This window comes from Microbulbifer maximicatervae (SeqCode) (genome assembly GCF_052467615.1).
The window spans coordinates 1,544,290-1,601,564 of sequence record NZ_CP174319.1 but is presented as its reverse complement, the minus strand read 5'-3'; the positions used below and the strand labels follow the sequence as shown (position 1 = coordinate 1,601,564).

63 protein-coding genes and 2 pseudogenes (2 of these 65 only partly in view) are annotated in these 57,275 nt (G+C 44.4%); 7 read left to right on the top strand and 58 right to left on the bottom strand.

The annotated features are described in order from the left end of the window. Positions 1-449 carry the 5' portion of a hypothetical protein gene (locus ACJJIM_RS07305; RefSeq protein ID WP_444912825.1) on the bottom strand. The gene continues 214 nt to the left of window position 1, outside the view, so only the first 449 of its 663 coding nucleotides appear in the window; its start codon is at positions 447-449; its stop codon lies beyond the left edge, outside the window. Between the two features lie 110 nt (positions 450-559). Here ACJJIM_RS07305 and ACJJIM_RS07300 point away from each other — a divergent pair, with 110 nt between their 5' ends. Continuing rightward, positions 560-2,299, top strand: coding sequence for a WD40/YVTN/BNR-like repeat-containing protein (locus ACJJIM_RS07300; RefSeq protein WP_444912824.1), 1,740 nt, complete (start codon positions 560-562; stop codon positions 2,297-2,299). A gap of 104 nt (positions 2,300-2,403) precedes the next feature. Here ACJJIM_RS07300 and ACJJIM_RS07295 read toward each other — a convergent pair whose 3' ends face one another. From ACJJIM_RS07295 to ACJJIM_RS07225, 15 genes and pseudogenes are all read right to left on the bottom strand, one after another. Beyond that, on the bottom strand, positions 2,404-3,801 hold the full coding sequence (locus tag ACJJIM_RS07295) for a tryptophanase (RefSeq protein WP_444912823.1): 1,398 nt from the start codon (positions 3,799-3,801) through the stop codon (positions 2,404-2,406). Positions 3,802-4,300: 499 nt separating this feature from the next. Continuing rightward, on the bottom strand, positions 4,301-5,800 hold the full coding sequence (locus ACJJIM_RS07290; protein ID WP_413665462.1) for a vanadium-dependent haloperoxidase: 1,500 nt from the start codon (positions 5,798-5,800) through the stop codon (positions 4,301-4,303). 1,070 nt (positions 5,801-6,870) lie between these two features. Continuing rightward, entirely contained in the window at positions 6,871-7,116 is a 246-nt protein-coding gene (locus ACJJIM_RS07285; protein WP_444912822.1) for a hypothetical protein, read from the bottom strand. A gap of 168 nt (positions 7,117-7,284) precedes the next feature. After that, complete coding sequence (locus tag ACJJIM_RS07280; RefSeq protein ID WP_444912821.1) at positions 7,285-7,872, bottom strand: GNAT family N-acetyltransferase; 588 nt, start codon at positions 7,870-7,872, stop codon at positions 7,285-7,287. Between the two features lie 675 nt (positions 7,873-8,547). Further along, positions 8,548-8,781, bottom strand: a pseudogene (locus ACJJIM_RS07275) (transposase); the annotation flags it as partial. Between the two features lie 259 nt (positions 8,782-9,040). Continuing rightward, positions 9,041-9,835, bottom strand: a complete 795-nt coding sequence (locus ACJJIM_RS07270; RefSeq protein WP_413665459.1) for a sulfotransferase family protein — start codon at positions 9,833-9,835, stop codon at positions 9,041-9,043. Positions 9,836-11,100: 1,265 nt separating this feature from the next. Beyond that, positions 11,101-11,652 carry an NMCC_0638 family (lipo)protein gene (locus ACJJIM_RS07265; RefSeq protein WP_444912820.1) on the bottom strand — a complete coding sequence of 184 codons (552 nt, stop codon included), beginning with the start codon at positions 11,650-11,652 and terminating at the stop codon, positions 11,101-11,103. A 529-nt stretch (positions 11,653-12,181) separates the two neighbouring features. Further along, positions 12,182-12,445 (bottom strand): hypothetical protein, encoded by a 264-nt coding sequence (locus tag ACJJIM_RS07260; protein ID WP_444912819.1) that lies wholly within the window; start codon positions 12,443-12,445, stop codon positions 12,182-12,184. A gap of 50 nt (positions 12,446-12,495) precedes the next feature. Continuing rightward, positions 12,496-12,825, bottom strand: a complete 330-nt coding sequence (locus ACJJIM_RS07255; protein ID WP_444912818.1) for a transposase — start codon at positions 12,823-12,825, stop codon at positions 12,496-12,498. A gap of 9 nt (positions 12,826-12,834) precedes the next feature. Further along, positions 12,835-13,338 (bottom strand): DDE-type integrase/transposase/recombinase, encoded by a 504-nt coding sequence (locus tag ACJJIM_RS07250; protein ID WP_413665858.1) that lies wholly within the window; start codon positions 13,336-13,338, stop codon positions 12,835-12,837. 11 nt (positions 13,339-13,349) lie between these two features. After that, positions 13,350-13,658, bottom strand: a complete 309-nt coding sequence (locus ACJJIM_RS07245) for a transposase (protein ID WP_444895975.1) — start codon at positions 13,656-13,658, stop codon at positions 13,350-13,352. 136 nt (positions 13,659-13,794) lie between these two features. Beyond that, positions 13,795-14,196, bottom strand: a complete 402-nt coding sequence (locus ACJJIM_RS07240; protein WP_413665453.1) for a hypothetical protein — start codon at positions 14,194-14,196, stop codon at positions 13,795-13,797. A gap of 93 nt (positions 14,197-14,289) precedes the next feature. Next, positions 14,290-14,757, bottom strand: coding sequence for a hypothetical protein (locus ACJJIM_RS07235; RefSeq protein ID WP_444912817.1), 468 nt, complete (start codon positions 14,755-14,757; stop codon positions 14,290-14,292). An 82-nt stretch (positions 14,758-14,839) separates the two neighbouring features. Continuing rightward, positions 14,840-15,391, bottom strand: coding sequence for a hypothetical protein (locus ACJJIM_RS07230; RefSeq protein ID WP_444912816.1), 552 nt, complete (start codon positions 15,389-15,391; stop codon positions 14,840-14,842). A gap of 123 nt (positions 15,392-15,514) precedes the next feature. Then, positions 15,515-15,976 carry a hypothetical protein gene (locus ACJJIM_RS07225; protein ID WP_413665452.1) on the bottom strand — a complete coding sequence of 154 codons (462 nt, stop codon included), beginning with the start codon at positions 15,974-15,976 and terminating at the stop codon, positions 15,515-15,517. Between the two features lie 1,222 nt (positions 15,977-17,198). Between ACJJIM_RS07225 and ACJJIM_RS07220 the strand changes: the two genes are divergently transcribed. Together ACJJIM_RS07220 and ACJJIM_RS07215 are read left to right on the top strand one after the other, a co-directional pair. Next, the gene (locus ACJJIM_RS07220; protein WP_444912815.1) at positions 17,199-17,555 is read left to right on the top strand and encodes a hypothetical protein; all 357 of its coding nucleotides are present in this window, start codon (positions 17,199-17,201) and stop codon (positions 17,553-17,555) included. Positions 17,556-17,561: 6 nt separating this feature from the next. Further along, positions 17,562-18,035: a hypothetical protein gene (locus tag ACJJIM_RS07215; RefSeq protein WP_413665450.1), complete on the top strand. Its 474-nt coding sequence runs from the start codon at positions 17,562-17,564 to the stop codon at positions 18,033-18,035. A 627-nt stretch (positions 18,036-18,662) separates the two neighbouring features. Here ACJJIM_RS07215 and ACJJIM_RS07210 read toward each other — a convergent pair. The 21 genes from ACJJIM_RS07210 to ACJJIM_RS07110 form a co-directional block, all read right to left on the bottom strand. Continuing rightward, entirely contained in the window at positions 18,663-19,544 is an 882-nt protein-coding gene (locus ACJJIM_RS07210) for a DUF6414 family protein (protein ID WP_413665449.1), read from the bottom strand. A gap of 87 nt (positions 19,545-19,631) precedes the next feature. Then, complete coding sequence (locus ACJJIM_RS07205; protein ID WP_413665448.1) at positions 19,632-20,234, bottom strand: hypothetical protein; 603 nt, start codon at positions 20,232-20,234, stop codon at positions 19,632-19,634. Positions 20,235-20,379: 145 nt separating this feature from the next. Beyond that, entirely contained in the window at positions 20,380-20,766 is a 387-nt protein-coding gene (locus ACJJIM_RS07200) for a hypothetical protein (RefSeq protein WP_413665447.1), read from the bottom strand. A gap of 103 nt (positions 20,767-20,869) precedes the next feature. Continuing rightward, positions 20,870-21,202, bottom strand: a complete 333-nt coding sequence (locus ACJJIM_RS07195) for a hypothetical protein (protein ID WP_413665446.1) — start codon at positions 21,200-21,202, stop codon at positions 20,870-20,872. An 89-nt stretch (positions 21,203-21,291) separates the two neighbouring features. After that, entirely contained in the window at positions 21,292-22,503 is a 1,212-nt protein-coding gene (locus ACJJIM_RS07190; protein WP_413665445.1) for a hypothetical protein, read from the bottom strand. A 103-nt stretch (positions 22,504-22,606) separates the two neighbouring features. Beyond that, positions 22,607-23,119, bottom strand: a complete 513-nt coding sequence (locus ACJJIM_RS07185) for a hypothetical protein (RefSeq protein WP_413665444.1) — start codon at positions 23,117-23,119, stop codon at positions 22,607-22,609. 55 nt (positions 23,120-23,174) lie between these two features. Continuing rightward, positions 23,175-23,438 carry a hypothetical protein gene (locus tag ACJJIM_RS07180; RefSeq protein ID WP_413665443.1) on the bottom strand — a complete coding sequence of 88 codons (264 nt, stop codon included), beginning with the start codon at positions 23,436-23,438 and terminating at the stop codon, positions 23,175-23,177. An 81-nt stretch (positions 23,439-23,519) separates the two neighbouring features. Further along, entirely contained in the window at positions 23,520-23,909 is a 390-nt protein-coding gene (locus ACJJIM_RS07175; protein WP_413665442.1) for a hypothetical protein, read from the bottom strand. A gap of 105 nt (positions 23,910-24,014) precedes the next feature. Then, on the bottom strand, positions 24,015-24,299 hold the full coding sequence (locus ACJJIM_RS07170; RefSeq protein WP_413665441.1) for a hypothetical protein: 285 nt from the start codon (positions 24,297-24,299) through the stop codon (positions 24,015-24,017). 104 nt (positions 24,300-24,403) lie between these two features. Continuing rightward, positions 24,404-24,796 carry a contact-dependent growth inhibition system immunity protein gene (locus ACJJIM_RS07165; protein ID WP_444912814.1) on the bottom strand — a complete coding sequence of 131 codons (393 nt, stop codon included), beginning with the start codon at positions 24,794-24,796 and terminating at the stop codon, positions 24,404-24,406. Positions 24,797-24,875: 79 nt separating this feature from the next. Further along, the gene (locus ACJJIM_RS07160) at positions 24,876-25,223 is read right to left on the bottom strand and encodes a hypothetical protein (protein ID WP_413665439.1); all 348 of its coding nucleotides are present in this window, start codon (positions 25,221-25,223) and stop codon (positions 24,876-24,878) included. A 116-nt stretch (positions 25,224-25,339) separates the two neighbouring features. Further along, positions 25,340-25,681, bottom strand: coding sequence for a hypothetical protein (locus tag ACJJIM_RS07155; protein ID WP_413665438.1), 342 nt, complete (start codon positions 25,679-25,681; stop codon positions 25,340-25,342). A 94-nt stretch (positions 25,682-25,775) separates the two neighbouring features. After that, positions 25,776-26,081 carry a hypothetical protein gene (locus ACJJIM_RS07150; protein ID WP_413665437.1) on the bottom strand — a complete coding sequence of 102 codons (306 nt, stop codon included), beginning with the start codon at positions 26,079-26,081 and terminating at the stop codon, positions 25,776-25,778. A 160-nt stretch (positions 26,082-26,241) separates the two neighbouring features. Then, on the bottom strand, positions 26,242-26,496 hold the full coding sequence (locus ACJJIM_RS07145; RefSeq protein ID WP_444912813.1) for a hypothetical protein: 255 nt from the start codon (positions 26,494-26,496) through the stop codon (positions 26,242-26,244). A gap of 101 nt (positions 26,497-26,597) precedes the next feature. Beyond that, a complete protein-coding gene (locus tag ACJJIM_RS07140; protein ID WP_413665435.1) occupies positions 26,598-26,990 on the bottom strand; it encodes a contact-dependent growth inhibition system immunity protein in 393 nt (130 codons plus the stop codon). Between the two features lie 116 nt (positions 26,991-27,106). Further along, on the bottom strand, positions 27,107-27,553 hold the full coding sequence (locus ACJJIM_RS07135) for an SMI1/KNR4 family protein (RefSeq protein ID WP_413665434.1): 447 nt from the start codon (positions 27,551-27,553) through the stop codon (positions 27,107-27,109). A gap of 25 nt (positions 27,554-27,578) precedes the next feature. Next, positions 27,579-28,025 (bottom strand): hypothetical protein, encoded by a 447-nt coding sequence (locus ACJJIM_RS07130; protein WP_444912812.1) that lies wholly within the window; start codon positions 28,023-28,025, stop codon positions 27,579-27,581. 20 nt (positions 28,026-28,045) lie between these two features. After that, positions 28,046-28,408, bottom strand: coding sequence for a hypothetical protein (locus tag ACJJIM_RS07125; protein ID WP_413665432.1), 363 nt, complete (start codon positions 28,406-28,408; stop codon positions 28,046-28,048). Positions 28,409-28,523: 115 nt separating this feature from the next. Continuing rightward, the gene (locus ACJJIM_RS07120) at positions 28,524-28,826 is read right to left on the bottom strand and encodes a hypothetical protein (protein WP_444912811.1); all 303 of its coding nucleotides are present in this window, start codon (positions 28,824-28,826) and stop codon (positions 28,524-28,526) included. Between the two features lie 150 nt (positions 28,827-28,976). Continuing rightward, positions 28,977-29,360 carry a hypothetical protein gene (locus ACJJIM_RS07115; RefSeq protein ID WP_413665430.1) on the bottom strand — a complete coding sequence of 128 codons (384 nt, stop codon included), beginning with the start codon at positions 29,358-29,360 and terminating at the stop codon, positions 28,977-28,979. 111 nt (positions 29,361-29,471) lie between these two features. Then, positions 29,472-29,702, bottom strand: a complete 231-nt coding sequence (locus ACJJIM_RS07110) for a DUF3658 domain-containing protein (protein ID WP_413665429.1) — start codon at positions 29,700-29,702, stop codon at positions 29,472-29,474. Between the two features lie 747 nt (positions 29,703-30,449). Between ACJJIM_RS07110 and ACJJIM_RS07105 the strand changes: the two are divergent. After that, a pseudogene (locus ACJJIM_RS07105) lies at positions 30,450-31,202 on the top strand (integron integrase); the annotation flags it as partial. Between the two features lie 101 nt (positions 31,203-31,303). After that, positions 31,304-31,429 (top strand): tyrosine-type recombinase/integrase, encoded by a 126-nt coding sequence (locus ACJJIM_RS07100; RefSeq protein ID WP_413665857.1) that lies wholly within the window; start codon positions 31,304-31,306, stop codon positions 31,427-31,429. A gap of 16 nt (positions 31,430-31,445) precedes the next feature. On the opposite strand, the gene ACJJIM_RS07095 is transcribed toward ACJJIM_RS07100, so the two are convergent. From ACJJIM_RS07095 to ACJJIM_RS07085, 3 genes are read right to left on the bottom strand one after another with little or no spacing between them, the layout of a single operon-like run. After that, on the bottom strand, positions 31,446-31,772 hold the full coding sequence (locus ACJJIM_RS07095; RefSeq protein ID WP_444912810.1) for a hypothetical protein: 327 nt from the start codon (positions 31,770-31,772) through the stop codon (positions 31,446-31,448). A 41-nt stretch (positions 31,773-31,813) separates the two neighbouring features. Then, positions 31,814-33,376 (bottom strand): arylsulfatase, encoded by a 1,563-nt coding sequence (locus tag ACJJIM_RS07090; RefSeq protein WP_444912809.1) that lies wholly within the window; start codon positions 33,374-33,376, stop codon positions 31,814-31,816. A gap of 42 nt (positions 33,377-33,418) precedes the next feature. Next, positions 33,419-34,468, bottom strand: a complete 1,050-nt coding sequence (locus ACJJIM_RS07085; protein WP_444912808.1) for an HAD family hydrolase — start codon at positions 34,466-34,468, stop codon at positions 33,419-33,421. Between the two features lie 106 nt (positions 34,469-34,574). On the opposite strand from ACJJIM_RS07085, the gene ACJJIM_RS07080 reads away from it, so the two are divergent. Further along, positions 34,575-36,839, top strand: a complete 2,265-nt coding sequence (locus ACJJIM_RS07080; RefSeq protein ID WP_444912807.1) for a tetratricopeptide repeat protein — start codon at positions 34,575-34,577, stop codon at positions 36,837-36,839. On the opposite strand, the gene ACJJIM_RS07075 is transcribed toward ACJJIM_RS07080, so the two are convergent. From ACJJIM_RS07075 to ACJJIM_RS06995, 17 genes are all read right to left on the bottom strand, one after another. Continuing rightward, positions 36,836-38,179, bottom strand: coding sequence for a hypothetical protein (locus ACJJIM_RS07075; RefSeq protein ID WP_444912806.1), 1,344 nt, complete (start codon positions 38,177-38,179; stop codon positions 36,836-36,838). The genes ACJJIM_RS07080 and ACJJIM_RS07075 overlap by 4 nt on opposite strands. A gap of 12 nt (positions 38,180-38,191) precedes the next feature. Then, complete coding sequence (locus ACJJIM_RS07070; protein WP_444912805.1) at positions 38,192-38,944, bottom strand: outer membrane lipoprotein-sorting protein; 753 nt, start codon at positions 38,942-38,944, stop codon at positions 38,192-38,194. 12 nt (positions 38,945-38,956) lie between these two features. Continuing rightward, positions 38,957-40,186, bottom strand: coding sequence for an ABC transporter permease (locus ACJJIM_RS07065; protein ID WP_444912804.1), 1,230 nt, complete (start codon positions 40,184-40,186; stop codon positions 38,957-38,959). 2 nt (positions 40,187-40,188) lie between these two features. Beyond that, on the bottom strand, positions 40,189-40,908 hold the full coding sequence (locus ACJJIM_RS07060) for a hypothetical protein (RefSeq protein WP_444912803.1): 720 nt from the start codon (positions 40,906-40,908) through the stop codon (positions 40,189-40,191). After that, entirely contained in the window at positions 40,905-41,609 is a 705-nt protein-coding gene (locus ACJJIM_RS07055) for an ABC transporter ATP-binding protein (protein WP_444896901.1), read from the bottom strand. The genes ACJJIM_RS07060 and ACJJIM_RS07055 overlap by 4 nt, the downstream gene beginning before the upstream one ends. Beyond that, entirely contained in the window at positions 41,609-42,343 is a 735-nt protein-coding gene (locus tag ACJJIM_RS07050) for a hypothetical protein (RefSeq protein ID WP_444912802.1), read from the bottom strand. The genes ACJJIM_RS07055 and ACJJIM_RS07050 overlap by 1 nt, the downstream gene beginning before the upstream one ends. 19 nt (positions 42,344-42,362) lie before the next feature. Further along, complete coding sequence (locus ACJJIM_RS07045) at positions 42,363-42,617, bottom strand: acyl carrier protein (RefSeq protein ID WP_413665416.1); 255 nt, start codon at positions 42,615-42,617, stop codon at positions 42,363-42,365. Positions 42,618-42,619: 2 nt separating this feature from the next. Then, positions 42,620-43,750 carry a hypothetical protein gene (locus tag ACJJIM_RS07040; protein ID WP_444912801.1) on the bottom strand — a complete coding sequence of 377 codons (1,131 nt, stop codon included), beginning with the start codon at positions 43,748-43,750 and terminating at the stop codon, positions 42,620-42,622. After that, positions 43,747-44,661 carry an alpha/beta hydrolase gene (locus ACJJIM_RS07035; RefSeq protein ID WP_444912800.1) on the bottom strand — a complete coding sequence of 305 codons (915 nt, stop codon included), beginning with the start codon at positions 44,659-44,661 and terminating at the stop codon, positions 43,747-43,749. Before ACJJIM_RS07035 ends, ACJJIM_RS07040 begins: the two co-directional genes overlap by 4 nt. After that, positions 44,658-46,625: an NAD(P)/FAD-dependent oxidoreductase gene (locus ACJJIM_RS07030; RefSeq protein WP_444912799.1), complete on the bottom strand. Its 1,968-nt coding sequence runs from the start codon at positions 46,623-46,625 to the stop codon at positions 44,658-44,660. Before ACJJIM_RS07030 ends, ACJJIM_RS07035 begins: the two co-directional genes overlap by 4 nt. Next, the gene (locus tag ACJJIM_RS07025; protein WP_444912798.1) at positions 46,622-48,484 is read right to left on the bottom strand and encodes an acyl-CoA dehydrogenase; all 1,863 of its coding nucleotides are present in this window, start codon (positions 48,482-48,484) and stop codon (positions 46,622-46,624) included. Before ACJJIM_RS07025 ends, ACJJIM_RS07030 begins: the two co-directional genes overlap by 4 nt. Further along, positions 48,477-49,496, bottom strand: a complete 1,020-nt coding sequence (locus ACJJIM_RS07020) for a hypothetical protein (protein ID WP_444912797.1) — start codon at positions 49,494-49,496, stop codon at positions 48,477-48,479. The genes ACJJIM_RS07025 and ACJJIM_RS07020 overlap by 8 nt, the downstream gene beginning before the upstream one ends. A gap of 2 nt (positions 49,497-49,498) precedes the next feature. Further along, positions 49,499-50,029 carry a hypothetical protein gene (locus tag ACJJIM_RS07015; RefSeq protein ID WP_444912796.1) on the bottom strand — a complete coding sequence of 177 codons (531 nt, stop codon included), beginning with the start codon at positions 50,027-50,029 and terminating at the stop codon, positions 49,499-49,501. Continuing rightward, the gene (locus ACJJIM_RS07010; protein WP_444912795.1) at positions 50,026-50,859 is read right to left on the bottom strand and encodes a hypothetical protein; all 834 of its coding nucleotides are present in this window, start codon (positions 50,857-50,859) and stop codon (positions 50,026-50,028) included. The genes ACJJIM_RS07015 and ACJJIM_RS07010 overlap by 4 nt, the downstream gene beginning before the upstream one ends. Beyond that, positions 50,856-51,896, bottom strand: coding sequence for a hypothetical protein (locus ACJJIM_RS07005; RefSeq protein ID WP_444912794.1), 1,041 nt, complete (start codon positions 51,894-51,896; stop codon positions 50,856-50,858). Before ACJJIM_RS07005 ends, ACJJIM_RS07010 begins: the two co-directional genes overlap by 4 nt. Before the next feature lie 3 nt (positions 51,897-51,899). After that, the gene (locus ACJJIM_RS07000) at positions 51,900-53,048 is read right to left on the bottom strand and encodes a PLP-dependent decarboxylase (RefSeq protein ID WP_444912793.1); all 1,149 of its coding nucleotides are present in this window, start codon (positions 53,046-53,048) and stop codon (positions 51,900-51,902) included. Between the two features lie 92 nt (positions 53,049-53,140). Next, positions 53,141-54,616: a class I adenylate-forming enzyme family protein gene (locus tag ACJJIM_RS06995; RefSeq protein ID WP_444912792.1), complete on the bottom strand. Its 1,476-nt coding sequence runs from the start codon at positions 54,614-54,616 to the stop codon at positions 53,141-53,143. Between the two features lie 883 nt (positions 54,617-55,499). Between ACJJIM_RS06995 and ACJJIM_RS06990 the strand changes: the two genes are divergently transcribed. After that, on the top strand, positions 55,500-57,032 hold the full coding sequence (locus ACJJIM_RS06990; protein ID WP_444905600.1) for a DUF1254 domain-containing protein: 1,533 nt from the start codon (positions 55,500-55,502) through the stop codon (positions 57,030-57,032). A gap of 22 nt (positions 57,033-57,054) precedes the next feature. On the opposite strand, the gene ACJJIM_RS06985 is transcribed toward ACJJIM_RS06990, so the two are convergent. Beyond that, positions 57,055-57,275: the end of an AraC family transcriptional regulator ligand-binding domain-containing protein gene (locus tag ACJJIM_RS06985; RefSeq protein WP_444912791.1), read on the bottom strand. 817 nt of this gene lie beyond the right edge of the window; only the last 221 of its 1,038 coding nucleotides appear in the window; its start codon lies beyond the right edge, outside the window; the stop codon is at positions 57,055-57,057.

Below are 57,275 nucleotides of genomic sequence, written 5' to 3'. Positions count from 1 at the left end.
GCTTCCACATGAAAACGCCAAGTACGCTGCTTAGCAGTATCTAGTTTGTAGGGGAGATTGAAGTAAGGTGCATTTATTTGGGTAATTTGGTACAGGCCAGCTGGGACTGTCATCAGGTAAAAACCTTCGGACTTATCCTTGAGGCTGACTTTATAACGACCTTTCTTTCGCAGTTTATATTTTTGCCCACTCAGCAGATATTTGTTTCCATTAGCGTACATCTTAGCAAACTCAATTGAGGGCGCAGTACCCCCTACATCTAGCTTAACCAAAACATACCCACGCCCGCCCTCTAACTCAGGCGGACTATCATAGGGTACCAATGACAGTGTCCGAGCAATTACTGATTCAGACACAAGGATTGCCGCAAATATTATGCCTTTAAGAAGAGTATCTACTCCACTTACCTGATAGCCTACCGGCATCACGCTTCTAAAATTTAGTGTCAAAATAACACTTCCATATGTTTATTTATAAATGAGTGACAACGTTTTGAATACTATCTCAGAGCCAAATGCAATACAATTGGCAGGCTTTGGTCCAAATTATGGAGAATAATATGTCAGGGATGAACCCTCTCAGGTACGTTAAGTCTTGCCCACTTCTTTTAGCGGTCTGTTTATTATTTCTACAAGGTTGTGCGGGGCAAGTTAATATGCTACCAACATTGAAAGAAGACGTCCCTATTAGCGAACAAGATGGAATTGTTGTCGCTCGAATCATTAACGCCTCTGGAGTTGCCCTGCCGTTTAATCAACTCACAATTAACCCGGAAAACTTGAACGAGTCTAAATCCATAAAACCGGAACGTCTCCTTGCGGATCGACCAAAGCTAAATGGTACAACGGTATTTGCCTCTTCTGTCAAACCAGGGAATTACTCTATTAGTAGCATTCGGGCGTTCTATTCAAACGGTAATGGATGGTACAGCCGTTTCGTAAGTGCAGATGAGAAGCTGGGGACCTTTTCAGTTACGCAGGGTGAGGTCACTGATCTTGGTACTTTGATCTATTATCCAAAGCCACAAGGTGACAGATACCTTGACCTTTTGATTCGCGCGCCTGAATCAAAAGAAGGGGAGGTAATTGCAAAGCACTTTCCATTCATAAAATACGATCCTCAATCAATCAACGGGTGGCATGTCGATGAAAATGATGAAGAGCGTGAGTCAGCTTATATATCCATTGCACAGAATCCTCTGACATACAGCGAAGAGTATATTTCTCCTGATAATTCCATCTACTTTCTTGGAAAGGTCGGCGTATTTATGAAACGTACTCCCGACGGGGACTGGGAGCTTGATGCTGTTGACACCAATCATGAACTAACGGCTATCGCACAAAACAATCATGGTGATCTAGTAGTCGGGGGGAGTGAAGGCGCCCTATTCTGGCGCTCTGCTAAAGGGGATTGGCTAGACATATCATTGGAGCACAATACTCACATTGAAAACCTGAGACTTCTAGATACAGGAGAGATAGAACTTCTAGTTACTCGCAACTTTGAAGTGAATATTTATAGGGGAGTAGTAGCAAATTCACAAGTAAAGTGGAAACTTTTGAATCAATATTCCTCAAGATCAGGTCAAGGATGGGAGCATATTGCGGAAGTAAAAATAGGGGAAATGAAAGCTCACACCAAGAGTGACCAACATATATACAATACAACTATTTTTGAATTCAACGGCCAGAATTACATAACTGTCCGTGAGCAATCAACGTATGGAAGTATTATATTTTCGCCAATCAATAGCGAAATCTTCATCTATGATCCTGAAAGTTGGATGATCGAAAAAACAGTAGATGATTTTGACCTAAATGCAATTGTTGACGCAGGCGCAGTTCAGTTAGGTGTCGAGGAAGCTGGCTTCTGGTCCTGGACAGGAAAACCAACCTATTACAAAATTGATAAAAATGGCAACCAGGATAAAATAGCTACGTATATTAAAGAATGTAAAGAGAGTAAATCTTCCAGAAATCGCTGTATAAATAGAAATTTCACATTTCGATCCGTTCCCTGGTTCTCAACTGACAATGAAGCCGTTGCGATTGTTGGTTTTTCACAAAGTAACTTTTCCGGTAGGAATCGTGAAACAGAAACCAGAATCTTAACAACAACGGATGGCGGAAAAAGCTGGATAGCTACAGACAATAAACCACCTACAGACTATTGTACCTCTATAGTTCCTCTTGTTGCCGATCGTTTATTAGTTTCCTGCGATGGTGCCAATGGTGATTTCTACGAATCAACCGACTTAGGGGCCAGCTGGAACCAGGTAAGACAACAAGATAATTTCTAGAAAAATAAGGTGGATACAAATATCCAATGTATCCACCTTATTTTAGTTGTAAAAAATACTAAAGAATGGTTTTACTATAATAGAAAAAAATAGTTATTTATAGCTCAAATCTCTGTAAATCTAGCAGTAAAATGTCGTAGAACTTGCGGCTCATACTCGAAAGCTAACCCCCGCAATTCATTGGCCCGCGAGCTAAGTTCGATAATCGCATCTGCTACATAATCCATATGGTCATTTGTATAGACTCTACGTGGAATAGTAAGCCGCATTAATTCTAGATCTGCTTTCTTTTGTTCACCGGTATCCGGGTCCCGCCCAAGAAGTAAAGAACCAATTTCCACAGCCCTGATGCCCGCTTCTAGATACAGCGCATTGGTTAACACCTGTGCTGGAAACTGATCCGATGGAATATGGGGAAGAATCTTCGATGCATCTACAAAAACCGCATGCCCACCTGTAGGATATTGAATGGGTACTCCAGCAGATCTCAATCGCTCTCCCAGATAGGCCACTTGGCCAATTCGGTAGTTCAAATAGCTCTCATCGGCAGCCTCATAGAGCCCCCGGGCCAGCGCTTCCATATCGCGACCAGCCATCCCCCCGTAGGTCACAAAACCCTCCATAGGGACGCAGCGGGTTTGTACGGCTTGAAACAGTTCCTCATTATTTCGAATACAACAAAGGCCACCAATATTTACCATAGGGTCTTTTTTTGCGGACATTGTCAACATGTCCCCATATTGATACATCTCACGAATAATTTCTAAAATCGATTTTTCTTGATACCCCTCTTCCCTTTGCTTTATAAAGTAAGCATTCTCGCAATATCGAGCCGAATCAATTACCACTGGGATATCATACTTAGTAGCAATTTCATAAACTGCCTGCATATTTTTCATGGACACAGGCTGACCACCAGAACTGTTACAGGTCACAGTAGTTATAATCGCACAGACATTGTGGCTTCCGTGATCCTCAATAGTGGAAACCAGGCGTTGTAAATCAAAGTTACCTTTCCAATCGTATGCTGTCGTGGTATCAAAAGCACGTTTATCCACCACATTAATTGCTTTTCCGCCATTTAACTCTATATGCCCTGCCGTAGTATCAAAATGATAATTTGAAATAAATACAGGCTCCGTCCCTCCCCGCACTTGACGCATACGCTCAATCAGAGCAGGAAACAAAATTTGTTCTGCTCCACGCCCCTGATGTGTAGGAACAACCAATTTATACCCAAAAAAATGCTCTACTGCATTGCACAAATTGTAGTAGTTTCGGCTACCGGCATAGGACTCATCACCAAGCATCAAACCCGCCCATTGATTATCACTCATTGCACCAGTGCCTGAATCTGTCAATAGGTCAATATAGACATCATCACTGCGCAGTAAAAACGGATTTAATCCAGCCTTATTGAGTGCAACCTCCCTATCTTTATAGGTTGTCATCTTGATCGGCTCAACCATTTTTATACGGAAGGGTTCAGGGATTCGCTTCATCACAATTATCCTAACAATACCTGCCATACTGCAGGCAATAACAATCCAATTATTATAAGTAAAGTAATTAGCATAAGAGAAACAGGACCGAATTATATTTTAATTAAAGTTAAGCCCTGTAAAACATCTAAAAACTGCAGAAATACATCAACGGGATATTGTTCCCTACTGAGATTCAGGCTCCTCTGTCAAAAATGATTGTCAAGTATTTCACTTCTTAACTTATGGTACAATAGGCTGCATTATCTATATGGTTTTTTTCAGTCACTTGAGTGAACTTATTATTGGGTTCTTAGGTTCACATTTCTTGTGACCGGAAGCCACTCTAGATTTCCCAGGTATCGAGATAAAAGATTATCTAATGACAACTTAGCTCACATTTTAAACATTGATGAACAGAGGTCCCAGAATAGAAACATCTAACTTATAAATGAGGCAGAAGATACTAATTGGATCCGAGCTTATCAATTAGTGATTCTTCTGCCCCACGTCATCTCTCTTAGTTACCTTCTAATTTTGAGAGGTAAAACTGAAAAGCACGATGTGCCACTTGATGACCTATCGCCTGCCCTGCAGGTACTGAAGGCTCAAAGTGTACACCTCCCCATACACGACTGTTACCACAGTCCTCTTCAAATGAAGTCCAGGTAGGGAAATATAGATTCAAGTCAGTTTGTGGTGTTACACCAGGTTCAATCTGAGAGCTGCCAGACAGCGCAGTTACAGAATATCCCAAAGTATCTCCTTGAGGTAAAAACAAGCGGCTTGTCTCGGCATGCGCAGCACAAAAGCTAGCTGATGCGGAGGGATACTCGGGATGATCAGCTACAGGCAGATAGCTAGTCCACTGACTAGCGGGTAAATCATCCACAGTTCCCTTTCCAGCACCACCCCAAGCCGTTACAGGTTCATCCTTATAAATATACCGAACAGCAGAAAAAGGTCTTACTGAGTTATGGCGACGCTTTTCCTTCCAGATAGCAATAGCAGTATCAAAAGCTGCCATATTAGTCAGGAAGTCATAGTGTATGAAATCCATCAGGGATAAACCTTGAGATTCAGATGCAAAAACGGCAGCGAAGCCTAAGCTGAATATCTTCATATCAAATAGTTCAGCTTTCATCTTCTGCTCATCAGTTAAATTCGCTGATGTAGCCAATACATCATTTACTTGCGCTACGTAACTGGGATAGTTCCAAATTTTGGATTTAATTGGTATCGGTGAAGTGAACTCATCAGGAGATTCGTAGCTGTAGGGCGTAGTCAATGCAATTTGAGGAGTTACGAACTGCTGAACCCGAAATACGCCTGGTCGCTCCATTAAAACTGCCGGCTGCCATTTTGATGGAAAACGCAGCTTGTAGGCAGAATTAGCGGGTTTAAAGTCCGTATAATCGGCATAAGGCAAGCGATGATAAAGCTGGTTACCTTCATTACCTAACTGATTCATCCCATCATTGACACGTCCTTCCAGAACTTTTCTACCAGCATAATTTCCTATACCAATTGGTGTGGACGTATCTTCTGAAATATTTTCAGGATCTAACCCTAGCTCAATTAGCATATCATCCCATTCAGATACCAAATGGGGAAATAAACCACTTAGTACTTTGTGGGAAGCATAGGTCAATGCAATATTTAACTCAGTATTATCTGTCGGCTCTGTCATTCGACTAATATCTGAGTAAACGCCCTTTGCTGTCGGATGATAAGGTGCTGTTGCATCAAACCAGGAGTTAGTGATAAGCGTTGTAAAACGGAGTACCAACGTCGCATCATTTGCGGCCGGAGACACTTCGAAGATTGCACAGGCTGCAGCTGGGATTATATTTTGTACCGCAACATTACAAGTTCCTAGCTCTTCAGAGCTACATTTTGGAGGCAATGAAACGTCCTCTAACTGAGGACAACTGATGGCCTGCGCTTGCCAACTTGCTGACACAAACACTAATCCTATAATACTTTTTAAAGCTTTTTTATAAGTTACATCTTTTAGCATTGGATTTTCCTTTTTGCTATATCCATGTGACCAGTGTAGCATCCTAACTACCGACCACTTTCTAATGATAAACACCTAAAAACACTTTAAAACAGACTGCTCGCTCCCCCCATTTCAATTGTAAATGACCATAATTCCTGACATTCTTTTAGTGCCGACAGCACTTGTATTATCAGAATCTAAAATTCAAAACCAACAATTAAGGCAAGCTAATGAAATTACTTGCAAAGTAATTACTTGTAAAGATACCAGCTCACAGAAACAGTAATTTTTTGAGATTCAAATTATTGGCGAGCCCTTTTAAAAAGACAACAATCCATTTTTTCTTTTAACAAACTGCAAAGTCAAAAAAGTTACACCTTAGCGAATATTTTTTGGATTAAAAGGGGCGTCATCCCAGCATATATTTTCTATAAACACGAGCTACCCCAACACAGATAGTGATAAAAGTGCTGGTCAGGCAGTACTTAATACTATAAATCCAACACATTTCCATTCAATTACCTAAATTACACTTTCTACTGATATCGGATTTAATTGTCTTATTTTATGAGCACCCAAATAATTAAAGCCCACTTAACCCAAATACAGATAGCGTGGAGCTGCCATCATTGCCATATATAACAGTACCAGCTATTTGATTTTATTCTACTAGAATTGTATTCGCTAGAAAATTACAGGCACTTACCTGACATTTCTTGAACAAATACACTGAGTCGATCTGAACAACAAACTACCCCCTCAAAGGGAGTAAAAATAATTAGCGAGAAGAGCTTTATGAGCGACAGCCTCATACTTTAGTGCCATCCCTGGCAGCACAATGTACTGCTAAACGAAGCCATAAAGGTGAAAATATTACATACACATCTGAAAGGCTCTGGAAGAATCGCTTATAGCAATTTCCAGAAATAAGCCAACCAACAGTGGATTGGATTCAGCTTAATCAAGAAATATTATCTTTCGAGTGCGGGCAGCGTTAAATCTAGGAAAAATAATTTCACTCTAACTTGCAATACTTAACATCTTTTCGACACACCACAACTTTTATACCAACTTAAAATAACAAACATTTAAAATGTTCTTCCAAGAGCTGTGTACCAATTTTTACCTGCAAGCATCTTACCCGCCTCCATTAGGTACTGAACATCTTTAGTATCTATATATTTCTGACAAATATTGCCTATTTCACTATTTTTCAATTTGTCTGAAAGCTTATCCCAATCACTTGGGTCATTGTGAACCAGGGAGTAAAAAGCAAATGCTATTGTTCGCCAGTCTTCTCTATTATCTATTAGCTGATCAAGGCTCTTTTTCATGAATAATTCTCTTAGTAAATACTAAAATCATGTGCAGATTTAACTATAGCGATAATTATCTTCACATTTTTTACTCGCTAATATCACCGTAAACGGCGAAGCACACTATGCCGAACACAGTGCGCCCAGAGGCATGGAACACTCTTTATAGGTATCGCAATCAAATTTTTATAATTCACACACCATCAATATACAACCTCCATCATGTGGAATTAGCTTATGTGGCTCCAATTTAATACTCTTAATACTAGTAAAACCACTGTGTTTATAAAGATTGATAGCCGCTGGATTATCAGAAAATACGATAAGACTTAGTTCACTGTAGCCTTCACAAATAGCTTTGCTCTTCGTTCGCTTCAGTAAAGCTTTGCCAATGCCCGTGCCCCTGTATTTTTCATCAACGCCCATAGCATCCAGAAAATAACTCCCCTCAACCCTGCTGGAATAGAATTCACGGAACCTCTCTAAGCGATCCGCCGGCAGAAAATTTATCAGCTCATCAGTTATACAGTGGAACTGCGCGGGATATGAAAGTGCCATGCCGACAATTTCATGATCAGATTCTGCAACAATGCAGCTACGGAACGTATATGGATATTTATCTTGCTTTAATCCATCAGATAATAATTGCATAGCTGACATGCCAGGCACTAGACCATGAAATAGGTATTCCACCACTCCCCCGGAGGCCATATAGTCAAGCTCTGCAATACGGTGGCTATCATCCTTTTTTCCTTGCCTGTATTTCATAATCATCCCATATCCTAAGACATTATTCTTAGATACATATTCAACCGATCCGATAAGCCGAGCTTGATAGGCCCGGCAAAGGCCGAAAGATTTTACCAATAATCTTTATCCCAACAGTTAGCCTGAAGACTCATATTCAGCTTGCACTGGCTTTCGGACAAAAGATCCTAGTATTTCTACGGTCAATATTGCCCCCCTGTCATAGTGAACTATTAGTCCAGGCTCTATTTGTCGTCGCTCTAGAGCCATATTCAATGTTCGACATGTCAATTCATCAGTCATCTGCGAGTCAATGCCCAACCTACAATACGTCGATCCACATCAAAGCAACACTTAAGTATGTTGGCGGCGACATTAATGCTCCCCTCTACGGACTGGCTATATTGAAAGCCTTTGCCGTTTCTTGCCTTAATATACTCCTGATGCATAAGCTTAGCGACGTAGTTCCGTGAGCATGGCTCACCTAACTCTGAAGCTCGCAAGCGATTCTAGGTGCGCCATAACGGCCTTTAAGCTCAGTAAACGTCTCTCGGATTTTCTTGATTGTTCGTATCTTTCTAATCGTTCGAGCAGACGGCAACCGCCTCCGCCATCGATAATAACCCGATCTTGAGACTTCTAAACACCAACACATCAAGCTAACCGGGAATGACCCTACATGCTCTTGTATCAGTGCGTACTTTACTCTTGGTGGTTCGCAAAGTACGCAGCTGCCTTTTTTAGAAGCTCAACCTCCTGACGAGCTTCATGCAGCTCCTTCTTGAGCCTGGGAACTTCAGCGCTTTCTTGTTTGGAATAGTCAACACCGTCTAAACTATTGAACTGCTTATCAGATAGTCGATTAAATTGGCGACGCCAGTTGTAGATCTGCTGTGCGCTGACGCCTAGCTCTCGCGCCGCAAAAGCCGTTGTTGCTCCAGGCTTTTTGCTCTCTTAACTGCTTCTCTGCGGAACTCCTCCGTATACGCCTGAGCTCTTTTCTTACCTATGATACACCTCCGTGTTAGGCCTAAACCTAATATACAGGGTGTCTACTAAACGTGGGGAAGTCTTGCCCTTTACGCCCCATGATTTGGCAAAGAATTAACTTTAGATGTTTGTGATACAAGAAAAGAAATAAATAATATGACCCCACAGAATACTATGGGGTTATATTGACCCAAAATAGCTTATTCTAGCTTCGCAACTCATAACCAAAATAATTTAACAGCCCGCCCTCTGGCTTTAGCCTTTGACTGATATAGTCAATTTCGCTACCCGTTAATAAAGATATTTGCCGTTCATTCTGGTTTGATATTGGCTGTGGCTTATAGTCCTTAACTTTTAAGTTGGCATTGGGATCGATCGAATCTGTTACGCCATCAGGTACTGCTAGCTTATCAATGATTAAAAGTGGTTCTCGGCAAAACTCTTCATACGTTACAAGAGGAGCATTAAGAGATGAAATTAATTCTTTTATTTTTACACTTCTCATGACCCATGCCGATGTTAATTTATCTAGAATAACTTTGCGCTCATCCTGACCAAGATTGTCCGTATCATGATGACGATAAAGAATACTTGCACAGTTAGCATAAGGATCCCGGTTATTCGCTATAAACGAATAGCTCTTAAATTGAGAAGCTATTTGTTTCATTCTCATCATATTTGGAGGAGACTTTTCTATGACCACCTCAATATTTTGGGTAAGCTTCTTAATAGCTTGATACTTATTTAACCAAGTCGCCTTTACAGATAAGTAATTTATATCCTTATCTGCGTTCCACCTATCTTTCTCGCACATACCGGGGATCAGCCATTGCCCTTCCCCCCGGGGTTGCAAGATCATTGTTTTATGGCTTGTATTTATTAAATTCGCTAGTGCAGTTGAACCAGAATAAGGTGGAGTTATAATAAACAGAAAATGTGGTTGGTCATTCTCATCAAATTTCGGTATTGGCCATTTATCTTGTTTAGATTGGAAGCTCATCTGTATCCTTATTTATCTTTTGCGACTATTGTCAGCACAGCAATTCTGTGAACCGCTCTAGATCGGTTAGATAGCAGCTACTATCGATATCTTATTTTGAATATGGTAGTAACTAGATTACTGCATTGTACCACATTCAAGAATGTTCTCTTATCCCTCTTTCTATCAACACCCTATAATAAGTGGGCTTTAGCAGAAGGATATACTCTCAATTTGATCTTACATTGATCAGATTGAGCAAAAAATACGCAGCGTCAGTGTGAGGAGCTCTACGGCAGTTTTCTTGTGGGCTTATAATATGATTGCGCTTACTCGTTTACTGTTTACAACTACCTATAATTGATGCAACCATCTATCTATTCGCATCAAATGTAGCTTGTTATCCTTCTTTAAGGCGCCCCTACCGATAGCCTTAAGCAATTTCTTTTTACTTCAGGATCAACTTGGTATTAGTTCACGTATAACTTTCAAAACTGAAGACAAAAATCAAATGTCGGCTGTAAAGATCCGTGAGAATAAAGGTATCTCATCCCAGTAATACTCAGGTAGCGGCCGAGCTTGTCTACATTATGCCTCAACAGTAAATATTGATTAGCTGTTGATTTCCATAATCTGCCAAGGCTTGGACAAGTGGCATAACTATTTGCGACTATAAATAGCTATTGCACTCACAATCGAATAATGCTGAGCTCATAAATTTTCACGAAAAATTCTTCATAAAATTTGCAACACTAAAAATGGTATCCTGTGGTTAACATTCTCTATAGCGCAAAAGCGCGGAAATAGGCCCCCACCTGCTGGAAATAAAACTATAGAAATCAAATGATCCCAGAAATTATAGCTATACCGTTTATACTGTAGTTTCCAAACCAATATTCCAGATTTTTGCTCTTTCAGGTACGCTTCCGAGTTTTTTTGAAAATTATTCTCCTTTTTTAATTTTTCAGCCAGCTTTCTTAGGCGTTTTATTTCTTTATTATCAGCCTAATGCTGAGGTCTCGTTGTCTTCGCCATACTTATTCTACGACTGGGTTTCTCAACCAGCTTACCTTCTCTGCTTTCCTGTCGCCATCTACACACTATTAATAGATGCAGGCCAATGATGTTGGCGAAAGTAGTCGCATCTACTTTCAGTTGAGTATTCAACAACACATATTTCACTCAATATTTTCGATATTTTTTCTTATCCTATTCAAAAGGTAGGCGCCTACTCAATGGGGGAAAGTTTCCAGAGGTCCAGCCGTAGGCGTTCATTGACCAACTTGTTAGGCTTGCGATCTATCATAAGACATTATTGCTACAAGTTTAGAGTTGGGTTGGGTAGAAAGAGTTATAACCCATTGCTCTATTAATTTGGCTCCACGAAATATCTTGTATGAAGTGGTTTCCAGTGGGCCAGATTTAGAAACGATTTCTTTTTTATAGCTGAAGCCTGACCCTTCAGGAGGTAACCATGCATCCAGGCTGGCCATAAGTTTCTCTGGGCTACCTTGATGAATAAAGACTGAACACAACCCTCTATCTTGAGCAGCAATAGCGAAATTGCCATGCTCATTTTTAGAAACCCAAGCTTTTCCTTTGTGGCCTTGTAGATATTGGTTAGCGAGCCCCCTTTTAGCTTCGGTGAACCCCATTTCTTTGGCTTGGCTTTCTACTTTGGCAGGCTGAGCATGAGTAACAACACAGGCACCCATATAAAGTTGAATTGGATATGACTTGCGAAGAGCCAATGATTCAGCACTATCTTGAGATGCTTGCGATACGGAAGAGATAATAGAGATCAAAAGAGCTGCGAAATATTTCATCATCTCTCTCATGTTTTAGAGCCTAACGCCCCGCACAGGGGCAGACAAATAAGCGTAACGTTTTGGCTGCCCCAGCGGTCGAAGGAAGCGATTGCTGCGGCTTGTTATAAGTCATTTATAGAAATTGTAGCACCACAATGTATGCAACCTACCCTACCTGAAAACCAGTGGAACACAACAGACGACCAGCTTTTGTGTATAGAGGCAGGATGAACTCCTTGCGTACCCTGAATGGTTAAACACTTGTTGCAATTCGGGCAACGCACCCAAAGCGCCAATACAAAATGAATAATTGCAAACAAGAAAAAACCGCCAAAGATCAAATAGTAGATGGGCATCTCATAAGTAACGTCGAAGTAACCAAGAACAAAGGATAAAATCATACCTCCAAGAAACAACCAAGCTATATATGTGGCTATTGCATTCAGCTTTCCGAGCACAAAACTCTCCAAGATTAATAACGCTCGTAGCACGAGCAAAATTGAAGCGCAGTACCAACTTTGTCGGTGTGCCTACGCTTGTTAAGTATTTGGCACATTGTTTAGTTACTACCTCCATCACCGCCACAATCGTCTGATGAATACTCACCGGGCTCTCTGTCCGCATAAGCATCACTTTTGGTACTAAACATTTCAGGAAACGATAATAGAACGAGTGGTATACCGACACCAAACCCCAAGAAAATTATAGGTACTCGCCACCTGACTTCTTCTCCTGTTTTGAATTGTTCTGCAACGTCTATTACTCCAGAGATGAAGAGAATGAATGCCAATATGAAAAATATTCCTCTAGTTACAGATTGCATATTCACCTCCTTTAAACACTGGTCTTGCCCACAAAAAGTAGACACTCTAACTATGCGTATTTTCGTTCATACTCTGCTGGACTTACATAGCCCAATGCAGAGTGCCAACGAACCCTATTGTAGAAAATCTCAATGTATTCAAACACCTCAGATTTTGCTTGCTCTTCGCTTTCGAATGTTACGGCATAGACCAGCTCGACTTTTAGCCTGCTAAAGAATGATTCCATTGCCGCATTATCCCAACAGTTAGCCTGGCGACTCATACTCGGCTTGCACTTGCTTTCGGACAAGAGATCCTGGTATTTCTGCGATCGATATTGCACACCCCTGTCAGAGCGAACTAGCGGTCCAGGCTTTATTGGTTGTCGCTCTAGGGCCATTTTCAATGCTCAACGTGTCAATTCATCGGTCATCTGAGAGTCAAATGCCCAACCTACAATACGTCGAGAGTACAGATCCATAACTACCGCGAGGTATAGCCACCTCTCCAGAACCCAGATATACGTAATATCACTAGTCCAGCGGCAATTGGGTCGATCCATATCAAAGCAACGTTTAAGTAAGTTGGCGGAAACGTTAATGCTCCCCTCTACGGGCTGACTATATCGAAAGCCTTTGCCGTTTCTCGCTTTAATATGCTCCTGTTGCATAAGCTTAGCGACGTAGTTCCACGAGCATGGCTCACCTAACTCTTGAAGCTCGCAAGCAATTCTAGGCGCGCCATAACGACCTTTAAATTCAACAAACGTCTCTCGGATTTTCTCGATTGTTCGTATCTTTCTAATCGTGCGAGCAGATGGCAACCGCCCCCGCCATCGATAATAACCCGATCTTGAGACTTCTAAACACCGACACATCAAGCTAACCGGGAATGACCCTACATGCTCTTGTATCAGTGCGTACTTTACTCTTGGTGGTTCGCAAAGTACGCAGCTGCCTTTTTTAGAAACTCAACCTCCTGACGAGCTTCATGCAGCTCCTTCTTGAGCTTGCGAACTTCAGCGCTTTCTTGTTTGGAATAGTCAACACCGTCTAAACTATTGAACTGCTTATCAGACAGTCGATTAAATTGACGACGCCAGTTGTAGATCTGCTGTGCGCTGACGCCTAGCTCTCGCGCCACAGAAGCCGTTGTTGCTCCAGGCTTTTCCGCTCTCTTAACTGCTTCTCTGCGGAACTCCTCCGTATACGCCTGAGTTCTTTTCTTACCCATGATACACCTCCGTGTTAAGCTTAAACCTGACTATACAGGGTGTCTACTAAACGTGGGTAAGTCTTAGCTCTAACGCCAAGCTCACCCGTGGAGACGCGACAGCGCCGGAGTCGGGTGCAGCGCCTGGTTATGAGCTTTATTTAATGTCAACAATTTTAGGCTCATCGTCATATATCAACTCTATACATGATGAAGACCATTCACCATTGCGCTTAGTTACCTTCACAGAGTGAATCACATTCGGCTCTATAAGGCTCTGAACAACAAGCATCTCTGATGAATCAGGATAAATAGCATGCTGCGTGATGCTGCCCCTTTTACCGTACTCAATTTTGTTTGAATAGTTTGGAGTTTTGACACTTAAATAGGAAACGCTGTCATTATCGACATTGATATGTTCCCTGTGATCCAGATATCGTTCAACACCATCTTTCTCGTAAGTCTCGCCATGCTCTAGCTCGTCATAGAACCTATCAAATGGGATTTGAACCATCTTGCATGTCGGATCTTGAAAGGTTTGGAAAGTGATCTCAATCATTCTCGATGCCCTAGCGCATAACGCAGCAAGCAAAGGTGAGCGACAGCGAGTCCAGCACCGAAGGTGCGATTTTGCCTTGCCTTGTTAACCATTTTACTCTGAGCAACCTTTGTATTTAGAGCGATTTAAAGAGTTGTTGATTAGCTCTACTAATTTTACTTTTACATCCTCAGGCGCTCGGTGGTCTATATTGGCAGATTCAGTGAAATATTTTCCACTGATTTTCAAATTCATACCCTCACAGTGAGGACAAACTTCAAATGAATTTGAATCTAGCTCTTCTATCTGTATTTTAAGATCGTTTTTTCTTAACACAGAATAAAGCTTATAGACCTTCCCATTCAGCTCATCAAAGGAGCCTTCTAGCTTTAACTTTACTACTAGCTCTTTATCATTTGGGCAAAGCTCAACAACCTTAATACTACCAAATTCATCTATATACACCTGGTCAGGCAACCTCGACCGCCAAGACTCAATAAATATATATTCAACTGGAACTGCTGTTTCAGCAACCGTGAGACTTGAAAATGTTATTAGAATTACGAGAAATATTTTGTTCATATCTTTTTTGGGTTAACGCCGCCAAAAGCGGCCGAGCGTAGCGAGGTCCAGCCAGCTTTGCTGGCGATGCTGCTTGGCTTTGTTATACGCTGACATTGGTTTGTATTCCCTTGCTTTTGGTAAAGACTAGAAACTCATACAGAGATTCATTATCAAAAGCCTTGGCGGCAAAGTCTAGTTTAAACGGCTTGCCTGATACAGGAATAAAATTAAGCCTAGATGCCACTTGATCTTGGATAGCTCCATGGCCAGCAGAAAGCTTCTCTGCCTTGTTTGCACTTTGGCCAATATTGATTTCGCGTATTGTGCTTACAGGAACCTCAATATCTAGAGATTTCCATCCGGCTTTGCCTTTGACCCTTAATATCTCATTGATAATTGACAACTGATAAGACGAAAGTGATTTTGTTAACCAACTAAGATAGAGATAGCCAGACAATACAAGAAGACCACCACCTATAACCCAGCCAATTTGCCTTGCCAAAGCTTCATCGATGCCAAATATATTTTTAAGAAGATACATGATTAACAAGACAAAAATCATTCCGTAGAACACAAGCGACACCAGTGCAAGAGGAAGCCAGCAAAGAAATGACTTTAGAATTTTCCTCTTACTATTACGCCTTACTTCCACTACTTCTCCGATTGCGTATAACGCCTTTGTCATTTGCGTTTTGGTTGTAGTGGAGTTTTGGCGTACAATGGCGAAGCCACGCCAAAACGGAGCGTAGACCAAAACGTCAAATGGACAAACTTGTTATGCGTGTCGAAGACGGCAGAGATCACGAAAGCCTACAAAGAGTAAAAATAGACTAAGCAAACCAACTGCACTTGGAAATACAACCCTACCAGATAAAGATTGAAACTTACTCAATACGTTAACGTTACCGATGTTCAAGGAAACCAATTGGTTGCTACTGTCGAATGCTTGATAGTAGCTAATTGCTACCTCCGAACCCTTAACTATGGATTTAGACACATCTTCACTCCAAAACCCTGCATAGCGGAACTGCTTACCGTCTATAGATACCAACACAGTATCGCTACCCTTACCTCCAGGCCTCAGACGCGCGCTCTCAACTATTCCATGAGTTGATTCTATATCTTCAGATAGCGGAAAGTCTGCTAGTAAAAAAATACTCAATGATAGAAACAATCCGCCAACGAGAATTGCAGCCCATCCAATGAAAGTTGAAGGATTATCTAGTCGTTCAATCATTCTTACGTATAACGCCCGCAACAGGGGCGACCAACGCCATGCACGTTTTGTGCGAAACCGGAAGCGCAGCGACCCGCACAAAATGTGCATGGCGTTGGGCGTCCCGCGGAGGCCCGAAGGGCCGTAGCAAACTGCTTGCGCTTGTTAGGCATTCGCTCGCTTCATCCGAAACAGTTGCCATAACTTTAATCCGCCCACTGCAAACATCACGTTTAAAGCGAGCGTTACTGCCAGACTAGAGACAGTTATACAACCAGACGCCCCACCTAGATACCAAAGCATTGCGATAGGCCAGGGAATAACGGCAGCGGCACCACAAATTAAAGTGCTCGGCAAAAACCAAACTGCAACTAGAAACACTCGAAGTCGGTTATGGTTTCGTCTACCTAACTCCCACCAAAATACATACCCTAAAATCAACCAAATACAGTACAAAACATACAACCCAGACTGTATTGCGTACGCACCAATAGCTACAGGATATATAAGCAGGCCAACTAAATAAACTATGAGAATTTCCGCCAAACTTCCCCCCAATGCCTAACAGCTATATAGTAATCATTCTGACCACTACTATCCTGATTGTTATCTCAGAATCAATTTCTACGCCAAAGCCTAAATTTTTATTTAAAACCATAGACTTAAAGCATCCTGATACGTCCGTACAAACTGGAAAAACGATCACTTTGACTACTATCTCAATTTTAACGCTAGTCCGTAACCCCTTTATTTCATTATTGTTTTTGGGCTTATCTTCTTGTTCTCCAATATCACGGTCAATATGATCGTAAATCCCTAAGCTATCACTCGCCAACTTTTACAGGCTGGTATTGGTTGGGGAGTGGTTAAGGTAGCCAGCGTGCCTCTGAATCACTCTGTAATATCTCTGCGGATCTTGAAGGCTAAAGATGTTAGGAGCAGTTCGCTGCGAATGGATGTAGCTCTTTACAAGCGTGAAAGCGGCCGTTTCTGGACACCCATAAAAGGTAGAGCTTAAGGCGTCACAGCTATTGACACAATACGGAAATCACAATAAAAAAACTGGATATTAAAACAGTTAAATCCATACCCGATGACCCAGCCTCGCCGCTCACAGATCTCACTTGATGCGACTCCGTACTATCACTGCGTCTCCCGCTGTGTACGCAGGGCGTTTCTTTGTGGAAGAGATGCTCTATTGGGGAGGGATTATGAGCACCGGCGCCAGTGGATTGAGACTGGGATGCAAAAGCTAGCTGCTATCTTTTCGTTGGATATCGCTGCCTACGCGGTAATGAGTAATCACTACCATGTGGTGCTCTATATTGATGCTAAAACGGCCAGAACTTGGTCTGATACTGAGGTCATTTTCCGCTGGCAGGAGCTATTTAAAGCTTCTAATTTGGCTCAGCGCTTTCTTCAGGGTGCCTCTCTGGAATGCAGTGAAAAGAACAAGCTTAAAGAGCTGATCGATCTGTGGCGAGAGCGATTAATGGATATCAGTTGGTTTATGCGCTGCCTAAACGAATCTATTGCTCGCCAAGCCAATGCAGAAGGCCGCTGTACTGGCCGTTTCTGGGAGGGCCGTTGCAAGTCTTAGGCGCTATTGGATGAAAGAGCCTTGGTTGCCTGCATGGCCTATGTCGATCTCAATCCTATCCGTGCCGATATTGCAAAAACCCCGGAGGACTCCGATCACACGTCCATTCAGCAGCGTGTTCGTGCTGTGATCTCAGGTGAGCAGCCCAAAGAGCTACTACCATTTGTGGGCGGCAAGCGCCTTAATATGCCGAAAGGGTTGCCCTTCCAATTGGATCACTATTTGGCGTTAGTAGACTGGAGTGGCCGGCATTTAGACCCCAAAAAGCGCGGTGCCATTTCTCAAAACGCTCCCCCTATCCTTGAGCGGTTGGAAATCTCAGCAAAACACTGGCTCTATCTTAATCGGAACTTTGAAAGCCGCTTTAAAGGCCTGGTGGGATCAGCAGAGGCCGTACGGCAGGCCTGTATTCGGCTCAATAAACACTGGGTACATGGCATAGGCGACTGCCAGCGTTTCCTATCTGCAATGCCCCACTAATTCCCTCCCAACCTTTCGATACTATTCCTTCTGGTTTGGCCAAAATCACGCAACTTTCAAACCTAAAACATAATTTTTCAGTATTTCACCTTGCCCTATACCTGATCAGGAGAAATGGCTGTCAAGGTGGAAGGCCTATACTATTTCCGATGTCATATTTCAATCTGTGGGTGTCCTAGTGTTGTTTAGTCGTGTATTGAAAGTTCACGTTCTTATCTGGAGAGATCTGTTTAGCTAACTGCTGTCTGCGTGGCCGCTAAGTCATAATTAGGCTCAACCCGCTAGCCCCGATTCAGCAAAACACTGGCTCTATCTCAATCGGAACTTTGAAAGCCGCTTTAAAGGCCTGGTGGGATCAGCAGAGGCCGTACGGCAAGCCTGTATTCAGCTCAATAAACGCTGGGTACATGGTATAGGCGACTGTCAACGTTTTCTTTCGGCAAGCCCTTCCTAATTCCCACCCCGCCTTTCGATACTATTCCTTCCGGCTTGGCCAAAATCACGCAATTTTTAAACCTAAAGCATAATTTTTCAGTATTTCACCTTGCTAGGAGAAATGGCCGTCAAGGTAGAAGGCTTGTACTATTTCCTGCGTCATTTTTCAATCTGTGGGTGTCCTAGTCTTGTTTATGCATAAATGGCAATTGGTAGAACCTGAATAGCAGGCCCATCAATCTCCATTTTTAATTCAGGGATGTCAAAGCCTTGCTTACTCCCCAGAGAACTCAGGTGTGTCATAGCTTGAAGCATTACTTCAGAAGGCATCTTGCTTAGTGCCGTTTTTCTAAGCAGATTGATAGAGTCAGATGAATCATCCACGCTTTTTACGACCTTCCCAATTATTTTAAACTGACCATCTACTAAGTCTGACATTAACGGATCATTTAAGAATCCTGTTTCTACTGTTACTACTGCGGTGTATGCACCCTTCAAGCTTGTTGAACTAAGATCAATAGTACTTCCCGCCTTGAGGGCACCAGAGAAGCGAACCATTTGCTGCCTGATTTTCTTGTACTCTGATTGCTCACTTGAGTTACGATTCCCTTTTTTTGGTTGGGGTTTATCCTCAAACGCCTCCGCAATATCCATCATTTCAGCAAAGCTATCTATGGTCTCTACAATTGGATTTCTTTTGAGAAATCCTTCAAATTCCACAAATTCACCAGCTTTAGGAAGTTCTTCCTCAGTTTCTTTGAGATATCCCTTTTCTAAAAGAAGATTCCTTAATTGAAAAAAGAGAGATGCTGGAGTGTGAACCCTCTCCTGTGATGATGTATTTGATCCTTCTGAACCTATAGTTTTTTCTTTTGAGCCAGAAAGATCTATTTTCAGAAGTGTGGAGAACGCTTCACTCAAACCAAAACCAGCAGATACCTTTTCACCGTCAATATTCCTATTAGACGAGGATTCAGTAACAGTGGTCACCGTACTAATTCCTCCCTGTAGCATTGCCAACAAATCAAAAACTAGTTTTTGATTGAGATATACAGGGACTATCAATCTATCCATGATGCTTCCTTTGATGCATAACGCCGCCAGCAGGGGACGAAAAACCAGAGTGAAGCGGCGGTTTTTTGGTCCCTCTGGCTGGATTTATTAGCCATTTACCAGGCCACAAAAACTTTTTTCACTCGTATTAAGGTGATCAAGATTAGAGTTTTTCTCAACAAACTCCTTGATCTGATCACAATCTTTAAAGAAAGGCATTAGGTTCTTAAATCTAATTCTCTTTTCCATTTCAATGCCTCTTACTTTGTAATGCTCAATATCAACCTCACCTTCGTCATCTGTGACAAGATCAAATGGCTTGTCATGTACTATATAATTCCGGAGGTCAGCTAGGCTATCCGCGGTTTTTAATAACGCTGATATATCCGTTCGGTCATCATCAAGAACAACCAGTTTTTTCGCTAATTCAGATTTGGCGCTGATTCCTTTTTTAATCTTTCCAGTAATCTGGCCTGGGTGCTCAATTGCTAGAATTGCTACCATTTTATTATTGAGGTTTTCAGCGATAGCGTGATTTATAAGTGACTCAAGAGCAACAACCGACCACGCCATGAGCATACCAACTAGACTTGACTCCTTTTGGACATCATCCATAAGCGAAATATCAATATTCAGCTTTCCATCCTTCTTGATAATCTGAACATCATCACCTTGGGTAATCTCATTGTATTTTGAGGCTACCTCAAGCATTAGCTCGATCCTGAGCCAATGGTCTTCTACTGAACTATAAATCACAGAAAATTCTCATATATGGCTAACGCCCACATCAAAGGCCGACCGAAAGGGAGATCCAGCGCAATGAGGTGGAGCGTTTTTTGATGTGTTTGTTATGCATTTACCGAACTCCACGTTCTCTTAGAATCATGTGAATTTCTTTAAGTGCTGCTAACTGCCTTTGCTCGAACTCTGTTGTTTGGTCAGATTGAGCAAAAGTAGAAAATCCAGTTATTGCACCAACCGCACCTAGGAGAGTTGAGGCAATACTGTGCCCGCCATTGAATTGATACCAAACGTATGCCGCTACACAAAGGGTGGCAGAAAACAGAATAAATTTAAGGAATGCACCATTTTTTCTAGAGCGCTCCTTTTCTAGAACCTCTTGGCGATGGCGTTCTTCGTGGATTAACTCCTCATTTGAGCAATGAATCAGCAGCTTGTGCTCATTAGAGTTATCGTTAATAACGACATCACCATTGATGTCGCCAGAATTAAAATCTCTCACTTAATTCTCCATGTGTGATGCATTACGCTCACAATAACTGGCCGGAGCGAAGCGGAGGTCCGGCGGAAGCCACAAAGTGGCTGGAGCGAAGTTAATTGCCTTGTTATATTTCGTTCTCTTCACAGTAGCCGGCGATCTCAAGAACCAATTTTTCAGCGCGGCAATTCTTCGCAACGAATATTAAACCAGACCATGTATCCCACTCAATACTAAGTTTCATTCCTCGCTTATAGAAAGTCTGAAATGATTCGTCAGGTCCAAACACAGTTACTGAAATAGGAACTAACCCGAACTCTTTAGCGATCCGTTTCTTAGCTGGATTGTATTGCTCATACCAGCGATCTTCAATTTCATATGTCAGTTCGCCAGAAAAGTTTCTCAGGAGAACTCCTTTTTCGAATTTCTTTATGATTTCAGTTCGGTCTTTGTCGTTCATGGCGAAGAAATATAACGCCTCAATAACCGGCGCAGCTTAGCTGCGTCCGGCGACTGAAAGGAGTGAAGTTAATTGACTTGTTACATGCTTTATAAACCAAGCTTGTTCTCCATCGACAGAACATAAGAATATGGATTAGTTCTAATATCTCTTCTTTCTTGCATATACATTAGACTTCGAATTCCAATTGAAACGCCTGTGCCTGCCAATATAGCGGTAGTGCTTAAACCGCTAGCTAACGTAGTTCCGAGAATCGATGCCATTCCGCTTATGGTGAAATCACTTAAAACGTAGTTAACTTTCGCTCCCTTTAGTTGTGATTTTAAGCCCTTAATCTGTGGCTTTACTTTATCGGTATAAGCAACTTTTACTTGTTGGCGAAGTGCTTGAATATCTTCCACATCATCGCAATCTAGAACAGATTGGGTTATGCCTTGTAGTGCCCCTCGGAAAGCAGCTAGCTCATCTGAATGATTTGCCCTAAAGTTAAGAAGCTTGTCAATACGAACCGAGCCAGGGATGTATATACTTTCTATTGCAAGCTCAGCCAGCATTCCATCAACAAAATGCCTTGGCTCAGCTCTATACGGCTGCTGAAATCCTCTTTCTCTTTCAGGCAAGAAATAGAATATGTCTGCGCCACATGCAGGGCACTCGCCAGTATTTTTGATAGATTCTTGAGTGAATCTATCAAAGACTTCTTTGCATTTTGGACATTTAATAAATGTCTTATTTCTATTCGGCGAATAACCATCAACAGATAGTTTTGTGTTGAATTGATTATATATCTGGGAGTCGGCAACAGTAGAAAGATTATTCCGTTTCGCAATTCTATTTGCTAGTGCAGACATATAATATGCAGAAAATCTACTATCCATGCTCACAAAGCCATCATCATCAATTCTTGCAGAACCAATGGTATCCATCAAAAGATGGCTCATTTTACTTGAGTGTACCCGGCTATATCCTAACCTTAAGCTTCTTTGAAGTTGATGCGATAGTTTACTAGGATGGATTCTTGAATACTCATCACCGGAGGTCAGAACTCGCATGCCTTCTGGTGTAGATAAATATTGCATCGCTATATCTGAAGCTTCAATTACCTCTCGTGAAGAAGGAGTGACCTCAAAAGGCCTTAATATTCTCTCTTGCTCAAGAAGAGTGGCCACTTCGTTTTGATATGGAGACTGCATTCTGAAAGGAACAATTGTATTAATTTCGTCCCAATACAAAATAGCGGTCTTAACCCATGAATCGTCATGAATATCTATCCAAGGATAATATAAGGTTTTGTTAAACATCTATATGACATTCCTTTGGCATGTAACTCCTGCAGCACGGGCCGGAGCCGCAACGCGGCGGAGGTCCAGCAAATGCTTGCATTTGTGATCGTGCCTGCTCTTGTTAACTTTTTGGTGCACGATAGACCTTTCCACTCTCTAGAGCTACCGAGACAATCCCCTCAACTGTTTCGAGGCGCACATCGTAATTGGAAACATTTGTAATGGAACCCCATTGATAATGTGAAACTGTTGGCTCCAGCGATTCTAAATTGTGGAAGAGTTGCTTAAGAGTAATGGCATGTTGCAACTTACCATTTAAGTAGATGGATAACATTACTTGGTTAGGTGTTACTGATTTTGGAACAAGATTTAGCCCAGGGTAACCCACCACTACGTACTCACCACTTGGAGAAATATGGAAGGACCTGTGCCAGCCACTTATTTTGTATATTTCCTTAGTTTCGAAATTACCCTCCACGCTGTACACCACAGTGTCTTTCGCAGGCTCCAAATAAGCACAATAAGTAACGAAGATGTTACATACCCTCTTTGCTTTGGGAACTGGCAAAGGGCTATCGGCATGAGAACTAAAACTCAGGAATATCAGTAAAATTGTGGCAGTGACTTTATTCATAGTGAAAGTTAACGCTTTTAGCACCTGCGCCTTAGGCGTCTGGTGCCTAAATTTGTTATGTGTATATCTCCGATAGTAGATCTTGTGCAATTTTGTAATAGATTTCGAATTCTGCTGTTGCTTGATTTTCTTCCATGAACTGTAGCGCTCGCTCTTTAAGTATAGGTATAGGCCCATAATTCCCCGAAAAATGGCAACCAACTATATTGTTCATCGTACTAACTAGTGAATATATTGGTGTATCTCTTCGAAGTGCTTTCGGCGGCAAATTATCCTGCCGGTTTAACTCTTTAGCAAAACTAATAATTCTGCTCGTCATATTATCTCCGACACATAACGCCTCAGGCACCAGCGCACGAAGTGCGTCTGGCCCGCGAAGCGGGCATAGTGCCCTAGCTGGTTATGTGTTTCTAATGTAATTAAATCGGAGAACATCTTTGTGCAATCCGTATGCTAATGAAGTAGAGCTATCTTCATTCTGGAAAAATTGAATCCAACCGTTGTTAATACCTGATTCCCAACTCGATAGCTCGCCATATCTTTGAAGATAAGCATTGAGCTTCTGTGTGATTCCGTCTTCTGATTCTCTACCCGAAGGGTCATTATACCAGCTGGCAATGACACGATTCTCTTTCTCGTAGAATCCACATTCATAGGAGGGTGAGCTTACCCTATAGAAGTTGTCTTCATCTTCTTTTTTTTCCAGAACATCTAAGCCTGTGGATCTAAGAATTCCCAATGCTTCTTCTAGCTCGATGTTCAGAGGTATATGAGGTGTTTTTATATTCATGATATCGATCTACACATAACGCCCGCAATAACCGGCCGGAGCGAAGCGGAGGTCCGCCGGAAGCCACGCAGTGGCTGGAGCGTAGTTAATTGCCTTGTTATGTGCCTAGCCATATTTTTGCCAAATTGCGGCTACATTTTGATATTGAGAGGGTAAATTAGCTTTAGCCTCTTGAATAGATGAGTATTCAGCATCTTGCTCAATTTCCCAATCAGAGTCACAGCTAAACCGGTAGAATTTTTCGCTATTGGAATATTTGCAAATTGCCAAACCAAATATTTCCGCAGCAACCTCTCCATTTTCAAAGAGCACAAATCCAAATGGCTTAGAATCTGACCAAGCCCACTCAATCACTCTTGCTCCATCAATTTCTTTAGGAGGATTGCTCATGACTATCCTTGCACATAACGCCAAGCGAATGGGCTGGCGCTGCGTAGCAGTGACAGTCCAGGCCAACTGGTTGGCCGAGCATTGCGCGCCTTGTTATGGCTCATTTATTGGTAAACCCGAGAGTTCAAAGGTGGAATAAGCTCTTCTGTGATTGTACCCATTATTATTTCTAATTCGCTTTTGATTTCTACGAGTTGGTTGTTGAACTCTGGATACTGCTGCCAAAAGTTATCAGGAACTGCAGCAATATTTGCCAGTAAATCTCCTTTGTACATGTCACCTTCGGCCAATGGTTTTACAGCAAGAATATCAAGAGCAACGGGAACCAGAAACCTTAAACCAATTTTTTGACCAATTAGTATGCGTAGGTTTTCGACCGAAAGTTCCGCTAAAGGAACTGACCATAAACGGTGACATTCAGCGGCTAGACTTGAGCCAAAGTCAGGCCTGCCCCATTTTTCTTTGTGTAGCTCTTCGAGAGATTTTGATAGATCCACGATAATCCTTTAAGGGCCATAACGCCCGCGTAATAGGCGCGAGCTTGCGAGCGTCCTAATTGACGCGCTTGTTAACTTTTTATCCCGTAAACCGCTCATTGGTTTGTGGATCATATAATGGGCACCCAAACTCTTTGCCAATATCTATGAATACGTTCATCCATTCTCCAGGCTCACCATAACAATCAATTCTTACATGCTGTGCACTTGAAGATACTTGAAAAGAGTTGCTTTCACCTTCCCAATCAAGAAATCCATTTCTTTCTTCAGTACCAGGAAACTCTTGAATGATCCTTTTATAAACGCTATCAATATCAATCTGACTAAGGCCGTTAACAGGTACGCCATCTGAGAGACTGCGATAAACCTCCAGAGGCTCTGCTTTAAAGCCTGCTGATTCACTCCAGAAATTTAAGTCGTAGCTCATAGCTTTCTCGTAAAGTTAACGACCACAGCACGGGCGGCCGGAGCGTAGCGTAGGCCGTCTCGCGAAGGACCGAAGGACCGAAGGACCGAAGGACCGTAGCAACGTGCCTGTGATTGTTAGCTGCCTTTGCGTAATTGCTCATTATATATTTCCTGTATTTCAGCATGGCCAACTACTCTTGAACCTTCTCGAATCTCTAGATTGGCGCCAGTCTCTAGGCATTTTGGGTATGCCTCTGGCGTGATGAATTTAACAAACGCTTGAGTGCGCCTATTAGGTTCCGCAATCCCTTCATCAACAAACCAATGAATTGTAGTCGTGAGGTAGTCTGTTTTAACCTTGTAATGAGGTCTGTATCCATTCTTTACGATGATATCTTTACCGGAAAAACATACCTGCACAAGGGCATCAGGCTCCCAGTCTGGATTTTCATTTCTATCGAATTTATCAGATATCACTTTTTTCTCTTACAACAGTTAACGCAGAGTGCAGGGGCGGCAGGAACGAAGTGTAAGCCGTCCCTGCGCGAAGCGCCCTTGCTGCCACGATTTGTTAAGTGCTACTTTTAGCACACTTGGTCTCCGATTTCCCAGGGTGGCTTGTAAATACTAGTTTACTACCAGAATAAACGAAGAAGCTCGCCCCTTTTTCTGTGTTTAATGTGAAAGTTCCATTTTCATCCGTTTTGGTTTCTCCAAGTTTGCCAGGCAAGTGAAAAGGAACCCATTCGTTTTCCCATGCTTCTGCTCTAGCAATCGGATTATCTTGGCAATCAGTTACCGTTCCGGTATAGGTTTGTGGTGTAGCGCAACCATTCAAAATTAATGTAAGTAAAGCAATTGCTACTGATGTCTTCATTCTCTCATGCACTTAACGCCCACAGCAGGGGCGGCTTAATTTGTGCGCGTTTTGCGCAAAAATGGGAGCGGAGCGACCTGCGCAAAAGGTGCACAAATTAAGCCGTCCCGCGGAGGCCCGAAGGGCCGTAGCAAACTGCCTGTGTTTGTTAAGGCCTCCACTAATCGCAGCCTGAGTCACCGAAACCAAAATCTATGCCACCACCGAAACCATCAGTTGACGATGGTACTCCTGTTTGCGCCGCTTTCTTTTTGCGCAATTCTTTCTCTACAGATTTTCGCTTATCTTCGATTAAAGATTTCTCCGACTCAGTAAATTTCTGATTCTCTAAAAGCTCAACACCACAATACATACATTTATCAAACCCAGTGTTCTGAGTCCGACGACCACATATATGGCACAAGCCTTTGTTCATGTTTACTTCCCTTAACACCAAGCGAATGGGCTCGCGCTGCGTAGCAGTGACAGTCCAGGCCAACTTGTTGGCCGAGCATTGCGCGCCTTGTTATGGCTCATTTATTGGTAAACCCGAGAGCTCAAAGGTGGAATAAGCTCTTCTGTGATTGTACCCATTATTATTTCTAATTCGCTTTTGATTTCTACGAGTTGGTTGTTGAACTCTGGATACTGCTGCCAAAAGTTATCAGGCACAACAGCAATATTTGCCAGTAAATCTCCTTTGTACATGTCACCTTCGGCCAATGGGTTTACTGCAAGAATATCAAGAGCAACGGGAACCAGAAACCTTAAACCAATTTTTTGACCAATTAGTATGCGTAGATTTTCGACCGAAAGTTCCGCTAAAGGAACTGACCATAAACGGCGACATTCAGCGGCTAGACTTGAGCCAAAGTCAGGCCTGCCCCATTTTTCTTTGTGTAGTTCTTCGAGAGATTTTGATAGATCCACGATAATCCTTTAAGGGCCATAACGCCGCCAACACGGGCCAAAATGGAGCAGCGAAGCTGCGGAATGTAGGTCCAGCCAGCTTTGCTGGCATTCGTGCTTGGCTTTGTTACGTGTTTTTAGCACTCGTATAGCTCCGCTAAAAATTGATTAAAAGATTTGGCCAACCTAGTCATATTATATTCCCAGGGCTCACCCTCATAGTTAGCCTCTTCATGGTCCCAATGGTAGACAGCTCCAAATTCCTCTGGCTTAAGTGACAAGCAATATACGTCACCGCCAGGACTCTCCCCAAAAGGTAAGTAATGGCCAAGGATCATATCTTTATATTCTTCAATATTTCTTGCCAAGTCATCATGTACGAGTTCTTTTCGGATCGCGTAAAGGTGACCTATAAAGTCAAAGTGCTCTCCGTTGACCTTGACTCCATCTGGAACTGGACGCCCACCATTGTATTGTTGTAAAAACTCAACATATTCGAGAGGAAAGTCTATAGAAAGGTCACTCTCTAGCGCCTTAATATCAGGCCGACTCAACTTTCCATATGAATCATTAACTTGAATCATCGTGACTCGCTCTTACACCTAACGCCTAAAGCACGGGCGCAGTTTTGCTGCGTCCAGTGCCTTTACTTGTTATGAGCCAGTCGCTGGTTGATTGCACGGTGTAACGCACACTCTTTAAAACCTTTTCGCCTTTACAGAGATAGTCGATAAAAACACCCATTGTGTGCTTGCTATCTGTAAAGTAACCAATTGCTTCTGGCTCTGATTTTGATGTAGGTAGCTCTGTTATATGAACCAGCAACTCCTCACTATTTTTACCAAGTAGAAAGGTGCCACTTCTAGATGCTGGACAACCAGAAGGACTTTCTTTTTGGCCTCTAAGCTCAAACATTATTGCTGGGCCTTCTGGCTTCACGCTTATATGAAAACCTAGTTTCGCGGCTAGCTCTGGTGTCAAAGAAACCTCTTTAGGCCCTCCACTTGCAGCAGCCAAGGATGACATTAAAGCTAGAATTATAAGAATGTACTTCATAGTTTAAAGCTCATAACGCCTCAATCAGCCGACGCTTTAGCGGTCGGCTGAATTGACTTGTTAGTGTGCTTAATTCCAAGCCCCACCCAAAACTCTGGAGGGTACTGAAGTTCAGGCTTTCCGACCCACCCATTAGTAACGGATAAAGTATAACCGCCTTTAACTCTGCCATACTTTACCGACTGCAAAGCAATTTGATCCCAGTCTCCAATGAACTGGATATCGTTTAATGTTTCTGGATACGAACCAGTACGTATATTATGAAGCTCGATTAAAGAAATCGCTGTTTTAAAGTGTTGATCTCCAAATTTTTGGTTTGCTTCTTTTTGGATTTCACAACCCGTAAACATGACTATACAAAAAGCTATTATTAATCTATTCATTTTAAAACCATAATTAACATTCTGTGCTGCACACTAACGCCCGTGAGTTGCGGCCGGAGCTGCGAAGCAGCGGAGGTCCAGGTGTAGCTTGCTACACCGATGCAACCTCACCTTGTTAAATTGCAATATCATTCTGTTCAAGAAAGACTATCAACTCATTAAATAAATCAGAATGGTCAGTAACTCCTACATTAGAGACAACTATATAGCTGCCTTCCTTCTTGAAGCCACTTGCATGCGAATACATTGTATTTACAACCTCATCTGGAGAGGAATCAATCAAGGAAAGGTCCTTATGTTCAACCAGTCCACAGACTAATGTAAATGCAATCGTTACTATATCGTACCTTCCGTCCAGATACTGTTGATATAAAAGGTCGATATCATTCTTATACTTTTCGAGAGAATCCACGGCCATTTCTTCTTTGCCATTTAACGCCGCCGGCAGGGGCAGCTTAACTTGTGCGCGTTTTGCGCGAAAATGGGAGCGTAGCGACCCGCGGAAAAGGTGCGCAAGGTAAGCTGTCCCGCGGAGGGCCGAAGGCCCGGAGCAAATTGCCCGGCCTTGTTAACTGAGGTCCTCGTATTGCGCAATGTGCCCTGCTCCAAACTCGCTCAAATTGGCCAAGTAAACATCTAAGGACGAGCAAATTTTTGAGAGACGGCCAAATGGATAGCGCTGATCTGACCATATACTTCCAGCTTCAGGTCCGCTAAATACGTAAATATGATACCCCTCGCAGCCTGTATTACAGATGCGAATAGCGCCGCTCAAGATTCCTTCACTTGTAGTAGAGCGCCCATCGAATGCACCTAAGACTTCAGCTGTATCAACTTCTTCAATCTCGTATGGCTGAAACCACTCTTCTTGTGGTGAGAGTTTGTAATATCCAACCATTTTTGGATCATTGAGCGCTTGAAACAGGCTTTTAGGAACACTTTCTTTCCACATATTCAGTTAACGCCTTGCTAAGGGGCAGCCGAAGTGCAGTGGAGGCTGTCCTGCGGAGGCCGCGCCTTTTGCGGTCGGAGTGAACTTGAGCAACTTGTTAGGTTTCTGTGACTATGGTGATGCAAGCTTAACCTCGCTAAATCTCCAGTTTGTAATTTCGCCTTGTGATTCAAGCTGACCAGACTGAACAAGGTAATAAATTCTTTTTGCGATCCTTTCTGCATCACAATTGTTGTCATCTAACCCTGTCTTATTTTGTGTCAGACCAATTATCATTGCCATCTTTCTCCAATTTTTGGTGGCTTGAGAAAGAATAACTTTGTCTATTTCCAAATCGTCCATTTTGGGAACCTAACGCCGCAAGCAACGGCCGAAATGTAGCGGCGAAGCCGCGGAATGTAGGTCCAGCCCACGTAGTGGGCGGTGTTGCCTTGCTTTGTTAAGCATGATGGCCTCTCTTATAAAATGCATAGGCACACAAAGCCAGCCCTACGGAATATACTAAATCAAAAGACATTACGGAAATAGCAGTGTAAGTGGGTGAGCTAGATAATAAATCAGGGTAAGTAGCCCACAGCCACTCCGTTGTAGGAATTGCTAACATGCTAGGCAGTAGCATTATGGTGAGGCCAATGATAAACAACCCGGAGGAGGACGAGCTTTGCTTTAAGATGCTGTATCCGGCGACTATCGCAACCAGAAGAGACGGCCAGGTAGAAAGCAAAGTCATTGTAATTATTTCGTGGATTCCCACTCGATCCCTCGTAATGCTTAACATTTATATAGTAATCATTCTGATCACTATTATCCTGATTACTATCCTGGAATCAATCTAACGAAAAAAACACACAAAATCCAAGCAAAATCAATATGTTACCCATCCTTCAGAACCATTGTGCCAAATGGAAAAACGATCACTTTGACTACTATACCCATTTTATACGAGTTCCCTAACCCATTGAAATACAACAGATTTTCAACCATTCTGGCCCTAAGCCAGAAATAACGGTCAAACTGATCGAAAATCCTGATGACTCCCAGTCAAATGTTCATTAAACTGTTAATCCATACAGTATTCGGACTGTAAAAATGGATGACATCCCTATTCCGCTACCCCAGCGACCATCCCGCTTTATGGACCGTTTTAGGGCTTTTATACGGTCTCGCTATTTGGCATACAAAACAGAAAAGACATACTGCTTTTGGGTGAAGGACTTTATACGATTTCATGGGATAAAACATCCGCAGGAACTCGGAAAAGCTGACATAGATAAGTGGTTAAGTCACCTTGCGGCTAATCGCAATGTGTCAGCCAACACTCAAAAAACCGCTTTGAATGCAATTATCTTTCTCTATAAGCAGTTTCTGGATATTGAATTAGGGCAACTACAGTTCGAAAAAAGCCATCGGCCTAAGCGATTGCCTGTTACTTTTAGCCATGAAGAAGCAACCTCCATATTAGAGCACCTTAGCGGTCCAAATAAGCTTGCTGCTTCTTTAATGTATGGTTCGGGCCTTAGAGTTATGGAAGCTGTGCGGCTTAGGGTACAGGACATTGATTTTAGTGATCAATGCTTGATAGTACGGGAGTCCAAGGGTGAGAAGTGGCGAAGAACACTACTGCCTCGGTCTCTGGTTAAGCCCCTCAGGGTGCAGATAGCACATGCGCTTTCTCTACACGAGCAGGATTTGGCTGAAGGCTATGGGTATGTCTATTTGCCTTTCGCTCTGGCGAAAAAGTACCCACAAGCAGCGACGAGTGCTGCTTGGCAGTATGTATTCCCCGCTCGATTTCTATCGCAAGACCCTCGCAGCGATATGATGCGACGGCATCATATTGGTGAGCAGCAAGTTAGGCGGGCCGTTGCCAAGGCCGTTTCGGCCCTCGATATTCGTAAGAAGGGAGCTGCCATACATTTCGCCATTCGTTTGCCACCAACCTTCTGCGGGCTGGTACTGATATACGCAATATTCAGGAGCTACTCGGCCACAACGATATCAGTACAACCATGATTTACACCCATGTTATAGGCGTACATGAGCGCGGTGTTACCAGCCCTCTTGACTAATTTCGGCCCCCGGCAGCTATGCCTTTGGGTGGTAGCTGGCTTTAGGCCAAGCCTTGTTGATTTCATCTGCCTGAAGCTCTGCATTAAAGTGTTCCCAGGTAATGCCATTAATGTCAGTTTCTGCGGTAAATTTATCGGCACCATCTGATTCCCATCCTAGATGCCTAAGCGTTCCGCTTTCACAATTTGGATCATGGCGAATCGATAGGTTAACAGTGGCAGTTCGCCATAAAGCATATTCATTGGGCACATGCACGCAGGGAGCAGTATTTAACCTTCTACTGTAGTCGGCAACTGACTCTTCTATCTGATTAGTCGACAGTGCAATATGAATTTTATCCATGGGCCCTACCTTTATTGATACTTGTGTTGGTATCTACATTTTTAGTTACTACCACTCGCTCCAGCTTCCAGCTGCTCCTGTACCTTATCCAAATTAAAAGACCCAGGTACCTGGCTTGGTGGATATTCTTTCATAGTTTGCAAAAATTTTGCTGCAAGTTGCTGCATGGGAACCAAGACAAAAGCCCTGTCTATAAACCAGTCGTTATAGGTATTCGAGTTGTGTTGGGCTTTTTCAAAAGGATCTTGCCTCAAATTGAACAATAGTGGCACTCGTAATTCAGTAAAGGGCTCTCGCCAGACTTCAAAACCCCGCCCGCGATTTTCCAGGAAAATAGCTTTCCAGGGTTCGTAGCGCATAGCTACAATTTGGCCGTCATCATTTACGTAGATAAATTCTTTTCTTGGAGAAAGTTTTGCTTTGCCGGTGAAGTAATCCATCATGTTGTAGCCATCAACATAATTTCTGTACTCGCGCCCATTCAGCTCGACCCCTTCCTTGAGCTGCTCCTTGATATTCGGGTTCCCCCCGGCCGCAGCGAGAGTCGGCAGCCAGTCTTCATGGGAGACAATACCTGTCAGTGTAGTGCCCGCTGGAAATTTGCCCGGCCAGCGTACGAAAGCTGGCACCCTATAAGCTCCTTCCCAATTGGAATTTTTCTCACTGCGAAATGGCGTAGTTGCAGCATCTGGCCAGGTATTGAAGTGGGGGCCGTTGTCTGTGGAATAAAACACGATGGTATTGTCGGTGATATCCAGGCGGTCGAGCACACTTAGCAGCTTTCCTACCAGGATGTCATGCTCAACCATGCCATCCATATACTCATTGCTGTTGGGGCCCGCAAGGTTTGTGTGCTCCTCTCTGACATGGGTGCGAAAGTGCATCCGGGTGGCATTCCACCAGACAAAGAATGGGGTCTTAGCCGCGTGGGCGCGTTCGATAAAGTCGATAGCTGCCGCTAGGGTTTCATCATCGATCGTTTCCATCCGTTTCTTGGTGAGGGGGCCGGTATCTTCGATTGGTCCGCCGGCCTTGGCCTTAATCACTCCTCTGGGGCCAAACTTCTTACGGAATTCTGGGTCTTTGGGATAGTCCCGGTTCTCAGGCTCTTCCTCCGCATTCAAGTGATAGAGATTGCCAAAAAATTCATCAAAACCATGGTTGATGGGCAGGTGTTCGTCCCTATCCCCTTGGTGGTTTTTACCAAACTGGCCGGTGGCATAACCCAGGCTTTTCATTACTATGGCGATAGTGGCATCACTCTTCTGCCAACCCTCTTTGGCACCAGGAAGCCCCACTTTAGTCATGCCGGTGCGCACTGGGACATTACCTGCTAAAAACGCTGCGCGGCCTGCTGTGCACGATTGCTGGCCGTAGTAGTCGGTAAAAGAAAGGCCTTCTACCGCCAGCCGATCAATATTGGGCGTGGTGTAGCCCATCATGCCGCGACTGTTGAAGCTGATATTCCAGATGCCAATATCATCTCCCCAGATCACCAAAATATTGGGTTTGGTCTGCGCGAAGAGGCTACCAGGGGAAAGGGATACAGCAGCCAGCATAACCAAAAGGAACAGTCGGAGACGGGTTCGGGAGATCAGGAGCATTACACACCTCAATATTGGCAGGCTCAATACACCGCTTTAAGACTAGTCCTGGTAGGCGGGAACTTGAGGAATCACCGGCCCCTGGCTTGATTGATCCTTCTCTTCTGGCGGAAACACCGTCCGCCAGTCCTTCGCCATATCTACCACTAACCAGCTATTTGTCTTAGCGGCTTGTAGCGCTTTGTCCAGGCGCCCCACTGAGGAGTTCTTATCGTATGCCCATTCTCTTTTGGCATCGGTATGATGAATCAGCATGGCAAAACGCGGCCCCTTAGCGGCGGTGGTCCATTCCAGCATTTGTAAATCACCATCGGAATTGCCTGCGGCAAAAACCGGCCTCCGGCCAATCACGTCATTAATTGCGATAGGCTTCCCCTGTTTATCAGTGAGGAAGGCCAGTTCAACTAATTTCACGATATAGGGGTGACCACCCCCATTTTCATAGCGGGACTTTAGGCGACTGCCGATAACCTGCTCTGGGGGGATTCCATATAACTCCTGGGAAAACACTCGAATAAAGTCAGTGCCGCCCCCCGAAACAATGTAGGTTTTAAAACCATTTGCTCTTAAGTAGTCCAGCAACTCCAGCATGGGCTGGAACACCATCGCACTGTAGTGCTTGCCAGTTTCCGGGTTCTTAGCGCTCCTGAGCCATTGGGCAACAGAGCGCTGGAAGGCATCCGTACTCAATCCCGCATGAGTCGCAGTAAGCATTACTTCCAAACCTTCCCTGCCTTGCCCCAGCAGGTTTGATAAATCGCCCTTTAGGATCGAAGCGAAGGGCTCTTGGGTTTTCCACTCTGGGTGTTGGGGCGCTAGCCTTTTAACTTCATCGGCGGCATAGAGCAGCTGGAAATACACGGGCTTCTCGGACCAGAGGGTGCCATCATTATCAAATACCGCTATACGTTCACCGACAGGTATAAAGTCGGCACTGTCCCTACGGGTAACCTTGTCAACAAAGTCCACAATTTGGGCTTTAACGCCATCTTGCCAGGATGGCAAGGGAGAACTGAGTGCCGGTAAGCTGATTACCAAAACCAGCAATAGACACCCTCGGCTCAGGGCAACCCTAAATTTCCAATCCAGCATTCTGGCCCTCTCACAAAATGACATTTACGGCATATGAACTAATCTTTTGGCCTAGGGAGCCTCTGAATAACTCCCTAAGATAAAAACTCATCACAATAAAAAAACCGTGATAAATATAGCTGGCACTAGCCTCCTCCAAATCAGCCTTATCTGTCTCGTACTGGTGGCCTGTGGTAACGAAGAGCCGGTTGATTCCCAACCTCTCAAGCGCCAGGATGAAGCAATCAGCTCAGAAGCCACTTTCGTGGGCTCCGCGCAATGCGCCGTATGCCACAAAGATGAGGCCAGTGCCTGGCAAGGTTCCCACCACCAGCTGGCAATGCAGGCCGCCAATAGCGACAGCGTTCTAGGTGATTTCTCCGGGGTGGCATTTGAATATCAGGGGCAGAAATCTCACTTCTATCAAAAGGAAGGGCGCTATTACGTACGCACTGATGGGCCCAATGGAGACCTTCAGGACTATCCCCTTGCCTATACATTTGGTGTCCACCCTTTACAGCAATACTTGATTGATTTGGGAGGCGGACATTTTCAGGCACTGAGTATTGCTTGGGACAGCCGGGACAAATCTGCTGGTGGCCAGCGCTGGTTCCATCTCTATCCCGATCAAGCGATAGACCATCAACATCCCCTGCACTGGACCGGCATAAACCAGAATTGGAACTTTATGTGTTCCGACTGCCATTCCACCAATCTGCAAAAGGCCTATAGCCTACAAACCGATAGCTACCAGACATCCTGGTCAGAGATCAGTGTCGGTTGCGAATCCTGTCACGGCCCGGGATCAAGGCACATTCAGTGGGCAAAAATACAAAATGAGGTATTGCCGAATAAAGGGCTAGATCCCCATTTTATTGATCCAACCCAACAGATCCGGGAAATGGATCTGCAAACGGGGATTGCCAAGCTTGCGCCATCGGCAGCCATCCAGCGTGAAATAACAACTTGCGCCCAGTGCCATTCTCGGCGGAGTACCCATTTACCGGGGGCGCAGGCTAACAGCGAATTACTGGATCATTTCAACCTCACACTTCTGCAAGAGCCTATCTACCACGCAGATGGCCAGGCCGATGGCGAGGTATTTGTGTACGGATCGTTTCTGCAAAGCAAAATGTACGCAGCAGGTGTTACCTGTGGCCACTGTCATAACCCCCACAGCCTACAACTGAGAGCAGCTGGTGATGCAGTTTGTGCCCAGTGCCATATGCCGGAGCGATTTGCCCGTACTGATCACCATCTGCACCCAACTCAAAGCCCCGGTGCCCGCTGCACAAACTGCCATATGCCGAAGAAAAATTTTATGCAGGTGGATGGACGCCGGGATCACAGTTTCCGCATTCCCCGGCCTGACCTTTCCGAGGCGCTGGGCACCCCCAATACTTGCAACAGCTGCCATCAAGATAAATCGAGCCAGTGGGCGGCGAAGATATTGGAAGACAAATACGGCTCACCTCCCCGTCACTATGGGCAGACATTGCACGCAGCTATGCGCGGGGATAGCGAGGCCGATAAGATGTTAATGAACCTTATTCAGGACGACAGTAAACCGGAGATTGTTCGGGCCAGCGCAATCCGTTTGTTACCGCACTACCTGACGATAAATTCCGCTCAGTTACTCCAACAAATTGCCCAGGGCGAAGAACCCTTATTAAACCTGGCCCTTGCGCAGTCTCTGGATGAACTACCGGAGCAATTGCGACTGATGATCGGTGTACCGCTGCTTTTCAGTAAAATGGCCGTAACAAGGTCGCTGGCAGCCAATGGCGTTACCGATGCTCAGATCGGGACTATGCCCGCGCAAGTACAGCAGCAATATTCCAAGGCCCTTAAAACCTATACCACCTCAGAATTATTCAACAGCGACCGGCCCGAATCCCTGGTAAACCTGGGCAACCTCCATTTTCAGAGAGGAAACACGCAACAAGCGGAAGCCTTCTATCGCCGGGCAATAATCAAGGCCTCCTACTACACACCCGCCTATATCAACTTGGCCGATCTTTACCGGGCAAGTGGACGTGAAACCGATGCGGAATTATTACTCAGAGGGGCACTATCGAAGAGTGAGGATATCGCCGTAATCCAACATGCCTTAGGCCTTTCCCTGGTTCGCCAGAACCGCCACCAGGAGGCAATGGGTTTTCTAAAGGCGGCGGCTGAGCATGAGCAAACCCAGAGTCGCTATCTCTACGTATACGCCATAGCCGTTCACTCGGAAGGCAACAGCGAACTCGCCCTGGATATTCTAGAAGACGGCTATCACCAGTTCCCGCAGGACCTGGATATATTGCGGGCATTGATTTCTATTAGCAGGGAATCCGGCAAGCGGGAAATCGCACAAAAATATGAAGCACTTTTAGCCAGCAGGCGCTAAAAATCATAATAGAGACTTAACCTAAGAAGCCTTTCAGTAGGCAGCAGACCAAATTCACAGGACTCACAACCCCGGAAAAACTGGGCTTGCAGTCGAGTACTAAAATGCTCAGTCCAGTTCTGAATCAATTCCAGGTTGTGGTACTGGCTCTTGTCATCCAGGTTGTATTGCACACTCTGACGATATTGAAACTTCTTATCCAGCCGGGTATTACCCCACATCAAGAACAAATACTCTTGCCGTAGTTGTCCGGTAGATAAAAGGTTAAAACTATCGGACAGAAAAGCAATCGCCTCATAAACCCGCGCGCTGTTCAATCCGTTCTTTGCACTATCTACCTGCGTTTGAACCAAACCCCACTCGTCATCATCGAATCCATGCTGGTTATACAGATACTCCGCAGTAACATCCCATCCCCCGTTGAAGCTGAGCTGAGTACCAAGTACCAGCTTCAAATAATCATCGTCCTCTGCTGGAAAATAGGAGAGTTCGCCCGGCTGCGGTAACTCCCGCTGATATTCCCAAGCACCCTCCAACCTGAGTGTGGCACTGTCTCCAGCCAAGGTACTCAATCCGAGAGCGACATTGGTTGCCTCCCCCTCTATCTGATGCAATACCAAGCGGGTATCCAAGTCACCTTCACGATTCACCACGAGTGCGTACTGAAACTCATGGTCATTTCTATTAGTGTCAAAGTGACCACCCAGATTATCCTCAACCTGAGCCATGTAAATGCCAGTGTTCCAGCGACCATAGCGGAAATCGAAGTGGGCCATATCCCAGCCCAGCTGCTGGGTAAGCTCATCGGCATCCAGATTGGGCCGATCAAAAGTGGCTTTTAAAAGATTTGCTGGAGACCAGTTGTAACCGTTGCTCCACTGAGGTTTTATCCGACCGACGTTAATACCAAACCTTCGGTTGTCAGTGTAAGAAGAGAAATACCCCTCTAGCAGATGGGATTCTGTTTCTTTTTCAGATGTTCCAGCCTCATTAGACCGATAGTGCTCTATCGCCGCAAACCGCGAGTAAACTGAGAAGTGTGCTCCCAGGGAGAACTGGCCACTGAGATCCAGAGCAAGCAACGACTCTTGTTCATCAAAGACAAACAGACCCGGATCGAAATAGAGGTCATCCCGAACTTCATTCTGCTGGTGATACCCCAATAGCGAAGCATCAATATCCCAAACAACTCGAGAAACCCCTTCCTCAGTGCTCACTTCATCGAAAAGTTCCGAGTTGGTCTCGAAAGGGTCTTGATAGTCTTCGGCACTGGCAACTTTTTCAGCAAAAGCGAGAGGAAGGAGTATAAATGGGAGAATTGTCCTGATTCTGATAACCATTACCGACTCACCTCAATTCAGCCTGCCAAGGGAGCCTTTTTGGAAAATTGCTGGGTCCAGGCTCTCAAGACGATAGTCATCGAACTTCATCCAGGTATAACTCTCGTCAATGAGTGCATCCACCAAGAGTAATTTATGCAGTTTCAGCTCGCCTTCAAACTGCTTGAACTCTTTATAGTGCGCTGTTTTAAGGAGGCGCCCAGAGCGGGTATAAAACTCCCCCTTTAAAGGCAGGTTTCCCTCAGCCTGTGCCATCCATATTTTTACTTTGTCATAGGCAACGCCAGAGGATTTTGCCGATAAATACAGCACCCAGTAATCTTCCCCATCAACAGTTTCTTGCCCTTGCAGCTCTGCGGTGTAATCCCGGGAGAAATTTGCTCCCACTACATCACCGTTACTGGTCTCGCCAATTAACCGCTGTGAGGGCGCAATCCGGATAACCCTGCGCGTGCCGGGAATATAGAGCCACATATTGGCGCTCTCTTTTAGCATTGCCCTGCCCTTTTCCCGGGCGGGTGCCAAAAACTGGATCAGTGATTGATCGTTAAACACTTTGACACTGAGCTTATTGGTGCGGGGTTCCTTGTCCTTTTTATAGCTGATATTGGTGATATCAAAGCTAAAGCCCTGATCCCTGAACCCGCGAAAATCATCCAGTTTATTAACCAGTGACTCAGCCGAAACCGATGCATAACTTGAGTAGCTAAACAACAAGTAGGCTATCGCCAACACCCACCCATAAAAAGAATTCAACTTACACATAGAAGACCCAAATCAAGTAAACCTAAGTGCTTTTACTACCGGCAGCCGGGACGCTTTTATCGCTGGATAAAGGCTGGAAACAAGTGAAATACAAAAACCCAACAGGAATGTTTTCAATAAGATATCCGGCACGACAAACACACGGATAGGATAGTCCTGGGTACTGCCCGGTGGCCGGGGCATCATCCATTCCGCATAGGTAATTCCCTTGGCTGCCAGTGCACCAATCACTAGCCCCAGCAAACTTCCGATTAAACCGAGAAATACCGACTCCAGTAAAATCAAGTTTACAACCTGGCGGGGAGTACCGCCCATTGCCCGGATAGTACCCAGCTCGCGGGTGCGCTCCATGACTGCCATCAACATGGTATTGGAAATACTCAACGCGACGATTACCAACACAATAACGGTAATAAAACCAAAAACCCCGTTAAACAGGCCAACAACCTGATGATAGTAACCCGCCAGTTCTTCCCAGCTTTTTATTTCTAGGTTCAAATTGTTCTGCTCAAATACACCGGACAGAGTTGCAATTGAGGTAGATGTAAGTTCGGTCTCCTCCAATAAAACCACTAGCCGTGTAATATCTGACGTATAGAGCAGTTCCTGGGCCAGAGGCAAATTCACCCTGAGCAAGCGATCATCCAGCTCCTTAACACCGGTTGTGATTACCCCCATCACCTGTACATCGACAGCATTGATTGCCCCATCCTGGGTGCTTGCCAGCAGGGTCAAGTAGTCCCCAATCTGAACATCCAGGGCATTGAACAAGCCTTCTCCAAGGTGAGCAGCAGAAATATCCTCTGGAAATAGATCGTCCCCTTGAACAATCTGAATTGCAGAGGAAAGCATCACTTCTTTCTCCGCATCGATACCAATTCCAGTGATGGCTATCGATTGCTTGCCATCACTAAGCAGGCCATTGAAATTAAGGCGAGGCGCTACCACCAACGTATCGGTTTCATTTTCTACCAGCTCGGAAATCTTTTGAAGGCCCCCATCAGCAATCAGGTATTTTTCCGGTTCCGCTTTGCCAAACTGGTTGTAGCCTTTGGCATAGATTTGTATATGACCAAGCTGCGAGCGGATCATACTCTCCCGCATCCCCTCATACATCGACTGTACAAAACCGCCAAAAATAATCAGGCTGGTACAACCGAAAACGATCGCAGCCAAGGTAATCAGGCTGCGGCGCCCGTTACGCATAATATTCAGCAGTGCAACTTTCCAACCCAAGCCCATGACTAAATACTCCGAAGCGCCAGCTTGGCTTTAGCGGACCAGTCGGTATCCGACTCGGCCACCTTTCCCCAAAGATCCCGGGCATCATCGGGCTGTTTATTGCGCTCGTAAGCCTGGGCAAGGTAGAACTCTACAAAGCCAAGAAATTCTTTACCGAACCGATTGCCCACCTGTTCCCTAACCAGCTCCAGGTCTTCAACAGCGTAGCGCGCTCTTTTTAGAAAGGCCGGCATATTGGCACAGCTGATTCCCCGCTGAAGGCGGGCGCCCAGATTGAATGGAGATTGTTTAACAGCCCGATCCATCATGCGATTGCCTCGTCTGGAGAACAGCGATAGTTTTGCCAATCGATCAAGGTAGAAGCTGGATTTAAAGGAAGTTGTCGATCCCAATGCAGCATTGAGTTCCGGGTCATCCGGGAGACTCTCCACCAGTGACTGCATCAGAGCCTCTAACTTCTCAACATCCTGCAACTCTACATCTTCCATCGACGTAAGGCGCGCAAGCTGAGCCAAGTAGGCCTGCTTTTTTTGTTCACTGGTCGTTTCTCCACTGACAGCAGCAAACAGCGCTTCCCTTTCGCTATTGGTGAATGGAATCGGAGTTGGAAAGACGAAGTCTTCCGCCAAAGCTGGTGCAGAAATTAAGAATACAACTGAAATAGCCAAAGCCGCTCTAGTTAGCGGGCCCCTAGCCAGCAACATTTTCATGATTGCTGTCATGCAATAGCCTCCTGAACAATACCTTGAGGCGAAGCTGTATCCTCTACCAAATGACCATCTCGTACCGTGATAACACGGGATGCCAAGCTGGTTACATAATCATCATGGGTGGCTACGATAAAAGTGACACCCTGCTCCCGGTTGAGCTGCTTCATAAGGCTCATAATGCTCTCCGACGTGCGCGAATCCAGATTGGCTGTGGGTTCGTCCGCAAGCACCAGATCCGGCTTACTGACAATTGCCCTGGCAATCGCCACTCGCTGCATCTGCCCCCCCGAAAGCTGGGTAGGACGCTGATTAACCAACTTGGCAAGCCCTACTGCTTCCAGAGCGTCTAACGCTAGTTGCCTGGCATTGTTAGCCCCCCGCAGTGTCAGCGGGTACATCACATTCTCAAGTGCTGTAAGCACGGGAATCAGGTTAAAAGACTGGAAAACAATCCCAATATGACGACCTCGGAACAGGGAGCGCTGATGCTCTCCCAAACTCCCGAGATTAACGCCATCAATATGAACTGATCCGGAATCACACTGATCCAATGCGGATAGAAGATTCAATAATGTGCTCTTACCACTACCGCTGGGTCCTTTCACAGCCAGAAACTCACCTCGATCGATAGCAAGATCTATATCCCGCAAGGCGTCGACCCAGAGATCGCCCAATCGATAGCGCTTTGAAACACGCTTAAGCTCAACCAACATTAACTTTTACCCAGGGTGACTGCCATTTGCCCCAGTTGCTCACAAGAGGTTTGCATCGTGGCAGGACAAGGAGCCATTGCTATTGCTTTTTGGTAGTAATCCATGGCCACTGCCAAATCCTCAGTGCCCTCTCCAGCTTTCACCCAGTAGGCATTAGCCAAAGACAAATACATCACCTGCTGCATAGCAGCCGGCAATAGATCGGGCTCTGAGTCCATCAGATTCTTAAACCAGGCTTCATCTTCGAACACCCGCTCAAAGTGGCCGCTTACTTCCCCTACATAAGAAAAAGTAATCAACCGTATCAGGCGCACATTAAAATCTGAATCGGCACTGAGACCTGCCTGATCCACCTCATCCATCGCATGGCGCAGACGGTAGAGCTTGTAAAGCCCCATCGCAGGGTCAAACATCGCACCTGCGCGCTTGCCCTCATTGGAGTAATACGCTGCACGTATCAGCATATCGTCTGGACGCTGTTGATACGCGGCTTCCAGTAAGTGGGCAGCCTTCTCAAGCTCGTTATGGTGACTAAATAACTGTCCAAGCTCCAACATCAAGTCGGGATCTGTACTATTTTCACCAATCTCCTGCTGGAGAAACTCCACCTGCTCCATCTCGCCTTCTGAATAGGCAATCTTGCCAAACTCGATGGGAGCAGCACCTGAAAACCAGGCAACAACATTTCCAATAAAAAAACTACTGATAAGAATGGTAAGTACTTTTTTAAACATTGACTGCTCCCGAAGTACGCTAGACTTCTTCCGAGTTTTCAAGTAGTTGACCATCCATTTCCCTTAGGGTGGTGTGCTCATCAAAAACGAGATTTTCGGGGCTCATCACACCAGGGTACAGCTGCTCGCAAATTAAAATCACCTCGACAATATTCAGGGAATCTACCCCGAGTTCTGCAATGGGTGTATCTGCATCGACAGCATCAACATTCAGCATAAGAGCTATTTGCTCACATAGCTCTTGTACATTGCTTTCTACAACTGCTGTAGACATATTTACTCTCCGGTAACATTTCCTATTTTTAAGTTATTAAATCGCAGCAAGTAGTCCAACGTTAAAGTAAAAACACAAACATGCTGCTCTCGTTCTGAGTATTTTTGCTGCTGTTTTATGGCAGCAGAACTGATCATGGGCGGTATATAGAACCAGACTTTTGCAAGCCAATGGTGTCCATAAAAAAACACCCGCTGAAAAGATTCGTAAACATTACAGATAGGTTTATCACTTATTGAAAGTGCCGGGGGTATTACACCCTCATCTCCCGAACCACCAACAATCTCCACCATCTTGCTGGTATTCATTGCCAGTATATTGAGTAAAAACTGGGCAAAAGGCAGATAGAATGTCTGGAAGATATAATGTTCCCTATCGATACTTGATTCTGAGTCCTGCCAGGCTCGATCCAACTCTTCCTGTACCATATCGGTGTAACTTTGTAGATCGATCCCTTCTACGACTCTATTTTTATGAGCCGTATTAAAGATCTTTGCCCGCTTCTCCTGATAGCCAACCGTTAAAGGCAGGCTATTTCTACCCACTTTTAATTTGGTGCCGCTTGACTCCGCCAAACGATTGGCAATATGAGCATAAAAAGTAGTATCAACAGGCGAGAAAAGCTTAGAGGTTACCTCAGGTAAACTGTTGAAGAGTTTATCGGTAGTTTCTTCAGGAGTCACCAGGGCTGCATCAAATGACCCAGATTGATGATGTTCAGCAGAGAGCCAAATAAGCTCTCTGGCTGATATAACAACATCATCCTCTGGAAAGAGCATTTTAACATTCTGCAAAAGGCTCTTTCTTTCTATGGAGAAACCAAAATACTCAATTTCAATTAAGTAGTGGCAATCTACCGTATCGGCACCAACAGCAGGAAATAGTGATAAATCCTGACCAACAAATAGGCGATCGTCCTTCAGGTAATAATAAAGGGGAAATCGAAACGCCTTGCCAACTTGCAAGTAAAAAGTGTTTTTATCACTTCTCTTTATAGTTCCTAAAGCTGTCCAGTCTTCGCCGTTCCCTGCTCCCCAATCGGTATCACTTAAAAATGAACTCAGTGAAACCTCTCCACCGACGGGCAACAGTTTTTCTCTCATCAGGGGAGTTTTGCCTTTGCTAGGTCTCATGCAACAGCTCCCTCAGGTTGCCGCACTAAAGTTGTCAACCAGCTGGAAATAGGCTTCGCCGAAGCAGAAATAGCTGACATATGAGTAGCTCTGGGCAACTCGGTGAGTCCAGCCTTAATACTGGGCGAGAGATACCAGCTCAATACGGTGTGGAGCACGTGGGTATCAAGCACTTCGTCCTTCTCACCGACAAAAAAGTGGCAGGGTACATTTAAACTCGCAAAGAGATCCGCGTATCTCTTTACGTTATAGGCACTGAGTAAGTTAAACGTGCAGTCCAGAACTCGCCCCTGATTCCCCGCTGCTGATCCCACCGGGGGAAAGCTCAGCACTGATAACTTCCTCAATGGGGGGAACAAAAGTGCCAGCCAATATTTCAGCATTTTTATTTTTGGCAGATTCTGATCACCAGCCGATGCCCTAGGCCGCGTATAGTGACGCTTCCTTCCGTAACGAATGTAATACTCAAAGCCAGATGCGGGAATATCGTATTTTCTTGTTTCCTCTGACTGAGTCAGCGGCGGTGCTATCGCAAAAAAACCTGCAATATCTTTACTGCCATATAGGTGCAGATATTTAAGTGCAACCAATGATCCCGCGCTGTGCCCTCCAAGAACAAAGGCCTTAGCCCCTCTTTTTTTGAGGTGTTTTAATAGATCGGCAAGATCGTCTTGCAGTTGATCGGAATAATCGAGATCCCCCGGAACACCTTCACTCTTACCATGGCCTCGCCAGTCCGGCAGACACACACTAATACCGTTTCGGTGTACCATCCGTCCAAACATTAAATACCACTGGCTACTGAACGTGCTCCCGTGCATGCAGACAAGCACCAAGTCAGATTCATCGCACGGCAACCAGCGAAAGGAGAGTTTTTTTCCATCCCGCGCCTGAAAGAACTCCTGAATCACACAACCTCCGAATCCGCATGAGCAGAGTCTAATTCAGCTGTGCGCATAGCTTCACGCTGGTCAATGACCGAATCCATTATGCTATCCGGCTGACTGCGTGCAAAAGCAAGAAATACAGGAACCATACTAGGGATCGCAATATACTCCTGAGTCTGCACCCAGATAGATTTTGCTTTCTTGTTAACCTCAGCAAGTTCTTTATTGGAGTAGCTACCCGCAAGATCCATAACTTCAATCGTATCTGTGTGGAAGGACTCTTCCGATACAATAACGCTCACTGGATCTGCCATATCCTCATTGACTAGATCTGTAAGCTTGATAGATAACTTCTCAAGCAGCCAATTGAGGTCAGCCCCATTCATATTTGGCTTTTGTAAAAGATCAGGCAGGGTAATAGCCTGCTGAACAACCATCCGGTTTGCCAGTTTAGGGAGGTCGAGTCGCGCCTGAACAACACTCAGGAAAACTTCAACCCAAAGTTTGACCCGCAGATCGATTCGCCAACCATCCCGGCCTTGGGTTCCCATTAAATATACAAAGTACTTATAGTGATCGGCACCGGACTCAAAGAAACCTTCACTATTTCTGCGAAAATATCGATTCTGAGCTTTAAGCTCTTTTGCCGTTTCAACTAAAAGGCGTTGCAGGATTAACTCAAGGGCCATATATCCACGGCGCAGGTAACTTTTGCGTAGCCAGTACTCCTGATCCAGATAATTGCCTGACATATAATCCCAGGCACTCTCCAGGAAATAAGCAGCGGTATTGTAGGCAAGCAAAGGAGAACACAGTTCAGCAGAGTCAATAACCGGGTATACATTTGCTACATGAGCATAGAGGCCCTGGTAAAATTCTGTGACCACTTGATTCGCGATCGGCAATTCTTTTGCAAGCCGCTGCTGAGCTTCATCACGATTATTGTCTGAGATATCGGCAACAATGTACTTACAAATATGGTCATTAAACAGGGCTATCATATCGCCCCCACCACTAAACAGAGGATCAAGGAACATCGAGGAAAATCCGGAGGTAGCCCAGCGGTCCTCGAAGATAAACTCATCCGCTCTATAGGCAAGCTGTCCCCAAGCCTCAAAATCAATAAGCTCGGCGCCTTCCAGAAGCTCCGAAATAGCTCTATAAGCCAACAAAAAGTCTAGGAAGTCTTGCTTCTTTGTGGGCGGCTTGTCGAATTTACTATTCTCGCCAACGATACCTACACTGGTATAGCCACCACTTAAGGGTATAAACCAAACCCAGTAACCATCTCCAGAAAAATGATTCGTTGAAAGAAAGCGTCCAAAGGCCTTCTTTCTCCAATTCATATCTCCCATAGAGTCGATATCCTGTATGTTCTTAAACCGACCCCAGGCAGAGAAGTGTTTAGGGACATTCTCAACACGGGTAAGCTTCTTATGCTTCTTAGCAACCCGATTTCGACCACTGCAATCTACTAACCAGTGGGCGTTAACCACTCCGCTAGCGCCATCTTCCATAAGCTCTATAGAATGGAGTTCATCACCTGGTTGTATGTTGAGATTTTTTGCTTTTACGCCCTGAATAACCTCTATGCCATTCGCCCTATTCATATCGACAAGGTCGGATTCCAATCTGGCCCGGTCAATTTGAAAAGCTGGATGAGGCGGAATACTGGTGGTTCCGTGCTCACTCATCTCTGTTAATGACAGTGTATGCTCAGGATTATCGTAGAAAAAACGCAGACCATTTTTAGGCAAGTGATTCCTATAGAGATAATTCACCAAACCCAACTGCTTCATAAAGTAATGGCCGGTCATCTCCACTGTCGCTTCACCAACTTTGGCCTTAAACTCAGTATTTGCCTCAACAACCAATATGGTTAAAGCACCATCATTGAGCTTAAGTTGACGGGCCAGGGTTAAGCCAGCCCATCCACCACCGATAATCACTACATCGTAATTGGATTCCAGCTGATCAAGCTTGTTCATGAGACAGCCTCCACATTTGATAATAATGAATTCCAGGAGGAAGCGTCCATTTCAAAAAAAGAGTCCTGATCCTGAAGGATATCCAGCACCAGCTTGGTACGGGGTAACTCATTGCGAATAAAGAATTTAGCACTGACAATTTTTGAGCGATAGAATTCCTCATCAGTATCATTCAGGTCCTGACTCAACTTATCTGATGACGCACATGCAGCCTCCAATAAAAGCCAGGCCAAGGTTATATCACCAAGCATATGTAGAATACGTGTGCTATAGGCAGGGATTTTGAACATTTCTTTTGTCTTCACCCATACCTGCACAGCTTTCAGTGCTGCCTCGAAATGTCCAAACGAGGTCTTTAAGCGCTCAAATTCAATCTCAAACTGAGGGTAGTCCGTGGCCCGATCGAGGAAATTGTCAATTTCTGCCTGGTAGAATTGGAATAGCTTACTGGAGTTACCCAATCCTAACTTATCCCGGATCAAGTCCTGGCTCTGGATATAATTCGTTCCCTCCCAGATTGCCAGCACTTTAATATCCCGGGCATATTGCTCTATACCCAGATCCTTGAGATAACCCTGACCACCACAGGTTTGGATCGCCAATTCACAGATACGCCAAGCCTGGTCGCTGATATAGGCTTTAACAACTGGAGTTAGCAGGTTCATTAAACCCTGATAGTGAGCAATGCGATCCTTTTTGTCTTCCTGCCCCTGGTAGATTTTGACTAAGCTCTCTGACAATGTCAGTTTAGCAATCAGTGCTCTACAGCCCTCTACCTTGGATTTCATTTCCAACAACATACGCTGGACATCGGTATGCTCAACGATATTGACCCGGCTTGCGGTAGAGCTAAAGCTCTCGTGAAATCTCTTGCCCTGTAAGCGCTTTGTCGAATAGGAAAGTGCATTGTAGTAGGCTGAGGAAGCCATACCCAAGGCGTAAACACCTGTGCTGATTCGTGCCTGATTCATCAAGGTAAGAAACTGCAACAAGCCTACATTCTCACGATTCCCCAGTAGGTAAGCTCTACAGGGGCCATTGTCACCAAACCGAAGGTGAGTGTTTGCACACCCTTTAAAGCCCATTTTCTCAGCTAGAGAAATGCATTCGATATTATTAAACCCACCGAGACTCCCATCCTCTTCAACCCAGTACTTAGGCACAATAAAGCAGGACAAACCGTAGGTGCCCGAGCCGCTTTTTTCGCCACGACCCATAACGAAATAAATGGTGTTTTCTGTCAGGTCGTGCATACCGGCGCTTATCAGGTATTTTTCGCCCGTTAACAAATAAGTGCCATCTTCCTGTTTCGCAGCGCGAGTCTCTACAAGGGATACATCACTTCCCGCCTGGGGTTCAGTGAGGCAGAGACAAGATGTCCACACTGAAGTGGCTAATTTGTCCCTAAACAAGTCTTTTTGCAGATCGGTTCCATATTTTTCCACCAAGGTGGAGGACGGCAGGCAAAAACCACCATAAGTCATAAAACTTGGATTTGCCCCCATAAACATTTCCAGGAGCATTTGCATTACAAAGGGCGGAATAGTTGTATTTTGTTCGCCCTCAAGTGAGGAAATATTCCCCCAGTCTTCCTTAAACCTCTGCCACATCTCAGGGAATGCGCTCGGGAGCTTTACTTTCCCATTCTCTAACTGGCATCCCTCTCGATCTGAATCCTGGTATCCCGGCCCGAGAACCTCATAAGAGAATTTTTTAGCCCGAACTAAAATTTCATGGAGAATCTCTGGTGAGCACCCTTTAAACATCTGGTCACTGAACAGAGTTTTAGCTTCATGGAACTGTTCTTCAATAAGGAATTTAAATTCTCTTATATCAGTTTTATAAATATTATTATCCATGTCTTGCTCCTTGATATTCCAACAGCGTACGCCAACTACCTGCACCTAATACCCAGTCAAATATCTGGTTATGTCTTCCACGGTAAATCCTCTTGGGATACCTTAATGCCTCACGAATATGCGAAAGGTAATCCTGGCCTAGAGTGTCACCCAGATGCTGGGCGGAACTAAAATCTATATAGGCGTCTTCTAACACCAATTTCTCAACATTTACCAATCTTGAAAGAAAGCCCTGAAAATTGGGCGAAGGAATGTCTATTTTCAGGCAACCTACCCTGCCGCCACCCCCTAGAGTTAACAGCCATAAATCAGTCACCGTTTCCTCAATGTAATAGCTGATCAATTCAGATAGAGGTTTAATACTCAAATAGTGCCAGCCGTCCTCTTCGATACTGGGTAACCATGAGGCCTTATCGCTGTGCGAAAACCCTTTCAGGAGCCCCTTGGCCCATTTCGAGCGGATATCAAAGGAAACTACTCGAGTATCATCACTAGAGTTGGTTGAGATTACCTGCTTAATACTCTTTACTAAATCTGGTGCGCCAGATAAAGATGGCGCTTGAGAGAGAATATCGCAGCTGGATATTTGACAGAGATGTGTTTCACAATACTCTCGACAAACCCAGGTAGCCGCCACACCTACAAGAACATCTAAGCCATCTTGATCAGGTCCAACTCCAATTCCCAATGAATCCAGGCACTCTTGTTGCCGCTCTTTGCCCAGTTCGAGATTTAAGATCAAAGCTTCGGCTTCACTACACTTTGAAAAACTCAATACTGCAGCATGGAAGCTGGTGCAGGCGCTACCAACAAATCGAATATTATGCCCACCATCTTCAAGGTCTGCTATAAACTCTACAACCCGACTATCCTGTAGAACATTAGCCTCTCCCGCAGAAACCACATAGATAAGCTCTGGTAACAAATCATATTGATCCAGGTGTCCTCTCAAGGCATCAAGTAATCGATCAACCTGCCCGCCACTGTCTACCCATAGGTTTTTAATAAACATCTTTATGCTGTCCCGTCCATGGTATTTATTGTTATATCACCGAAACCGCACTCGATAAGTAATTTAGAAAGCCCCTCAATTAAGAGATCATGGCAATCAATATCCACTGCCAACCTGATTTTCAGCTGGTTTGTTCCCGCTTCAAATGGGTGGCGAACCAAGCTATCCTCAATAGCTATATATCGTCTTCCTTCTCTAACCAATATTGCTTCTTCACCAGCCAGGTCATGAAGCATTAAAACGGTGTCTTGTAATAGAGCACTCGGCATACGCCCACCAGCGGGCATCTGCATTTTTATCAAGATTAAGTCTATATCCAGTTCAGAATCTTCAAAGTATCGCAGAATATCCATCAGTAATTGATAGTGCTCCGAATGGTTCAGTAGCACCGGGCTGGAATTAACTGGTAGACTGGATAATGCAAGATAGTCCTGCTCAGTACTCAACGGCAGCATTTGTGCTAAGCAGGATTTCAATGTGTCCGGATAGGGGTTACGTTCGAGACACGTTGATAGCTCAACAGTCTTCATCACGCGGCCTCCATTAGATAGAAGTGACTTTGTTCATCAACGGTAACTTCTACAGTGCAATAATAGCCATTCAATGCAATCGAACAGGCCAGAAAATTTTCTTGCTTGTCAAAGCCTTTTTCAGCGCCTTGGCAAATAATATTCAGCCAGGGATCACTACCAAAACAATGCCCCCATCGATCATGCAAGTCTGGTAACTTTTGATTGGCCGACAACAATTTGGAGAAAATTTGGCGAATATTCTCTGGAAAGAACGGCAAAGATAAAGTCAGGTCATCTCGTCCAACAGCCATTTTTCGGATGACAGTGGCAAATTCCGGAGTTGTATTATAAGTAATCGTGCAGGATGCATTAAGGTTTATACTGTCAAGATCCCGCACTTCAAACAACAATGTACAGAGACCAAAACCACTATCGCCCCAATTTTCATTTTCTCGCCAAAACGTTAGATCTAAAACATTGGCGTCAAGAATACTAACCAGTAAGTAGCGCGATTCCGGATTTTGTGTCAGGTAATGCCGAAGGCTATAACCCCAAGATGCACATTCATAGGTATTAACAAAACTGGTAACTGGCGCTCTTGCATTATCACCGTAATTGAAGTCCTGCTCACTAATCGCCGATGAACTCAAAGGAAGTTCAATCATGGTAGAGCATAAAAAATGGCGATCTATTTGCGAATCTTTTATCTCTGGAGCAGCATCTAATACACTATCTGTCTGTCTTCGGATAATCCTGGCAATATCACCCAAGGCAGTTGATACATCACTACTGGATGAGGCAGTGATACCTTCTATAGGGATAAAAGCTGCAGATCGTAAATACAGGCTCATACCCGCAGCCCCTTAAATTTGCTATATATCTCAAAGAAGCACCGATATGAACTGCCTTCCATTTTTGTGAAAGCCAACAGATCGCGCTGTCGATTCACGGATTTGATCTTTCCTGACAAGACCAGGTTCAGCAAAAGCTCATTGCTGGTAAATTTCGTTGCCAGTACACGGTTTACACTGTGCATAGAGAAAGTGGTTGCAGCTACCTGCTCATTACACAAATAAATTAGATACTCTATATGAGCCTGATCTTCGCTGGTTAAATGAGCTTCTTTACAGTCATGTAGCCAAAGCACAAAGTGCATTAGTGATTTAACAAAGCGCGGGCGAACCAGTGTTAAAAATCGATTGACGCTACCCAACCCACCTTTGCTCAACAACATATCTTTGGTAATTGATACTTTACCCTTACAATTTCCCAGCTGTAAGGTGCCATTTAAAAACGGCTCTCCTACAGTACTCTGCCGTAGTTGGTTACAGAGTTCTGGCGGCAACATCACTGTCAGGGGAAAAGGCCTTCCCGGTTGCTTGGTAACTACCATGGCAAAGCCAAGCTTATGTGCCTCAATGCCGTGGATCTTATCGACATTCAGTAGCATGTCGCTATCAGTTTCAGCCAGCTCTGTCTTCCAACCCATAAGGCTCGGGCCGCCGGGGTCTGTCATAAGGAAGTGGCCGAAAATCCCCTGCTCCACCCATTTATTGACCTGGGCAAGCTGATCATCTGTAGCAGTCAGGCTCAACATAATCGAGCCAAATAGCCCGATCATATTGTGAAAGTGATTATCCAGCCCTTCATCCCGGACAGTGTCAATAATTTGATCAATAACAAAGGTCTGCTCAAACTGCTCTAATGGCTGCTGAACCGAAGCATCCCTAAGTGGTGCAAGCTCTGTCAAAGGATCTTCGATAATCATTGATGCATCGAATAGCCGAGCACAAGAATTTTCTAACAGCGATTTCAATGTGCTGGGCACTGGTGAAATACTGGATAATTGATTGAGAACAAAACCACCTACAACCGATTGCATTTCCATGATCTACTCCACCAGATAAGAGTTCGGAGCCGGCAACTTGAGGAAAGGTGCTACGGTATAACTTGCGTTATAGGCACCACACCCATCGAATATGACTAAGTCCCCTTCTCGAAGGTCAATATTGTTGACTTCCCCAATCACATCTTCCTTATTGCAAGAAGTGCCTACTAAAAGGACTTTCTGCCCCTCATCATTTTCTTTTAGAGGAGTCCCATTACGCAAAACATGAGGTTGCTGGAATCGTTTAAAGGTACTTTCCGTTTTTGCCAACAGGAAATTTTGGGCCATTCCCCCGTCACATACGGCGTACTTGTCACCGTTAATGGACTTTTTATAGCGAACTTCCGTGACGAAATAACCGGCTGAGCCCATAATTGCTCGACCACTCTCGTGAACTACCTTGATATGATCTGGAAATTCAGCAATCAAATTTCTATATTGCTCAAAATCAAACTCCTGCTCCCGCCAATTGGGGTCAAACCCACCACCTAGATTGGCTAATGACAGAGGGTATCCCAGTATTTCCTCAAACTCATAAACGACTTGTAAAGCCACTTTGGCAGTGTCGAAAGCACCTTTATTAAATGAGTATGAGCCCCTGAACAAATGAAAACCTAAAACTGGAATCCCATGTTTCTTACAAAAATCCAAAGCCTCAAGGCAGCCATTCCAGTCGAAACCAAAATGATCTTTTCTTAATCTCTTTTGATTCCTATCAAAGTGGCTCAAGATTGAGGGATTAAGCCTTAAAACGACGGGGTTTACTGGCCGTCTTGCCTTCAACTCCTCAACTAAAGTTAATTGATTGAGGTTGTCGATAATTAAATGGCACTTACTCGCAATGGCAGCGCGTATAAAGGCCTTATCTGCCGATGGATTATTGACAAATCGGGGGCTATTCCCTTTAGGAAGTAGATTTAGTTCGCCTATAGATGCAATCTCAATACCGTCTTCAAAAATGTGCCCACAACGAAGTATTAAATCAAGGCAACTATTGGCTTTCAGAGAGTATATCAATCCCGTGCCCAGCGCTTCCTTCAGCTGCTTGTAGTTATCGTGAGCAGTTTTAACGGAATAGATATAACAAGGTGTAGATAGCTGTTTCTTGTTTTGGCCCAACTGTTGAACCAGCGCATCTGACAGTGCACCCATAACTCCCCCAAGGGTTAAACGTATCGTTTATATTTTTATTAAGTTAGCGTTTTATGTTTTAGGCGGGATCCCGCCTAAATATACTCAGATCATTAGGCATGGACTTGTAAATCCTGTTCTAAGCGCTTCCTATCGACCTTGCTATTAGCGGTTAATTGAATTCCATCAACAAACCTGATATCTCTTGGCATGTAGTCAGTATCTATGTTCGCTTTCAGCCAAGTGCGAAACTGCTTCTGATTGTCACCGGTATTCTCATGAAGCTCCACAATACAAGTAGCCACTTCATTCTCGAGTTTATCTCTAGTGCCGATGACTGCATTGATATGCACCAATGGGCACATATCAATATGATTTTCCAAGTCCTTTGGAAACAGGCAAAATCCACCTTGTTTTATTAAGTCTTTTGAACGCCCTTTAAAATAGAAAAAGCCATCCTGATCACGGGTAAAAAGGTCTCCCGTCGCCAACCAATTGTCGTCCCGATATCTGCCCGAAAGGATTTCTGCACCACCTTGAGCGGCGGGGTTATAGTAGCCTTGCATCACTGCCGTCCCACGAACATAAAGCTCACCTACCTCATCAGCTTTTGCTTCTCTAAATTTACTGACCTCTGAGTGAGGTATAAATACCCGTGCATCCAGGCCAGGAATCGGCTTGCCAACTGAACCCATCTTTTCTTCCCAAAGCTCTGGCTCCAAGTACAAGGCTCGCTTGCACTCAGTCAAACCATACATAGAGAAAACATTTAGATTTGGGCAGTACTCCTTCCAGGCGCGAATCATGTACTCAGATAAATGGCCCCCAGTATTGGTGATACTGCGCAGGTTGCTGAGATCAGGTTTAACCAAACCCACCAGTTTCACCAGGGCAGCCCCCATTGCTGGCACGATCGGAAGAACAGATATATCCCGCTCTGAAATCGTTTTAAGGGCTTGTATGGGATTAAATGGTTTGTCGTAGAGGATGGTTGTACAGTTGCTATATAGCGCAAATAGTACCTGATAAAGACCGTAGTCAAATGATAAAGGGGATAAGCACAAAATTCTGTCCTGTGCTGTCAGGCCCAAATATTGGGATATTGAGGCCAAGGAGGTCAGAACATTTTGATGGGTAAGCATAATGCCTTTTGGCTTACCAGTACTTCCTGAGGTATAGATAACCAGAGCCAGATCTACGCCTGTGACCACTGGAGTAGAAGATACTTCAAACTCTGAGCATTCCTGCTGATAATCGGGCAAGGCCTCAATTTTTCCAGCACGCCATATCGCCTTGGCATTACAGTCTGAAGCGATCATTTTAATTGAAGAATGGCTCAGATCCCCCTTTGCAGGTACAACCACCAACCCCATCTTCCACGCCGCCAACATAATGGCGACCGCCTCTATTTCAGACTGAGTACACACTAAAATGCGGTCGCCAGCACTGAAACAAACTTCCTCATTTGTAAGTGAGAGCCACGCATTCTCACAGTGAGCCGCGGTCAAAACCTCGCCATCCAGATTTTCCAGACGACCTTGCCAACATTTTTCCACAACTTTCTCGAACAGGCTGGCAAGAGAAAACATTTTTAGTCCATTTATTATTCTAAGATTTTTGATCTAGTCCGAATAAGCCTAAAAAAAACTATTCAAACCGGCTACATGGGACGATCATTTTATAAATCGGATGACCCAATAATGACAAGCATTTTCTGTAAAGCTTATGACAACCTCTTTATCAATCCATGAAAAGTTTCATTCTGTTAGAAATTATTCGATCTGACTAAACATTACAAACATTACAAAAGACAAATAAATCAAGAAGTTAATAAACCCTTTTTCCGATCTCGCACCACTACAAAGTAAAAAAATAGGCAATGAAAAACCAATTTATTTAGGATTTAATTCCACCAAATGACCAAAAAAAAGAAAATAATTTTTTTGGTGGTAAAACCCTATAAAGCCCAAAAACTTTGAACCGAATGGTCACAAAATAGGATGGGCAAATATTAAAAATTAACCAAACTTATTTTCTGAAGCTGGTTTTTGAGAACCATGAAACCTTGAGAGATTTCTTTTACAAGTGATCGGCTACCGGCACTGAAAGCCAGATAAATATTTGAATGCAAGTTAATGTAATAATTTCGATTACAGGAGAGTCAGATCAGTAGCGGCGTGAAATTACTGACTTCAAGTAAACCTTTAAATCCAGGTCTGCCAGACAAAACATGGGCGCCAGCCTAAATACTACAGACCAATAATTACAATAAAATTGACCTTTTAAATCACCGGCCTCACCAGATCAAAATTAAGCCAAACTTATCGCTAAAGATACTCAAGTTACGCCTGGGGATAGCCATCTTTATAATCCGGCAGTTAACACAAAAAATTGGCACGAAATAACCCCAATAGAGGAAGCAATACCACACACTTACGTATCACGCACGCCTTGCATATAGAGGTAGCTATTTTGATTCGATTACTTCAGTACGCATTTGGGTCTGTCGGAGTTTTTCTTCTGTTAACCTGCTCTCTGCCGCTTTGCGCCGATTTACATCCAGAGACTCTGAAATCAATCAGTACTCCAGATAAGGTGGACAGCAGTATTGGCACCCTCGAATTCCGCGATGGCGCTCCCTACCCCCAGACCGCAGAAAAGCTCTACGACTATTTGGATCATATGCGTGCGGTAGATAGTTTCCTCAAAGGAATTCAGGGAGCATCAGTACATGCTCTAATGAAAGGGGGAAGAGAGCTTGGCGCTAAGTCTGCCAATGAAGTCTTAATTTTCGATCGATTAATGAACTCTGAGTCTCTTTTTCTCACAGGCAATACTTCGACTATCTATACGCTGGCTTTTTTAGATCTAAAACGAGACGGACCAACTGTGTTTCACTCGCCGCCCGACGTTATGGGCGCGTTTAATGATGCCTGGTTCCGCTTTGTTGAAGATATCGGCTCCTCTGGCCCGGATAAGGGACGCGGGGGAAAGTTTCTGTTACTGCCACCAGACTATAAAGGCAATATTCCCTTCGGCTACATTCCCATCTACCCTCGCTCCTTCCGACTGTGGGTGTTTATGCGCTCGCCAAGTAACCAGCCTTTGCCGGAGGCCGTGCAAAACATCAAAGACAACTTGAGAATCTACCCCCTAGCTCAAAAAGGTAACCCGCCAAGGATGGTCTTTATCAGTGCGTCTGGAAAGGCCTTCAACACCATCCACCCTAATGACTATCAATTCTATAAGCACCTTAATGAAGTCGTTCAATACGAGTGGGTTGGGATGCTTAACCCAGAAACGCGCGGCCTCTTTGCCTCAATTGGCATTGAAAAAGGGAAAGCCTTCAGTCCAGATAAAAGAATGACCAAAATTCTTACGGACGCAGTTGCAATTGGTAATGGTATAGCCCGCTCAATTGTTTGGTACCCACGGACAGACAAATCCCTCTCCGATATCAAAATCTACCCAGGCACAGATAGCGCCTGGGTAATGGCGTTTCCCGGCAAGAACATCTTCTTCAATGGCCCCGATGGCAAAACCATTAATAGTGACGCCCGAGTCAGCTACTTCTACCCCTATACCGGTGTCAGCCCAGCAATGACTGCTATTGAACCTGGCAAAGGTTCTGATTACGCCATTGCCTTTGTCGATGAAAACAAAGAGCCTTTTGATGGCTCTAGAAAATACAAATTGCACCTGCCCCCCGATGTACCGGTCAATGCCTTTTGGGCAGTAAATATCTACGACAGCCAAACGCGCTCAATGTTAAAAACCAGCCAACCCTTTCCCGCAGTAAGCAGCCAGTCGAAAGGGATAAGACAAAATTCCGATGGTTCTTATGACGTTTATTTTGGACCCAAGGCGCCAAAAGGGTTTGAGAAAAACTGGCTGGAGACCTTACCTAACAAAGGTTTTTTCGTAATCCTGAGACTGTATGGACCCTTGGGGCCATGGCTGGAGAAAACCTGGCGTCCTGGAGAGGTGGAGCCTACTGAATATTGAAAGAACTGCCCCCTCCAGGCTTTCACGGAGATTCTGGCCGCCCCACAATTGCGCTGCCTGCAAGGCGTATGCGGTGATTCCGGGGAGTCTCCGCAAACCAACGTCGACAAGCTCGCTGAAATGTACTCTGCTCGGAGTACCCCAACAAACCCGTAATCTGCCCCAAGGCCAGATTCGGATCGGATAAGTATCGAGTCGCCAGATCCCGCCGCACGTTATCCAATAGTTCTTCGAACCTAAGCC

Excerpts from the sequence above, each read along its gene's own strand:
- ACJJIM_RS07245 (WP_444895975.1), bottom strand. The coding sequence starts at position 13,658 with ATGGGTAAGAAAAGAACTCAGGCGTATACGGAGGAGTTCCGCAGAGAA.
- ACJJIM_RS07205 (WP_413665448.1), bottom strand. The coding sequence starts at position 20,234 with ATGCTTGAGGTAGCCTCAAAATACAATGAGATTACCCAAGGTGATGAT.
- ACJJIM_RS07120 (WP_444912811.1), bottom strand. The coding sequence starts at position 28,826 with ATGGCCGTGGATTCTCTCGAAAAGTATAAGAATGATATCGACCTTTTA.
- ACJJIM_RS07175 (WP_413665442.1), bottom strand. The coding sequence starts at position 23,909 with ATGAATATAAAAACACCTCATATACCTCTGAACATCGAGCTAGAAGAA.
- ACJJIM_RS07255 (WP_444912818.1), bottom strand. The coding sequence starts at position 12,825 with ATGGCCCTAGAGCGACAACCAATAAAGCCTGGACCGCTAGTTCGCTCT.
- ACJJIM_RS07145 (WP_444912813.1), bottom strand. The coding sequence starts at position 26,496 with ATGAACAAAGGCTTGTGCCATATATGTGGTCGTCGGACTCAGAACACT.
- ACJJIM_RS07180 (WP_413665443.1), bottom strand. The coding sequence starts at position 23,438 with ATGACGAGCAGAATTATTAGTTTTGCTAAAGAGTTAAACCGGCAGGAT.
- ACJJIM_RS07170 (WP_413665441.1), bottom strand. The coding sequence starts at position 24,299 with ATGAGCAATCCTCCTAAAGAAATTGATGGAGCAAGAGTGATTGAGTGG.
- ACJJIM_RS07000 (WP_444912793.1), bottom strand. The coding sequence starts at position 53,048 with ATGGGTGCACTGTCAGATGCGCTGGTTCAACAGTTGGGCCAAAACAAG.
- ACJJIM_RS07090 (WP_444912809.1), bottom strand. The coding sequence starts at position 33,376 with ATGCTCCTGATCTCCCGAACCCGTCTCCGACTGTTCCTTTTGGTTATG.
- ACJJIM_RS07130 (WP_444912812.1), bottom strand. The coding sequence starts at position 28,025 with ATGAAGTACATTCTTATAATTCTAGCTTTAATGTCATCCTTGGCTGCT.
- ACJJIM_RS07290 (WP_413665462.1), bottom strand. The coding sequence starts at position 5,800 with ATGCTAAAAGATGTAACTTATAAAAAAGCTTTAAAAAGTATTATAGGA.
- ACJJIM_RS07185 (WP_413665444.1), bottom strand. The coding sequence starts at position 23,119 with ATGAATAAAGTCACTGCCACAATTTTACTGATATTCCTGAGTTTTAGT.
- ACJJIM_RS07150 (WP_413665437.1), bottom strand. The coding sequence starts at position 26,081 with ATGAAGACATCAGTAGCAATTGCTTTACTTACATTAATTTTGAATGGT.
- ACJJIM_RS07270 (WP_413665459.1), bottom strand. The coding sequence starts at position 9,835 with ATGAGCTTCCAATCTAAACAAGATAAATGGCCAATACCGAAATTTGAT.
- ACJJIM_RS07085 (WP_444912808.1), bottom strand. The coding sequence starts at position 34,468 with ATGCTGGATTGGAAATTTAGGGTTGCCCTGAGCCGAGGGTGTCTATTG.
- ACJJIM_RS07225 (WP_413665452.1), bottom strand. The coding sequence starts at position 15,976 with ATGATTGAACGACTAGATAATCCTTCAACTTTCATTGGATGGGCTGCA.
- ACJJIM_RS07135 (WP_413665434.1), bottom strand. The coding sequence starts at position 27,553 with ATGATTCAAGTTAATGATTCATATGGAAAGTTGAGTCGGCCTGATATT.
- ACJJIM_RS07295 (WP_444912823.1), bottom strand. The coding sequence starts at position 3,801 with ATGAAGCGAATCCCTGAACCCTTCCGTATAAAAATGGTTGAGCCGATC.
- ACJJIM_RS07050 (WP_444912802.1), bottom strand. The coding sequence starts at position 42,343 with ATGTTTAAAAAAGTACTTACCATTCTTATCAGTAGTTTTTTTATTGGA.
- ACJJIM_RS07075 (WP_444912806.1), bottom strand. The coding sequence starts at position 38,179 with ATGGTTATCAGAATCAGGACAATTCTCCCATTTATACTCCTTCCTCTC.
- ACJJIM_RS06995 (WP_444912792.1), bottom strand. The coding sequence starts at position 54,616 with ATGTTTTCTCTTGCCAGCCTGTTCGAGAAAGTTGTGGAAAAATGTTGG.
- ACJJIM_RS07160 (WP_413665439.1), bottom strand. The coding sequence starts at position 25,223 with ATGAGCTACGACTTAAATTTCTGGAGTGAATCAGCAGGCTTTAAAGCA.
- ACJJIM_RS07065 (WP_444912804.1), bottom strand. The coding sequence starts at position 40,186 with ATGGGCTTGGGTTGGAAAGTTGCACTGCTGAATATTATGCGTAACGGG.
- ACJJIM_RS07210 (WP_413665449.1), bottom strand. The coding sequence starts at position 19,544 with ATGGATAGATTGATAGTCCCTGTATATCTCAATCAAAAACTAGTTTTT.
- ACJJIM_RS07020 (WP_444912797.1), bottom strand. The coding sequence starts at position 49,496 with ATGTTTATTAAAAACCTATGGGTAGACAGTGGCGGGCAGGTTGATCGA.
- ACJJIM_RS07030 (WP_444912799.1), bottom strand. The coding sequence starts at position 46,625 with ATGAACAAGCTTGATCAGCTGGAATCCAATTACGATGTAGTGATTATC.
- ACJJIM_RS07260 (WP_444912819.1), bottom strand. The coding sequence starts at position 12,445 with ATGCAATCTGTAACTAGAGGAATATTTTTCATATTGGCATTCATTCTC.
- ACJJIM_RS07115 (WP_413665430.1), bottom strand. The coding sequence starts at position 29,360 with ATGTGGAAAGAAAGTGTTCCTAAAAGCCTGTTTCAAGCGCTCAATGAT.
- ACJJIM_RS07095 (WP_444912810.1), bottom strand. The coding sequence starts at position 31,772 with ATGGATAAAATTCATATTGCACTGTCGACTAATCAGATAGAAGAGTCA.
- ACJJIM_RS07240 (WP_413665453.1), bottom strand. The coding sequence starts at position 14,196 with ATGATTGAGATCACTTTCCAAACCTTTCAAGATCCGACATGCAAGATG.
- ACJJIM_RS07025 (WP_444912798.1), bottom strand. The coding sequence starts at position 48,484 with ATGGATAATAATATTTATAAAACTGATATAAGAGAATTTAAATTCCTT.
- ACJJIM_RS07010 (WP_444912795.1), bottom strand. The coding sequence starts at position 50,859 with ATGAGCCTGTATTTACGATCTGCAGCTTTTATCCCTATAGAAGGTATC.
- ACJJIM_RS07195 (WP_413665446.1), bottom strand. The coding sequence starts at position 21,202 with ATGAACGACAAAGACCGAACTGAAATCATAAAGAAATTCGAAAAAGGA.
- ACJJIM_RS07045 (WP_413665416.1), bottom strand. The coding sequence starts at position 42,617 with ATGTCTACAGCAGTTGTAGAAAGCAATGTACAAGAGCTATGTGAGCAA.
- ACJJIM_RS07300 (WP_444912824.1), top strand. The coding sequence starts at position 560 with ATGTCAGGGATGAACCCTCTCAGGTACGTTAAGTCTTGCCCACTTCTT.
- ACJJIM_RS07060 (WP_444912803.1), bottom strand. The coding sequence starts at position 40,908 with ATGACAGCAATCATGAAAATGTTGCTGGCTAGGGGCCCGCTAACTAGA.
- ACJJIM_RS07055 (WP_444896901.1), bottom strand. The coding sequence starts at position 41,609 with ATGTTGGTTGAGCTTAAGCGTGTTTCAAAGCGCTATCGATTGGGCGAT.
- ACJJIM_RS07040 (WP_444912801.1), bottom strand. The coding sequence starts at position 43,750 with ATGAGACCTAGCAAAGGCAAAACTCCCCTGATGAGAGAAAAACTGTTG.
- ACJJIM_RS07235 (WP_444912817.1), bottom strand. The coding sequence starts at position 14,757 with ATGAACAAAATATTTCTCGTAATTCTAATAACATTTTCAAGTCTCACG.
- ACJJIM_RS07190 (WP_413665445.1), bottom strand. The coding sequence starts at position 22,503 with ATGTTTAACAAAACCTTATATTATCCTTGGATAGATATTCATGACGAT.
- ACJJIM_RS07005 (WP_444912794.1), bottom strand. The coding sequence starts at position 51,896 with ATGGAAATGCAATCGGTTGTAGGTGGTTTTGTTCTCAATCAATTATCC.
- ACJJIM_RS07110 (WP_413665429.1), bottom strand. The coding sequence starts at position 29,702 with ATGGACGATTTGGAAATAGACAAAGTTATTCTTTCTCAAGCCACCAAA.
- ACJJIM_RS07070 (WP_444912805.1), bottom strand. The coding sequence starts at position 38,944 with ATGTGTAAGTTGAATTCTTTTTATGGGTGGGTGTTGGCGATAGCCTAC.
- ACJJIM_RS07220 (WP_444912815.1), top strand. The coding sequence starts at position 17,199 with ATGCAAAAGCTAGCTGCTATCTTTTCGTTGGATATCGCTGCCTACGCG.
- ACJJIM_RS07280 (WP_444912821.1), bottom strand. The coding sequence starts at position 7,872 with ATGATTATGAAATACAGGCAAGGAAAAAAGGATGATAGCCACCGTATT.
- ACJJIM_RS07125 (WP_413665432.1), bottom strand. The coding sequence starts at position 28,408 with ATGAATAGATTAATAATAGCTTTTTGTATAGTCATGTTTACGGGTTGT.
- ACJJIM_RS07265 (WP_444912820.1), bottom strand. The coding sequence starts at position 11,652 with ATGAGAGAGATGATGAAATATTTCGCAGCTCTTTTGATCTCTATTATC.
- ACJJIM_RS07285 (WP_444912822.1), bottom strand. The coding sequence starts at position 7,116 with ATGAAAAAGAGCCTTGATCAGCTAATAGATAATAGAGAAGACTGGCGA.